The organism is Mucilaginibacter pedocola, assembly GCF_002013915.1.
In the GTDB taxonomy this organism is placed as follows: Bacteria; Bacteroidota; Bacteroidia; order Sphingobacteriales; family Sphingobacteriaceae; genus Mucilaginibacter; species Mucilaginibacter pedocola.
In genome coordinates, this window is record NZ_MBTF01000017.1 from 1 (window position 1) to 57671 (window position 57671).

The 57671-nt window shown below is 47.2% G+C and carries 34 protein-coding genes (1 of these 34 running past the window's edge); 32 read left to right on the forward strand and 2 right to left on the reverse strand.

The features are described 5' to 3' along the window. Positions 1–14 precede the first annotated feature (14 nt). A complete protein-coding gene (locus BC343_RS16690) occupies positions 15–1067 on the reverse strand; it encodes an IS110 family transposase (RefSeq protein ID WP_078348810.1) in 1053 nt (350 codons plus the stop codon). 329 nt (positions 1068–1396) lie between these two features. After that, positions 1397–2305 carry an AraC family transcriptional regulator gene (locus tag BC343_RS16695; protein WP_078348954.1) on the reverse strand — a complete coding sequence of 303 codons (909 nt, stop codon included), beginning with the start codon at positions 2303–2305 and terminating at the stop codon, positions 1397–1399. A 360-nt stretch (positions 2306–2665) separates the two neighbouring features. On the opposite strand from BC343_RS16695, the gene BC343_RS16700 reads away from it, so the two are divergent. The 32 genes from BC343_RS16700 to BC343_RS16860 form a co-directional block, all read left to right on the forward strand. Then, complete coding sequence (locus tag BC343_RS16700; protein WP_078348986.1) at positions 2666–3499, forward strand: SDR family NAD(P)-dependent oxidoreductase; 834 nt, start codon at positions 2666–2668, stop codon at positions 3497–3499. Then, positions 3496–4734 carry an enolase C-terminal domain-like protein gene (locus BC343_RS16705; RefSeq protein ID WP_078348955.1) on the forward strand — a complete coding sequence of 413 codons (1239 nt, stop codon included), beginning with the start codon at positions 3496–3498 and terminating at the stop codon, positions 4732–4734. The genes BC343_RS16700 and BC343_RS16705 overlap by 4 nt, the downstream gene beginning before the upstream one ends. A 19-nt stretch (positions 4735–4753) precedes the next feature. Next, positions 4754–6406, forward strand: coding sequence for a sodium:solute symporter (locus BC343_RS16710; RefSeq protein WP_078348956.1), 1653 nt, complete (start codon positions 4754–4756; stop codon positions 6404–6406). A gap of 587 nt (positions 6407–6993) precedes the next feature. Further along, positions 6994–10254 carry a SusC/RagA family TonB-linked outer membrane protein gene (locus BC343_RS16715; protein ID WP_078348957.1) on the forward strand — a complete coding sequence of 1087 codons (3261 nt, stop codon included), beginning with the start codon at positions 6994–6996 and terminating at the stop codon, positions 10252–10254. 24 nt (positions 10255–10278) lie between these two features. After that, positions 10279–12189, forward strand: a complete 1911-nt coding sequence (locus BC343_RS16720; protein WP_078348958.1) for a RagB/SusD family nutrient uptake outer membrane protein — start codon at positions 10279–10281, stop codon at positions 12187–12189. A gap of 33 nt (positions 12190–12222) precedes the next feature. Further along, a complete protein-coding gene (locus BC343_RS16725) occupies positions 12223–13467 on the forward strand; it encodes a DUF5000 domain-containing lipoprotein (RefSeq protein WP_078348959.1) in 1245 nt (414 codons plus the stop codon). 24 nt (positions 13468–13491) lie between these two features. Further along, positions 13492–14718, forward strand: coding sequence for a DUF4998 domain-containing protein (locus BC343_RS16730; protein WP_078348960.1), 1227 nt, complete (start codon positions 13492–13494; stop codon positions 14716–14718). A gap of 200 nt (positions 14719–14918) precedes the next feature. Further along, complete coding sequence (locus tag BC343_RS16735; RefSeq protein WP_143822238.1) at positions 14919–16853, forward strand: SGNH/GDSL hydrolase family protein; 1935 nt, start codon at positions 14919–14921, stop codon at positions 16851–16853. 145 nt (positions 16854–16998) lie between these two features. Beyond that, a complete protein-coding gene (locus tag BC343_RS16740; protein WP_078348961.1) occupies positions 16999–19320 on the forward strand; it encodes a glycoside hydrolase family 95 protein in 2322 nt (773 codons plus the stop codon). Positions 19321–19345: 25 nt separating this feature from the next. Next, a complete protein-coding gene (locus BC343_RS16745; RefSeq protein WP_078348962.1) occupies positions 19346–21376 on the forward strand; it encodes an alpha-galactosidase in 2031 nt (676 codons plus the stop codon). Positions 21377–21668: 292 nt separating this feature from the next. Further along, positions 21669–28934 carry a cadherin-like beta sandwich domain-containing protein gene (locus BC343_RS16750; protein ID WP_078348963.1) on the forward strand — a complete coding sequence of 2422 codons (7266 nt, stop codon included), beginning with the start codon at positions 21669–21671 and terminating at the stop codon, positions 28932–28934. A gap of 75 nt (positions 28935–29009) precedes the next feature. Continuing rightward, positions 29010–32465 carry a cadherin-like beta sandwich domain-containing protein gene (locus BC343_RS16755; RefSeq protein ID WP_162276887.1) on the forward strand — a complete coding sequence of 1152 codons (3456 nt, stop codon included), beginning with the start codon at positions 29010–29012 and terminating at the stop codon, positions 32463–32465. Between the two features lie 25 nt (positions 32466–32490). Next, complete coding sequence (locus BC343_RS16760; protein WP_078348965.1) at positions 32491–33432, forward strand: PorP/SprF family type IX secretion system membrane protein; 942 nt, start codon at positions 32491–32493, stop codon at positions 33430–33432. A gap of 228 nt (positions 33433–33660) precedes the next feature. Then, positions 33661–34908, forward strand: a complete 1248-nt coding sequence (locus tag BC343_RS16765; RefSeq protein ID WP_078348966.1) for an efflux RND transporter periplasmic adaptor subunit — start codon at positions 33661–33663, stop codon at positions 34906–34908. A 4-nt stretch (positions 34909–34912) separates the two neighbouring features. Continuing rightward, positions 34913–36370 (forward strand): TolC family protein, encoded by a 1458-nt coding sequence (locus BC343_RS16770; protein ID WP_078348967.1) that lies wholly within the window; start codon positions 34913–34915, stop codon positions 36368–36370. Between the two features lie 182 nt (positions 36371–36552). Beyond that, a complete protein-coding gene (locus BC343_RS16775) occupies positions 36553–37218 on the forward strand; it encodes an ABC transporter ATP-binding protein (protein WP_078348968.1) in 666 nt (221 codons plus the stop codon). 25 nt (positions 37219–37243) lie between these two features. Then, positions 37244–38476, forward strand: a complete 1233-nt coding sequence (locus BC343_RS16780; RefSeq protein ID WP_078348969.1) for an ABC transporter permease — start codon at positions 37244–37246, stop codon at positions 38474–38476. 190 nt (positions 38477–38666) lie between these two features. Then, the gene (locus tag BC343_RS16785) at positions 38667–39851 is read left to right on the forward strand and encodes an ABC transporter permease (protein WP_078348970.1); all 1185 of its coding nucleotides are present in this window, start codon (positions 38667–38669) and stop codon (positions 39849–39851) included. Positions 39852–39868: 17 nt separating this feature from the next. After that, positions 39869–41242: a sigma-54-dependent transcriptional regulator gene (locus BC343_RS16790; protein ID WP_078348971.1), complete on the forward strand. Its 1374-nt coding sequence runs from the start codon at positions 39869–39871 to the stop codon at positions 41240–41242. Further along, positions 41226–42530, forward strand: coding sequence for a sensor histidine kinase (locus tag BC343_RS16795; RefSeq protein WP_078348972.1), 1305 nt, complete (start codon positions 41226–41228; stop codon positions 42528–42530). The genes BC343_RS16790 and BC343_RS16795 overlap by 17 nt, the downstream gene beginning before the upstream one ends. 187 nt (positions 42531–42717) lie before the next feature. Then, the gene (locus BC343_RS16800) at positions 42718–43479 is read left to right on the forward strand and encodes a hypothetical protein (RefSeq protein WP_143822239.1); all 762 of its coding nucleotides are present in this window, start codon (positions 42718–42720) and stop codon (positions 43477–43479) included. Between the two features lie 412 nt (positions 43480–43891). Continuing rightward, positions 43892–44641 carry a hypothetical protein gene (locus BC343_RS16805; RefSeq protein ID WP_143822240.1) on the forward strand — a complete coding sequence of 250 codons (750 nt, stop codon included), beginning with the start codon at positions 43892–43894 and terminating at the stop codon, positions 44639–44641. A 1-nt stretch (position 44642) separates the two neighbouring features. Next, positions 44643–47414 (forward strand): TonB-dependent receptor, encoded by a 2772-nt coding sequence (locus BC343_RS16810; protein ID WP_078348975.1) that lies wholly within the window; start codon positions 44643–44645, stop codon positions 47412–47414. A gap of 36 nt (positions 47415–47450) precedes the next feature. Then, positions 47451–48620: a DUF4249 domain-containing protein gene (locus BC343_RS16815; RefSeq protein ID WP_078348976.1), complete on the forward strand. Its 1170-nt coding sequence runs from the start codon at positions 47451–47453 to the stop codon at positions 48618–48620. A gap of 41 nt (positions 48621–48661) precedes the next feature. After that, positions 48662–51037, forward strand: coding sequence for a hypothetical protein (locus BC343_RS16820; RefSeq protein ID WP_078348977.1), 2376 nt, complete (start codon positions 48662–48664; stop codon positions 51035–51037). A gap of 93 nt (positions 51038–51130) precedes the next feature. After that, entirely contained in the window at positions 51131–51604 is a 474-nt protein-coding gene (locus BC343_RS16825; RefSeq protein WP_078348978.1) for a DinB family protein, read from the forward strand. 341 nt (positions 51605–51945) lie between these two features. Next, the gene (locus tag BC343_RS16830; protein ID WP_202909811.1) at positions 51946–53532 is read left to right on the forward strand and encodes a flavin monoamine oxidase family protein; all 1587 of its coding nucleotides are present in this window, start codon (positions 51946–51948) and stop codon (positions 53530–53532) included. A gap of 22 nt (positions 53533–53554) precedes the next feature. After that, a complete protein-coding gene (locus BC343_RS16835; RefSeq protein WP_078348980.1) occupies positions 53555–54727 on the forward strand; it encodes a pyridoxal phosphate-dependent aminotransferase in 1173 nt (390 codons plus the stop codon). A gap of 277 nt (positions 54728–55004) precedes the next feature. Next, on the forward strand, positions 55005–56003 hold the full coding sequence (locus BC343_RS16845; protein WP_078348982.1) for a hypothetical protein: 999 nt from the start codon (positions 55005–55007) through the stop codon (positions 56001–56003). A gap of 138 nt (positions 56004–56141) precedes the next feature. Next, positions 56142–56432, forward strand: a complete 291-nt coding sequence (locus BC343_RS16850) for a hypothetical protein (RefSeq protein WP_078348983.1) — start codon at positions 56142–56144, stop codon at positions 56430–56432. Further along, positions 56429–57427 (forward strand): hypothetical protein, encoded by a 999-nt coding sequence (locus BC343_RS16855; RefSeq protein WP_078348984.1) that lies wholly within the window; start codon positions 56429–56431, stop codon positions 57425–57427. Before BC343_RS16850 ends, BC343_RS16855 begins: the two co-directional genes overlap by 4 nt. Positions 57428–57480: 53 nt before the next feature. After that, positions 57481–57671, forward strand: the beginning of a protein-coding gene (locus BC343_RS16860) for a DEAD/DEAH box helicase (RefSeq protein ID WP_078348985.1). 3226 nt of this gene lie beyond the right edge of the window; 191 of the gene's 3417 nt are visible here — the first part of the coding sequence; its start codon is at positions 57481–57483; its stop codon lies beyond the right edge, outside the window.

Sequence of the window (57671 nt, forward strand, 5' to 3'; positions counted from 1 at the left end):
CGTCATGCTGATTACTATGACATATGCAAATGTTTTTGCCATGATAGTTTATTTTTCATGAATATTTCTTTGTTAAAAAGCGTGTTTGACCGTACGAGTTTAAAGGCAAGTTTAAGCAGGATATTTTTGATGGAGTTAAGGATATACAAATGATGCCGGTTCGCTTTGATCATAGCTTGATAATAATCATAAAATAGCTGCCCCTGCCTCGTGCAAACGCTTACGATCCCTTGATTAAGGTCGGTTTTTAAAGGGCGGTAGGCTTTGGTTGATACTTTGTCTTTCCGCTTTACTGATGTCCCCGACTTCCTGGGGTATGGAGCGCAACCGATGAAAGCGGCAAGTGCTTTATGGTTGTCGAACCTTTCAAAGCAATCCGTAATAAAAAGCAGGTGCCATGCGGTTACCGGGCCTATGCAGGGTATAGATACCAACACCCGGTACATGCTTTTTACCCGCTTGTCGGCATTGATAGCTGCGCGTATCGCTTTCTCTGCCTCTTTGATAAGCCCGCTCAGGACGATGACCAGTTGTTTTTCCAAATGCATAGCCAAAGCATCGAAAGAAGACTTCTGTTTATGGTCCTCGATCCTGCATTCGAATGCCGAGCGCGCTTTTATCAGGTTCTTTCGGCAGTTAAATAGTTCCCTAAGCTGGCGGGTGGCGGCCGAGGGCAGGTGGTAACCTACTGCATTATCCTTGTTGGCCAGGGCGTATTTGAATATCTTTTTTGCATCGGCTTTATCTGTTTTAAACCGGTTGATATCGAGGCTGTAGTAGCTAAGGAGCAAAGGGTGTACAGCCCAAAGGAATATCCCTTCCCCCTTTAATATGCAGGCCAGCTTATCCATCAATGCGCCGGTGTTCTCGCAACAGACGAGGATGGCTCCTCGGCCGGGTTGCGCCTGCAAAAGGACGTTCAATAGCGTGCTAATGCCTTTAATGTCATTGCTCAATTTCAAATGGCGGCTGGAAGAAGCCGTGCCATACACTACGTCGATATCAGCCTTGCTGATGTCGATGCCACAAAAAAGTTTAAATTTGTCCATACCGATACCAGGTTGCATGTGGCGCTTAACCCGGCTGGTTCCATACTACGAATGTGGAGCTAAATTACTATTGAGCCTTGGGTTAAGTTAAAAAGATAGCTGAGGTACAGAATCAGCATTGAGCCTCGAAGGCTAGAAATTGTATTCATATCGCTATCAGCTATCTTTTCCACATGTTTAACATGCCAAAATTATCAACAACAATCTGTTAATTAATTCTTCTGCAAGTCTAATGGAACTTGTTTCAGCACCCCATCATATAAGCCACAGTGCAAAGCCACTTTGCATGAACATTACTTGCCGTGTGGGTTGCCGAAATAAATTCGCCATGACGGGGAAGGGGACAACTACACTGCCGACCTTATATTAGTCGTCAGCTTATATTGCTCGGGCGACATGCCCATGTACTTTTTGAAAACGCGTGAGAAGTAATAAGGGTCGTCGTACCCAAGGTCGAGGGCTATCGTTTTTATTTTGGCTTCGTTGGCGTACAGGAACTGGCAGGCCTTCTGCATTTTCAGGTGGATAAAGTAATCCATCGGCGGCATACCCGTAGCCTTACGGAACAGGCTGCTGAAGTGCGAACTGGAAAGCCTGTGCTGTCCGGCCATATCGTCCACCGTCATTTTCTTTTCGATGTTCTGCTTCATGTTCAGGATGGTGGCGGTTATAATATCTTCTGTTTCTACCTGTTCGCTTACGATATGCTTATCCGGGAATAGAAAGGTTGCCACCAGGTTGTAGAGGCAAAAGGTGGCGTTGCACAGGTTTTCGATACTGTAGCCCATCTCCAGGTTCTGGTAAATATTGTTCCAAATATCCAACGCCTTATTATTAAAAGGGATGGGCACGGGGCCTTTAAAAATATTAAGGTTGAGCGAGGAGTTGAAGTTGGCAATGTTATCTCCTGTAAAGTGTACCCAGTAAATGGTCCATGGGTCGGCCTCATCGGCCCAGTAGCGCATATATTCATCCGTAGCGGGCAGCAGTAAGAATTGGTTGGGCGTAACCTCAAATTTCTTTTTATCTATAATGTAATAGCCTTTCCCTTTGAGGCAGTATATCAAAATATTATCTACACAACCGCGGCGTCGCTCTTTATAATGGTACGATGCCTTGGGGAAGTAACCAATGTGCGTTATATAAATATTGAATAGGGCGGGGTAGCGCTTCACATAATCTGTCAACACTTTTTGCGGGATGCTGATGAGCTTTTCGCCGTCGAACCCGTCTTTTCTTTTAAAAGAGTTCCCCATTGTTAATTAAGGTATAATAAGCATTTGCGCCGATGGTGAATAGCGCCGGTTTATAACACAGGCTAAAGTAAATTTTATTTGCTTAAAGTGTATGCGCTAAGAAAAATATTATCCGCTAAAACTACAGGCGAATTATCCATTAAAATAGATGAATTACCTATTAGGGCGTGTTTAAGCGGCAATTAAATTTGAACGTTCAATAAAACAAAACCAATTATAGTAAGCCGCCGAAGTGATGTACTCCGGTAAGGCTGCTGATGGCCGAACTGACCGTAAATACAACATTATTTATAACAAGCAACACCAAATGGGGTAATGGCCTGCTATTGCCCTCAGATAAACACGAACGCCAAAACCAGTATGCAATTACTACACAATAAGGTGGTTTTTTTAACCGGCGGAACCGAAGGCATCGGTTACGAGTGCGCCCAAGCCTACCACAAGGCAGGTGCAAGGGTGGCCATCATCAGCCATAAAGAAGACAGCCTGCAGCAATGCCGCGAACGCTTTTTTAACGATAACCTCCTTTATATTTTAGCCGATGTTTCCTGTGCCGATGATGTGCAGAGGGCAATTGAAGAAACCATTGCTACATTCGGCGGGATAGATGTTATCCATAACAATGCAGGTGTATCTAACCCATCGAAAACGCTTTGCGATACTACCGACGCCGAATGGCAGAAAGTGTTTGATGTGAACGTAAAAGGCATTTACCATACTACTAAATACGGCATAGCCGCGCTGAAGGAAAGCAAAGGCGTTATCCTAAACACCGGCAGCATGGTTGGCGAGATAGGGCAGGAGCTACATGCCGCTTACACAGCTACCAAGGGCGCCGTTAATGCGCTTACCAAATCAATGGCTTTGGATTACGCCCCGCTGGGTATTCGCGTAAATGCCGTTGCACCTGCCGGTGTTTGGACGCCCATGCTGCGCCGCTGGAGCAGCCAGCAGCCCAATGCCGAACACATTGAGCATTACCTGAACGAGATACACCCGTTGGGCTATTGCCCCGAAGGCGACGTGGTGGCGGATGCCTGCGTGTTTTTGGTATCGGAACAAGCGCGGTTCATCACAGGTTGCATACTGCCGGTATCGGGCGGGGCAGAGCTGGGTTACCGCAGGTATATCGAAAAAGGTGAAGAAGAAAATAAAGAGGTTGTGCCCGCGGGCCTAAACGGGAAGGCAGTATGATAAAGAAGATAACCGTACATGATGTACGCTACCCGCTGCAGGGCAATGCCGGTAGCGATGCCATCCACCGCGACCCGATATACTCCTACGCCGTAACCCGCCTGCACGATGATAGCGGTGTGGTGGGCACCGGTTTGGCCTTTACCCTTGGCGAAGGGAACGACTTGGTTTGCAAAGCCGCCGAATACTATGGCCGGGTATTGCAGGGTAAGGATATAGAAGAAGTGATGACCAACTTTGGCGAATTGTTCAAGCAACTCTCCAACGATCAGCAATTCCGCTGGTTGGGCCCGCATAAGGGGATAGTGCATTTGGCGCTGGCATCAGTAACCAATGCCTGTTACGACTTGTGGGCAAAAAAGCGCGGCGTACCTCTGTGGAGACTATTGATAGACCTATCGCCCGAGCAAATTGTGAACACGCTCGACCTTTCTTATTTAGAATATGAGCTTACCGCCGAGCAAGCCTTAGAATTACTGAAAGGGCAGCAGCCTACAAAAGCCGGCCGTCTACCGATATTGGAGCAGGGATATCCCGGTTACGATACTTCGATAGGTTGGTTCAACTACCCCGATGAGCAGGTGCGCGAGAATTGTAAAAAGGCCTTGGCCGAAGGCTTCACCGCCATGAAACTCAAAGTAGGTTCTGCCGACCCGGAGCGTGACATCCGCCGGGCACACATCGTACGCGAGGTTGCCGGGCCCGATGTAAAAGTAATGCTGGATGCCAACCAGCAGTGGACTCTGCCGCAGGCCATTGATATATGTAACAAGTTAAAAAGCATAAACCCTTACTGGATAGAAGAGCCTACGCACCCTGATGATGTGTATGCCCATGCCACTTTGGCCAAAGCCATTGCACCCGTTAAGCTGGCGCTGGGCGAGCATGTGCCCAATAAGGTTATTTTTAAAAATTACCTGCAGTCGGGTTCCGCATCGTTCATGCAGGTGGATGCCGTGAGGGTAGGGGGCGTAAGCGAATTTATTGCCGTGAGCCTGTTATGCAAAAAGTTCGGCGTGCCCGTGGTGCCGCACGTGGGCGATATGGGGCAACTGCATCAGCATTTGGTTTTATTTAACCATATTGCCATGGGGCACGAAGCTTTGTTTTTAGAGCATATACCGCACCTGCAAAAGCACTTTGTAAACCCGGCGCAAATTATAGGCGGCGTTTATAAAACCCCGCAGGTACCGGGCAGCAGTTGCGACCTACTTTTATTAGAAGATAAAATTTAACCCAAACGTATTCCCCCAAATGATAGGTTCGGTTGATGCCATTGTAAGTATTTTATATGTGCTGGTTATATTGGCCATTGGCTTGTATACCGGCCTGCGCCACCGCGCGGGCGATAAAGGCAGCGAGGCCAGCAGTTACTTTTTGGCGGGCAAGAGTTTGAAGTGGCCCATGATAGGGCTGGCGCTATTTGCTACCAATATTTCCTGCGTGCATTTGGTAAGCCTGGCGCAGAGTGGTTTTGATACCGGCTTGCTCAACGGCACCTTCGAGTGGATGGCCTCATTCACGCTGATATTGCTGGCGCTGTTTTTTGTGCCTTTTTATATCAAATCGGGCGTATCAACCTTGCCCGATTTTCTGGAGAAACGCTACAACCGCGCCAGTAGGGATTGGCTGGCTTTTATTTCCATCCTGTCGGCTATCATTATCCATATTTCTTTTTCGCTGCTGGCGGGTGGCATTGTGCTGCAAACGTTGTTCGGCGTAAATATGTATACCAGCGTTATCATTATCGCTATTATCACCACTATTTATACGGTGATAGGCGGGCTAAGGGCAGTGGTAGTTACCGAATCTATCCAAACGGTTGTACTGTTGGCAGGTGCGGTTATCATGAGTGTGGCAGCCTACCACAAAATGGGCGGTTGGGACGATATGGTGCAGGTGCTGCAACAGCATAACGAACTGAATAAACTATCCATGATGCGCCCCCACGGCGATGCAAGCGGATTACCCTGGTATGCCGTATTGCTGGGTTACCCTGTATTGGGCATTTGGTACTGGTGCGCCGATCAAACTATTGTGCAGCGCGTATTGGGTGCTAAAGATGAGAACCACGCCCGTGTAGGCCCATTGTTTTGCGGGTTCATTAAAATTCTTCCTGTTTTCATATTCGTGATGCCGGGCTTATTCGCCTACGCCCTTTACCAAACGGGGCATTTAGATTTGGCAGGATTAAAAACCGTAGATGCCGCCGGCAAGGAAATGGTGAACAGCAAAGGCATTTATACACTGATGATATTGCAACTCATCCCAAAGGGTTTGGCTGGAGTATTAGTAGCGGCGTTACTATCCGGTTTGATGAGCCAGATTTCGGGCGCTTTAAACTCTATTTCCACATTGGCGAGTTATGACATTTACAAACGCTACAAACCCGAAGCAAGCGATGCCAAACTGGTACGTGCCGGGAAGATAGCGGCGGGTATATCCTTTGTTATTTCGTTACTGTTATTGCCACTGCTGAATAATTACGAAAGCATTTTCAACGGGTTGAATGATATCATCGCCCACATTGCGCCGCCTATTACCTGTGTGTTTCTGTTGGGTGTGTTTTGGAAACGGGCATCGGCTTTGTCGGCGCAGCTTACATTGTACATCGGTTCGGCAGCAGGAGTAGGGGTATTCATCTACAGCAAAACCATGCCTGCTTCGGCATTAGGGCATGTGCCTTTTATGATGATGGCCTTTTACCTGTTCCTATTTTGCGTATTGCTGCAGGTAGCACTATCATACATCTATAAAGTACAACATACGCCGCAAAGCGAAGTGCTTTACTGGAAGTCTCCCTTCGAATCGCTCCGAAGCCCCGGGTGGGCGGGGTTTGGCAATTACAAATTCCTTTCGATGCTGCTTATCCTCATTATGGTGGCGTTGTTTTGGGTATTCAGATAAGATCCCTATAGGGATATCGTCCATCAGCATTTATCAGACTTACAACTAAGAGCTTTCTTGAAAACTATTTTGCACACCGTTACAACGCCGCGTTGTAGTGGTGTGCTTTGTGCTTATAATTGTTAGAATTACACTTCAGGGCATCAATCCAAAATCGCTTAATGTTAGGCTAAAAATGTAAAATTTTACACCGGATGGTGCATGTAATTGGCTCTTGCTAATCAGAAAATAAAGCAGAAAATAATACGATTGTCCATCACCTTTAAAGGTTTATCCATTTTAAAGCCGTTCGCGTCGCCCTAAATTTATTCCAACCAATTAACCAATTCTTGTGAACATGAAACAGCATTACCAACCGCAAAGGGCATCGTCTCTTTCTGCACCAACCGCACGGGATAGGCCCCTGTCCTGCGCATCCTCCAACAGTTTATTATACGTTCGCCGGTTACAGGCTTAGGCTTTAACCCACCGGCCTAACCCGCGGCACAAGCCGCAAAAAAATTAACACTGAAACTGTGGGTGGATAGCTATGCCCCTTAACCAACCAAATATCAAAAGCACTTAAACCCAATTATGAATAAACTTTTATGAGACCATTTCACGAAAGCCTAAAAAGCCATTGGTTATTAAAATTTGTGCAAAGCAGGCTCGCCCTCGCATGCTGCATCGTGGTGATGCTGTGTGCCATCGACAGGTCGGCATCGGCACAAACCAAAATAACCATTACAGGTACCGTTACCGATACTACCGGCCTTAAAATTATAGGCGCCAACTTAACCGCCGAGAACCGCAAGAACACCGGTACGGTAACCGATGTTAACGGTAACTTCGTTATCAACGCCGAGCCGGGTACCGTGTTCCGCGTTACCTATGTAGGTTATAAAGAAACCACATTTACCGTGGTATCGGGCAAAACCACCTACCCAATTATTATTAAAGAAGCCAAAAACGAATTTAATGATGTAGTTGTAACGGCCTACGGCCGCAAACAACGTAAAGAAGCCGTGGTAGGTTCGGTAACCACCGTATCGCCGGGCGACCTGAAGATACCCGCAAGTAACCTAACTAATGCCTTGGCAGGGCAGGTAGCAGGCGTAATAGCCTACCAACCCAGCGGCCAGCCCGGGCAGGACAACTCTAACTTCTTCATCCGTGGTGTAACTACCTTCGGTTACAAAAAAGACCCGCTGATACTGATAGATAACGTGGAGCTATCTACATCAGACCTTGCCCGTTTGCAGGTTGATGATATCGCCAGTTTCTCTATCCTGAAAGATGCTGCCTCTACCGCATTATACGGTGCGCGTGGTGCCAACGGTGTTATCCTGGTATCAACCAAAGAGGGTAAAGTGGGCAAGCCAACCATCAACGCCCGTGTGGAGAACTCTTCTTCGCAATCTATAAAAAACCTCGAACTGGCGGACCCTATTACGTATATGCGCCTGTTCAACGAGGCTACCATTACCCGCGACCCGCTGAGCCCGCTGCCTTTCAGCCAAAACAAAATTATTGCCACCGAGGCAACTTTGGCCAAAGCTCCCGGCAGTAACGAATATGTATACCCGGCTGTTGACTGGATAAAAATGCTGTTTAAAGACCGCACCAACACCCAGCGTGCCGATATGAGTGTGAGCGGCGGCGGCGGCGTTGCCCGTTATTATGTATCAGGCTCTTACAACCTCGATCATGGTATACTTCGCCAGGATATTAATAACAATAATAACAACAACGTAAACTTCAAAAATTACCAGTTACGTTCCAACGTAAACATCAACCTTACCAAATCTACCGAGATGATCGTGAGGCTGTCGGGTACTTTTAACGAGTACAATGGCCCGCTTACATCGGATGCTTCCTTCTCTACCGATCTGTATAACTACGCCATGCACACCAGCCCGGTGTTGTTCCCGGCCTATTACCCGGCAGATGAAGCTAACCTGAACACCAAGCACATTTTGTTCGGGAACGCGGTAGCGCCCGGCAGTACGGCGCAATCAAACAACATCGGCTACGTAAACCCTTACGCGCAATTGTTAAGGGGACACAAAAACTATTCACAATCGAGGATGTCAGCACAATTGGAACTGAACCAAAACCTCGATTTTGTTACCCAGGGCTTGAATTTCCGCGGCTTGTTCCATACCAACCGCTTCTCGTACTTCCAGTCGCAAATGGGGTATTCACCCTTTTATTACAATGTAGGTAGTTACGATAAAGCAAGCAACACCTATACGCTATCCTGGTTAAACTCTAACCCTGGCGCAGCTACCGAATACCTGAATTATTACCAGGATGCCAACACCAGCCAGCTGAACACTTACCTGTACTTCCAGGGCGTAGTTGATTATAACCGCCGCTTTGGCGATCACAACCTCAGCGGATCGTTAATTGGTACGCAACAGCAAACGCTTTACGGTAATGCCGGCTCATTGTTCACTTCATTACCTTATAGAAACTTAACCCTTGCAGGCCGCGCTACCTACTCGTTCAAAAGCCGCTACTTTTTAGAGTTCAACTTTGGTTACAATGGTACCGAGCGTTTCTCTAAAGAACATCGCTATGGTTTCTTCCCAACTATAGGTGGTTCGTGGATAGTATCTGATGAGAAGTTTTGGGGCGATGGGTTGTATTCGGTTATCTCGCGCATGAAACTTCGCGGTAGCTATGGTACGGTAGGTAACGACCAAATAGGTAACGAACGTTTTTACTACCTATCGAGGTTGGATCTTAACGGCGGTAATCCTGCCACCTTTGGTACCAATAACGGCTATACACGCAATGGCGTAACAGTTTACAATTACCCCAATACGGATATTACCTGGGAAACCTCGCGCCAGCTGAACTTAGGCGTGGAGCTTACCCTGTTTAAAAACTGGAATATTATTGCCGAGGTATACAAATACCACCGCTACAATATCCTGCAAACACGTTCGGCCATACCTACTACTATGGGCTTGGAGAGCAACGTGAGCGCCAATTTTGGTACTGCCGATTCTAAAGGTATAGATATACAAACCGATTATAAGCAAACCCTGGGCAAAACCGGCTGGATACAAGGGCGCGGTAACTTCACCCTGGCACGAAGCACCTACGGCAAATACGAAGAGCCGCAATATGCCGAAGCGTACCGCTACCAAAGCGGGCAGCTTATTAACCGCAACTATGGTTACATAGCCGAGCGTTTGTTTGTTGATGATAACGAGGCCGCCAACTCGCCAACCCAGATATTCTCTACCAACGGCATTGCGCCAAAAGGTGGCGACATTAAATACCGCGACCTTAATGGCGATGGCAAAATAGATGGTGCCGACCAAACCTTTATTGGTAACCCAACCGTGCCGCAAATTGTGTATGGCTACGGCGTGTCGGCAGGGTACAAGGGCTTTGATCTTTCGGCTTTTTTCCAGGGGCAGGCGCAGGTAAGCTTCTTTATCGATCCAAGCCGTACCAGTCCGTTCATCCAAAGCCCGGATGGTGCTTATGCCAGCGGCAATACCCAATTGCTTAAGGCCTTTGCAGATAACCACTGGAGCATAGATAACCAAAACCTGTATGCGCAATACCCGCGCCTTGGGGTTACCGGCAACCAGATTGAGAACAACAGGCAGGGCAGCACCTGGTGGATGCGCGATGGCAGCTTCCTTCGCTTGAAATCGGTAGAGTTTGGCTACACCATCCCGGCACGTATCTCTAAAAAGCTGAGCATGAGCAAAGCCCGCATCTACTTTAACGGCCTTAACCTATATACCTGGAGCGCCTTTAAACTTTGGGACCCCGAGGTTGGCGGCAATGGCTTTGCTTACCCAATACAAAAGGTGTTTAACATAGGCCTTAACGTAAACTTATAACCAGCACCATTTACACATAGTAACATGAAAAAGATATCGAAAATAATATGCGTAATAACTGTACTGCTGCTGGGTAGTGGCTGCAAAAAGTACCTGGATGTTGCGCCGGATAATACAGGTACGCTGGAATATGCCTTCCGCAACCGTAACGAGGCCGAGAACTACCTGTTCACTTGCTACGCTACGCTGCAGCAATTGTACGATGCTACTGCAAACCCCGGTTTTGTTACCTCGGGAGAAATTGTTTACCCCAATAACTTAACCAAACACCCGCTTGACGAAACCGGCTTCGCCCTGCTGCGCGGAACGCAAAACAGCAGCAACCCGGGCCTCAACTTTTGGGATGGCGAAAACCACGGGCAGGCGATATTCCGCTCTATCCGCAGGTGCAACATTATGCTGGAGAATATTGATAAACCGGCCGACCTATCAACCAGCGAACGCAAACGCTGGACGGCGGAGGTGAAATTCCTGAAAGCATACTACCATTACTACCTGGCGCGCATGTATGGGCCCATACCGCTCATCAAAACAAATTTGGATATCACGGCCTCAACTGAGGAGATAAAAGTAAAACGCGCCACTGTCGACGAAACCTTCGCCTACATTGTAAGCCTGTTAGACGAAGCCGCGCCCGATCTACCATCGGTTATCAGCAACCAGGTACAGGAGCTTGGCCGCATTACCAAACCCATTGCGCTATCTATTAAGGCCGAGGTATTGGCAACCGCTGCCAGTCCGCTGTTTAATGGCAACCCCGATTATGTTAGCCTGAAGAACAAAGACGGCGTAGCCCTCTTCCCGGCAACTTACGACGCTAATAAATGGAAACTGGCTGCAGATGCTGCCAAAGCTGCCATTACCGAGTGCGAAGGCGCAGGCATGAGGCTGTACAACTTCATCGCCCCGGCGAATATCACCGTACTGCCCGATTCGTTGCGCAAGGTGCTTACCCTGCAAAATGCCGTTACCGAAAAATGGGAGCTGAATACCGAACTGATATGGGCGCTAAACCCAACCTTTCCTTTCCAGGGCTATGCAACGCCGCGTTTAACCCAAAAAGGTGTGGTGAACATCTTCAGCAACCCATCGCTTTTTGCGGTGCCTATTGCTGTGCAGGAAATGTTTTACAGCGACAAAGGCGTGCCGATAAACGAGGATAAAACTTTTGATTATGCCGGTCGCTACTCTATTAAAACCGGCGATAATGCCAGCCGCTTTTATGTGGCCAATGGCTACTCTACCATTAAAGAGCACTTTAACCGCGAGCCGCGTATGTACGCTAACATTGGTTTCGATGGCGGCATATGGTTCGGTAACGGTAAAGTGAATTTGACGGACTTGTACCATGTTGAAGCGCGCGGTATCGAATCTTTTGCGGGCCCTAAAGATATCAACACGCTCAACATCACGGGCTACTGGCCCAAAAAACTGGTGAACTACCTGTCGGTTTACGATGATGGTTTCCAGGAGATAAGCTACCGTTTGCCCATGATGAGGCTTGCCGGTTTATACCTGCTATATGCCGAATGCGCTAACGAAGTTGACGGCCCGGCAGGCGATGCCACCACCTATACTGATAGAGTGCGCACCAGGGCCGGCCTGCCCGGTGTGGTTACGGCATGGTCTACCTACTCTAACAATCCTAACAAACCGGCCACCAAAGATGGTATGCGCCAGATCATTCACCAGGAACGCCGCATCGAACTTTGTTTTGAGGCACAAAGCGGCTGGGACCTGCGCCGCTGGAAAGAGCTGCAAAGCGTTTTGAGCCAGCCCATACAGGGATGGAACCTTTACGAAACCCAGCCGGCCAATTATTACCAGCCACGTACGCTGTTCACATCAGTATTCGGGGTGCGTAATTACTTGTGGCCGATAAAGGATCAGGACCTTATTGTGAACCCTAACCTGGTACAAAACTCCTACTGGTAGTATTTAATTTGAATAGCAAAAGCATAAGGATATATGAAAAAGATAAACAGATATTCCACAAAAACAGTGCTCTGGTTAGGGGTGCTGGCGCTGGCCATGCTTGCAGGCTCGTGCAAAAAGAACGAGGGGTATAATACCGAGCCGGTATCTAACGATAAAACAAAACCCGGCGTGATCACCAATATTAAGGTAGACAACTTTAATGGCGGTGCCAACATCACTTACGACCTGCCCAACTCGGATAATATTTTATACGTGCTGGCCAAGTATAATATTAACGATAAAACCGCACGCGAAACCAAATCGAGCTACTACACCGATACCGTTAAGGTAGATGGTTTTGCGGCCGTGAAAGATTACGAAGTAACGCTTACCGTTGTAAGCCGCGCCAACGTATCGTCAGACCCGGTGAAGGTTACGGTGCATCCGCAAACGCCATTTTACAGGTTGATAAAACCAACTGTAACTATCACTAACGATTTTGGCGGCGTACACATAGAGGCCATGAACCCTAACCGTAAAGAAGTAGGGGTGATACTGATAGCATTGGATAAAACAACCAAGCAATTGGAGGTGGCTGACCAGCATTACACCAATACCGATACCATTGCTTATTCGGTGCGCGGGTTCGAGTCGGAGCCTACGCAATTCGGGGTTTACGTTACCGATAAATTTGGCAACCTGTCTGATACTACCGTGGTAACGCTAACGCCGCTGTTCGAGACCATGCTGGATAAATCAAAATTCTCGGTTTACCGCCAGCCAAGCGACAGCGAGATCGGCTACGGATGGAATTTACCTTACCTGTGGGATGGTAAAACCGATGGCTACTCTAACGGGTGGCACACGCAGCCGGGCACAGGCAAACCAATGCAGGGGACCTTCGGCATAGGCGTGCTTACGCAACTGAGCCGTATTAAGATATGGGAACGCCCGCTGGAGTACGCCTTCTTCCATGGTAATCCTAAGAACTTCACCATCTGGGGTTCAGCCAAGGAGTCGCCTGCCGATGTGGTGTTGCCACAGTCGGCACCGGGTGGTACTGTTGTGGGCGACTGGGTAAACCTCAGTAATTTCCGTTACCCTAACCCGCCGTCGGGCCTAACGCCGGGCTTCACTAATGCTGCCGACGAAAAGTTCGTGGCCGCCGGGGTCGATTTTGTTTTCCCCGCCACTGCACCGCCGGTTAAATACCTGCGCATTTTGGTGCACGATACCTGGGGCAAGGGCGATGTTACCCACCTGATGGAAGTTAGCGTTTACGGTAAGCCACAGTAGTAGATCATAATTAAACAAGCAATAATGAAAAAGATATTCAATATAGGCCTGTTCTGTAGCCTGGTGCTGGGCATGTTCGGCTGCAGTAAAAAGGATAAGGACTTTAAAGATTTCCTCGACAATAAGGAGGTTACTTACCCGGGTTTGGTTACCAAAGTGAGGGCCAGATCGGGCAACCTGCGTGCTGCACTGGTTTGGAACCCAAGCCCGGATCCAAGCATCACCAAATACGTTATCTATTGGAACAATAAGGCAGATTCTATCATCCTTAACTCCACCAACCACAACACAGCAGATTCCATCACCGCCGTTATCCCGGGGCTGAATGAGTATATCTACTCGTTCACCATTTACTCCTACGATGCCAAGGGTAACCGCTCTATTCCGCTGGATGTGAATAATGTGAAGGTGTACGGCCCGCTCTACCAGGCAGGTTTGCTAAACCGTACGTATGATGCAGCTACCCCCTTTAGCGTAAGCGATAATGGCAATATCCGCCTCAACTTTTTACCGCGCGATACCAGCGTGGTAAACGTGGGCACCGATATTAAATACACCAACCGCGCCGGGGTAGAAGTAGTAAAGCAATTGAACCCGGATAGCCTTGGAATTACGCTTACCGATTATAGATCGGGCGAGCCGGTGCAATTCCGTTCGGCCTACATTCCCGACCGTAACTCTATCGATACCTTTTATGTATCGAGCTATGGCGCTTTCCCAACTATTACCGGCATAGCGCAGTGCGCAAAGTCCTTGTTCAGGGAGAACCGCTTGCCGGGCGATGCGGGTACCTACGAAGGGCAAACCAGCGTAAGCAAACTATGGGATGGCTCTAACGGTCCGCAAGGCTATCCCAATATATTCCACAGCGATGGCGATCACCCCATGCCGCATGCCATTACGTTTGATATGGGTAAGGTTTATAATAAGCTAACTAGCTTTGAAGAAGTTGGCCGTAACTGCTGCAACAACCCCGACCAATTTGAGATATGGGGGATAAACAACATCAGCGGTGCCGAAACAAGCCTGTCGCCACGCGATGGCGGCTGGGCGGCCGAAATGCAGGCCAAAGGCTGGACACTGCTGAAAGATGTACGCCGCACAGATGATGGCCAGCAAGCCCAGAAATACGACTTCGGCACGGTGCCGCCTGTACGTTACATCCGCGTGCGTATAAAACACGTTACCAGCGGCGATAACAACTACAGCAACATGAGCGAAATGACCTTTTGGAACGATGTACTCAATTAACCCTAATTATATTTAGCCGATACACCCTGCCAATGAACCATCTTTTGCAAAAAGGGTGGTTTATTGGTTTTAAAGAGCTTAAATTCGTTGACCGCATGCCCTGATCATAGCGATGGGTTTCAAACCCATCGCTATAAGTGGCCGGCGAGTCGACCAGGAGCCTCGAGCTTACAACAACGCCCAAGCACAACATACTACCCATGCTAAAATACTGCCTTATATTCTGCCTATCCATCTGCTTTGCATTAACCGCCACCGCGCAGCAACAACCCGCCACCTGGAAGGGCTTCCAGCGCGTGAACTTCAGCATCGATGGGCATAGCGCTTATTATGTAAAGCCCAATAAGCCGCTGCAGGGTAATCCATGGGTATGGCGTTCATCTTTTGCTGATTGGCATACCGATGCGGATAGTATTTTGCTAACGCGAGGGATGTATGTGGCTTATATTGATGTAGATAACCAGTATGGCAGCCCGCAGGCCATGCAGGTTTGGGATAAGTTTTATGCTTACCTGCTTAAGAATGCGGCGTTCAGCACCAAGCCATCTTTAGAGGCAGTGAGCCGGGGTGCTTTGTATGCTTATGCCTGGGCAAAACGCAACCCCGATAAAGTGAGCTGCATTTATGGCGAAACCCCGGTTTGCGATATCAAAAGCTGGCCGGGCGGCAAGGGAGCTGGCATGGGCGATACCGCATCGTGGAAACAGTTTAAGCAAGTATTCGGCTTTACTGAGGAGCAGGCTATTGCTTTTAAGGATAACCCGGTGGATAATTTAGAGGGTTTGGCCGCTTTCCATGTGCCATTGCTGCATTACATTAGCAATGCAGATAAACTGGTGCCTGTTGCCGAGAACTCCAATATTTTAGTGAAGAACTACCGCGCTCTGGGCGGCGAGACTACCGAGAAGGTGATAGATAAACAACCGCAGGAATTGTTCGGGCATCACTTCATTATCGAACATCCGGAAGATATTGCCGATTTCCTGATGAATAATGTTTACCCCGTGAAGTCGGTGTTTTCGTACAGCAATTATTTTAATAAGCGTAATGGGTTAAGCAACTTCCTGTACAAAGCCGCGAAGTTGAAAACGGCGACCGTTGCATTTTTGGGAGGTTCTATTACCTTCAATCCCGGTTGGCGTAATAAGGTGATGAGTTATTTGCAGGAAACTTACCCCGAAACCAAATTCAAATTTATAATGGCGGGTATACCATCGCTGGGTAGTTTGCCGCATGTATTCCGTTTGCAGCGCGATGTGCTGGATTCAGGCAAAGTCGACTTGTTGTTTTTAGAGGCCGCCGTAAACGACCGCGTGAACGGCACCGATAGCATCACCCAGGTGCGCGATCTGGAAGGTATTGTCCGCCATGTTAAAAAGGCAAACCCTTCGGCGGATATCGTGCTGATGGAGTTCGCAGACCCGGATAAAACCAAAGACTATGCATCGGGCATAACACCAGTCGAGATAATCAATCACGAAAAGGTTGCCGCATACTATGGCCTGCCATCTATTAACATCGCCAAAGAGGTGCACGATAAACTGGCGAACAAAGAGTTCGATTGGGATAAGGATTTTAAAGACCTGCATCCCGCGGCCTTTGGACAGGAACTGTACTTCGCCAACATCAAGACCCTGCTGCAACAATGCGCCGAAGAACCGGTATCCAAAATAAAGCTGAAGCCACTGCCAAAAATGTTGAATAAGGGCAGTTTTGTAAATGGCAGATATCTCGCTATCACCAACGCTAAACACGATGCCAACTGGAGTATCGACCCGAATTGGGTGCCCAAGGATGGATTGGATACACGCCCCGGTTTTGTGCATGTGCCCGTTTTGCAGGCCGATAGAGCAGGAGCGGAGCTAACGCTTAAGTTCACAGGCAGGGCTATAGGTATGGCCATTGTTTCGGGTGGGGATGCGGGGATAGTTTCATACACTATTGATGGTAAACCTTACAAAAACATTAACCTGTATACCCAATGGAGCGGCTTTTTGCACCTGCCATGGTACCTGTTGTTTGATGGCGATCTGAAGCCCGGTGCGCATATCCTGAAACTGAAGATAACATCCAGCCACGATCCTAAAAGCAAAGGCACTGCCTGCCGTATTGTTAACTTTTTAAACAGTAAATAATCCATCTTTTTTAGGGTTTTATCCATTTTGCAGCAACGGGCAAGCTTATAATTTTAAGCCAGCCAATTGAATATTACAGATCGTCGATTCGGGCTTTAACGCCACGTGTTTCGGATGCCCGTTTTGGGCCATAAGCCAAATGAGAATGAACAGATACCGATACCTTTTTATCCTTGCTTTTTTATTTTCTGTTATCACTGCAAGCGCACAAAACAAGCCGCTGAAGCTTTGGTACGATAAACCCGCCGCCCGCTGGGAAGAAACCCTGCCCTTAGGCAACGGCCGCTTGGGTATGATGCCCACCAGCGGTGTTGATGAAGATAATATCACCCTGAACGACATTACCCTGTGGAGCGGTGCCCCGCAGGATGCCAATAACTACGAGGCATACAAAAGCTTGCCCCAAATACGCGGCCTGCTGGCAGAAGGAAAAAACGACGAAGCGCAGGCTTTGATAGATAAGAACTTTATTTGCAAGGGCGTTGGCTCGGGCGGCGTACCATTCGGTTGCTACCAAACACTTGGCGACTTGTTGCTGAAATTTAATTATGCGGAGAACGCTGCCGCAAGCGAGTATGTGCGCCAACTATCTTTAGATAATGCCTTAGCTTCTGTTAGCTTCAAACGCAATGGCGTTACTTACAAACGCGAGTATTTTACCAGTTTCGGTAGCGATGTAAGTATTATTAAACTATCGGCAGATAAACCGGGTCAACTGAATTTCAGTATTGCTCTTTCGAGGCCCGAGCGTGGTATAACTGCGGAGAAGAATGGCTGCCTGGAAATGACGGGACAACTCGCCAGCGGCACTAACGCTGGTGGTATGAAGTATATCGCCAAAGTAAAAGCGCAATTAACCGGCGGCACGCAAAGCCACGATGGCAATAAACTTATCATCAAAAACGCTACCGAAGCCATCATCTACATTTCGGCAGGCACAGATTTCCGGGGTACCGGCCTGAATAAAGTGGATGCTAACTTGAAAGCAGTGCAGAAGAATAGTTATGCTACCGAGAAAGCTGCCCACATTGCCAAATTTCAAAAGCTGTTCAAAAGGGTATCGGTTGAAATTGGCGGTGGTAGCGCTCCCGAAGAAACTACTGATAAGCGTTTAGTCACCTTCCACCAAAACCCAGATGCGGATAAGTTTTTGCCGGTGCTATTCTACCAGTTTGGCCGGTATTTAAGTATCTGCAGCACCAGGGTAGGGTTGTTGCCACCGAACCTGCAGGGGCTATGGGCCAACCAAATACAAACCCCATGGAACGGCGATTACCATTTGGACGTGAATATCCAAATGAACCAATGGCCGGTAGAAGCCGCCAACTTATCCGAACTCAACCTGCCGCTTGCACAATTGGTAAAAGGCATGGTAGAACCCGGCGAACGTACCGCAAAAGCTTATTATAATGCCGATGGTTGGGTGGCCCACGTAATAACCAACGTATGGGGTTTTACCGAGCCGGGCGAAAGCGCATCATGGGGCGTAACCAAGGCAGGTTCGGGCTGGCTGTGTAATAACCTGTGGGACCACTATGCTTTCTCGCAGGATAAAAAATACTTGGCCGATATTTACCCCATACTAAAAGGTTCGGCGCAGTTCTATAGCAGCATGCTTATTAAGGATGATAAGAGCGGCTGGCTGGTAACCTCGCCGTCTTCATCGCCCGAGAATACTTTTTACCTGCCCAATGGCAAAACCGCCAGCATTTGCGTTGGCCCCACTATCGATAACCAGATCATTCGGGAGCTGTTCGGTAATGTGATAACCGCTGCGAAACTGTTGGGTAAGGATGCAGCCTTCGCGCAGGCTCTTGCTGCCAAACTAAAGCAATTGCCACCCGCAGGGCAAATAGCTAAAGACGGCCGCCTGATGGAATGGCTGGAGGACTACAAAGAAACCGACCCGCAACATCGCCATATATCGCACTTGTACGGGCTGTACCCGGCATCGCTGATAACTCCTGAGGCAACGCCCGATCTGGCGGAAGCCTGCAAAAAGTCGCTGGATGTAAGGGGCGATGACGGGCCAAGCTGGTCGATAGCCTATAAGCTGCTGTTTTGGGCACGTTTGAAAGATGGTAACCGCGCCTATAAATTATTCAAAGAAATTATGAAGCCCACCACCCGTACCGATATCAACTACGGTGCCGGGGGAGGCATATATCCGAATTTACTATCGGCAGGGCCGCCGTTCCAGATAGATGGCAACTTTGGCACCACCGCAGGCATTGGCGAAATGCTGATACAAAGCCACGCAGGGTTTATAGAACTACTGCCGGCCATACCCGATAGCTGGAAAGCTTCGGGCACAGTAAAGGGTGCGAAAGCCCGGGGGAACTATATCGTGAATTTTAGTTGGTTAAACGGGAAGGTGGTAAGCTATAAGGTTATCTCTTCCCGCCCCGGAAAAGTGAAGTTGAAGATAAATGGTTCGCTAAAAACCGTGAATACCGTAAAAAGCTAAGCGCCTGATCTAACCCCTACATATTATGTTCAAACTCTACATCTGCTACGCGGCGAGCTTTCTTTTTGCCTTAATTTTTGTGTTCAAAGCAGGCGCAAAGCCGCCTGCTGCTTTAATAAATATCGCTTTTGGCAAGTCGGGCGTTATTAAATACAACCTTAAAACGGGAACTTACACCGTGGTGCAGCAGGGGCAGGAGGTGTTTGCCGGTATTTACGCCGTGGCAAAGATCAATGCTGATACTTTGAGTACCAAAAACTACGAGATACGCCAATACAATAAGATCGCTATTGCCGATGGTTTTGGCAAAGGCGTAAAACATACCATAGTACTTACCGCGCCGGGCAAACCCATCATGAAGCAGGTGTTTTATACCTATCCGGGCCGCAACTATTTCTTTACCGAAGTTTGCTTTAAAGGCACAGCGCTAACAACCAACTACATGATGCCTTTTATAGGGCATTGTAAGCCCCTTACAGGTGGCGATGTGCGCAGCCTGTTCGTACCTTTTGATAACGATACTTTCATCAGGTACGGTTCCAAAGCTTTCGGCGCAAGCCCCCAAACCAGTGCTGAGGTTGGCGTGGTTTACTCTAATGATAGCCGTAATGGTATCATAGCAGGTTCGGTAGAGCATGAATTATGGAAGACGGGGGTAGAAACACAAGCCAACGCTACGGCAGGGCAAATAAAAGTTTGGGGCGGTTATAGTGCCGAAGCGGTTACCCGCGATAAAATTCCGCATGGCATTATCAGCGGTAATGTGGTTAAGTCGCCAAAAGTGTTCGTGGGTAGTTTTGCCGATTGGCGCGAGGGGATGGATGAATATGGCAAGGCCAACCGCATAGCCGAGCCGCCTTTTGTTTTCAATTGGACAAAACCCACACCAGTAGGATGGAACAGCTGGGGCGTGATACAGGAGCATATCGACTTTGATAAAGCCCTGAAAGTTGCCGATTTTTTTGCGGATAGCATACCGGCTTTCCGTACGGGCAATACGGCCTACATCGACCTTGATTCGTATTGGGATAAAATGGTATCGCACGGCGACTATAGCAAACTGAAAGAGTGGGCCGACCATTGCAAAAGCAAAGGATTAGAGCCCGGCATCTATTGGGCACCCTTTACCGATTGGGGCCACGCCGGCGGGCCAGACAGGATAGCCGATGGCGGCAACTACAAATTCGGCGATATGTGGACCAAAACCGGCAACGGCTACCACGATTTGGATGGTGCCCGCGCTTTAGACCCCACCCATCCCGGTACCAAAGCACGCATAGCCTACATTATAGGTAAGTTTAAAGAGTGCGGTTTTAAGATGATCAAGATAGATTTCCTGGGGCATGGCGCTATTGAGGCCAACCATTTCTACGACCCGAAAGTTACCACGGGTATGCAGGCCTACAAAGCAGGAATGGAGTATTTAATTAAGCAAATGGATAACCAAATGCTGGTATACGCGGCCATATCGCCAAGTTTGGCCAGCGGCAGGTACGTACACATGCGCCGTATTGCCTGCGATGCCTTTAAAACCATAGAGCATACCGAATATACGCTAAACAGTGTAAGTTATGGTTGGTGGCAAACCCACTTGTATAACTACCTTGATGCCGACCATGTAGTGTTTAACAACGAAGCTGAGGGAGCCAACCGCGCCAGGCTGCTATCGGCATTGGTAACCGGCACCTGGATAAGCGGAGATGATTTCTCTAAACACGGACAATGGACCGAAAGGGTAAAACATTACTATCAAAACCCCGAGTTGCTGAAACTGGTGAAAGACGGTAAATCATTTTCCCCTGCAGATGGAGATGCTAAAACCGATGCGGCTGAAGTATTCACCAAACAGGTGGGTAAAACATTTTATGTAGCGGTTTTTAATTACGATAAAGCTGCCCGCAACTATAGCCTCAGCTACGCTCGTTTAGGCCTGCCTGCAGGCAAGATTTTATCGGTAAAAGAAGTACTTCAAAATAATGCCATTGAACTAAACAGCAATATCCAACTGAAACTGGATGGAGCGGATGCGGCATTATATAAATTTATACTGAAGTAAATGCCGCATTTTTAACGGCTTTTTCATTCCCGAAAATAATAATTTGTTAGGACGGCTACTCTTGTTTATTAAAACAGGGTAGCCGTTTTACTTTTTAAAGCCTTTTGTGAGAGTTGTAGTTTGTTTTTTGTAATTAATTGATATTTAGTTATTTGCAATAGTTGTCATTAATTGTCAACTTTTTGTCACCGCCAATTTTTGGTGTTTCCCTGTGCAAAAACTCATCTTGCATACAAATTGAAAATAGCCCTTTTCATCCCTGATTAATTTAAACTAAGCTTAAGCCCGTTGTATGGAAACACTTTTACTTCCCGCGCAAAAACAACATTTTAATTCCCCTAAAACGCATCGGCTAAATTGGCAGGTGCTCCTTTGTTTACTGCTGACCTTTTTGATCGTCGGTTTTGTGTCCACCGTTAAGGCGCAAAACCCGCTCGATAAGGTTGGGCTGACAAGCGAGAACTTACCGGCGGCCGCTTACTCGTTACGTAAGGTAAGCAGCCAATATAACGGAGAGGCAGTAGTGTTAAAATTTAGCGACAACTTTGGTACATCTATCGGGTTCACCCCCTCAGGTGAATTGGATACTGTTGCGCTCAACACTCTTTTGAGCCAGCACCCCGGCGACGCTTATGTTACTGCCTGGTTCGACCAAAGCGGTAATGGGCGCACGATGAGGGAGGCAACAGGCCATGCATATATTGCAAAAAATAGTAAAATATTAGGAGCAAATGGGCGCCCGGCCGTTTATTTTAATAATGCCAGCCTAAAAGCATGGACAGGGGCATTTATAACCAATGGCGCAACCATGGCAGCATTTGCCAAAGGCGAGGATGCAACCCCTTCTACCCTGATATCTAAAACCGGTGTTGGCGAAAGCGATGGAGCTGGCGGAGGTACAATAGTTTCGGGGCAGGGGCAACCGGCTCCATTTATATTTGTGAACAGTAATGGCCGGGCATCACTCGGCGATCCTGTTAGTGGTAATAACAACGAGGACTATACCAGTTCACAGAACTTTGTGAGCAGCAACATGCCCGCTTCTATCTACCTGTTCACATTAAGCGTACCCTCGCCTCATGGTAGTACATTAAGGGTTTACAATGACACCTCTTTCCCCGATGGTTTTACATCTTTTGGTGCCTATGCCGACAGGGGAGGCCCTCTCATGATTGGTGGCAGTACCGACGAAGGCTTTCATAGCAATTTTTACGTAAGCGAATTACTGCTGTTTGATTTTTCGATGGCAGATGAACCGATTTTTACCTTAAAACGTGCGCAAAACCTATATTTCCGCCAGTCAACACTGGCCGGCTTAGCTTCGTTAACTTCATCGGCAGGCAATTTTAACCCGGCTTTTCAGGCGGAAAAAACAACGTATAATCTTATAGTGCCTAATGGTACTACTACGGTGCAGGTAACTGCCACACCAAAAGACCCCAACAGCACTATTGGTTTTGAATACGACACACCGGTATCGGGCACTACTCCGTTTACTTTCAGCATGGATGTATCCGGCGGTGTTGATCAGCGCGCAGTGGTAGTTACGTCGGTCGATGGGCGTGTTTCGTTGCCTTACCTTGTAATAGCCAGTACGCCCTCAGCAGCCACGCTGAATTACAGTAAATACGGGCAATATCCGTATATGAAATTTGCTGTTGGCTATTCTGAAGCACCGGTACAGCCTTACAGCGTAAGCATTACGCCGCCAGTTTATGGGGCGCCAAGTACACTGGCAATAACAACGGCAGCTAACTCCCGCGTTCGGGTAGACCCGCAAGGCAATGTTTATACCATAAACCCTAACGGCACCTCGGTAGACAAGTACGATGCAAACGGTAACCTTTTAGCTTCGGCTACAGCTACCGGCAACCCAATAGTATCGCTTGCCCAAACAAAAAGCGGCGACCTTTACGGGCAGGATAATAGCGGCCAGGTGTTCCAGATGAATGGCGAACCTATGGCAGGGAGAGTATTATTTACTGCGCCTGCCTCGGGTGCCATAGTGCTGGATACCCACGAGACTACCTATATACCTGGAACAGACCGTATCTATAAATTTATTGAAGGAGGGCCCGCCGGAGAGATATGGACGGGAACGGCCATCAATTCAATTGCTACCGATAATTCTGATAGGATATATGTGCCTATTGGTAACGATATTTTCCTGTTATCGCAGTCGGGCGAAACCACTACGCCTTTAGCCCATATAGCTCAGGGTATTAAACGCATCAGTATCGATCCTTCGGGCAATATATATGTAGTTACGCAGGCAAACAGCGTAATTAGAGTAGATGCCCTTGGCGGCGCGCAACAGGTAGTGGCATCGGGTTTTGATGCTGACGATGCTGTGGCTGATGGCAAAGGGAATGTGTACATAACCAGCGGTACATCACTAAAAAAGGTAAAGCCTACAGGCGGCTACTATGTAAACAGGCCACTGCCCGAAGGTTTTACCTTCGATATCAATTCGGGCGCTATAGGTGGGGTGCCAAAGGTTCCTACACCTATGGGAATGGATTATAGGGTAACAGCGTATACCGATACCACTGCAATTACCGCCGATATGGGTTTACGAGTATATTCTTCGGATGCTACTTTCACAAGCCTAACTGTAGACTCTGCCGGACTGTATCCTGCTTTTGACCCCAATGTAACGGATTATTCAGTTATTGCCAACCTTGGTGCTACATCGGCAACTTTCACACCGGAAATTGGAAACCCCGATGCTTCTGCTACACTTAACTTCTCTGAACCGGTTATATCGGGCCAGCCAATTACCATACCGCTCAACGGCGACGAAACCATCGTGAGCATCAGTGTAGCACCCGCGTGGGGCATGACTAAAGTTTATTATTTACGCTTAAAGAAATCCAAGCCACTTGTTTTAAGTTACGGCGGTAACATATCGCTTGGGCGTAATACACAAGTAAAAGGCATTGTGCCAACAAGCGAGAGTATTTTACCCGTGACCTACGCCGATGCCGAATACTTTAACGAGGGTTTTTCTAACGGGCCAAAAACGGTGATAGACACTGCGGGCAACATATATACCGCCGGCGATGATGGTACCCAACTGTTTAAATACCCTGCCGACGGAAGCGGGCGCCTTGTATTAACCACCCCCTCGAAAACACGCGACCTCGCCGTTGATAAGGCCGGTAATGTGTATGGCTTTAGCGATACCGAGGTTTTTAAAATACCGGTGGGTGCAACTACAGCTACGCAAGTAATAGCTTCGGGCAGTGCTAAGGGTGCGGTAGATTCGCAGGGCAATATTTATGTTGCCGATGCAAGCGCAGGTACTGTTAAAAAGTACGCAGCCAACGGCTCATTTATAGCTGATGTGGTTAGCGGGCTGGAAATTACAGGCGCAGTAGCCATTGATGCTTATGATAACCTTTATGTGAGCGACCAAAGCGGAAACGGTTTGTTTAAGTTACCTAAGGGCCAATCGGCACTAACAACATTTTCGGCCAGGACTGCTAATGTGGCCAATATTTCATTCGATGCATCGGGCAGCTACATTTACGCGGTTACCAATACCGGTGCAGTAATTAAGTTTAAAACCGATGGTACCGATGTGGCAACTATTATTGAAGGCCTATCGCCAAAAGATCCACCGTTCCCGCCGCGTGTAGCCGTAGCATCGTTTACGGTTGATAAAAAAGGCGACGCATACATTGGCTACGCCGCTACTAACATAAAAAAAGCTAAAGCCACCGGCGGTTATTACTTAAACAAGCCGCTGCCCGAAGGCTTAAGTTTTAATATAAACGATGGCTCGATAAGCGGTACCCCAACAGTAAACAGCGCCCCGGTTAATTATACCGTTGGAGCTTACAATGGCCAGAATAGCGTTACGGCAAACTTTAACTTGGCTGTAATATCTAACGCCAACCTGGCTGCTATAGTTACCGACGCTAAAATAACGCCAAGGGTGCACCCCGATTCTACCAAATATACCCTGCTGCTTAGCCCGGGCGCCACCCGTGCCGAATTTGAGTTTGTCCCTGCCGACAAAGCTGCGTCGGTTACGCTTAACGGGCTACCTTTCGATCCGGGGAAGGCCATTGATACAGCAATAGCAGGCACTGATATTCCTTTCACATTTGCCATCACTTCGGCAGACGGCTCGGTAACTAAAACTTATTATGTAACGCTACACCCCATCGCAACAGAATCGCGCCTGGCTGCTTTAGTTGTACGCGGGGCAACTTTAACGCCGGTATTTGATAAAGATGTTACCAGCTACGAAGTGCAGGTACCAAATAGTTTAGAAGAAACAGATATTACGGCAACCACGCTTGATGCTAATAGCTCGCTTTACATGTTTGGTAAACCTGCGCGTAGCGGCAAGCCTTCGCCAAAGATCAATTTAAGTGAGGGGAGTAACCCGGTTACTATATCTGTAGGTTCGCAGGAAGGCGGTGTACAAACCGATTATAATGTAAACATCATTCGTGCCGATAAATTCCTGGCTTTAACCGGCCTTGCAGCCAGCGCCGGTACGCTAAGCCCCGCATTTGATGCAGAGGTTAGCACATACATTACCAAAGTATCGTCGGCCACGGCAGCAATCACCATAACACCGGCCTGGAGTTCGAGCTACCAGTTGCTTATAAATGGTAACACATTGAACTCCGGCGATACCCCGCAGCCTATTGCCTTAAACGCCGATGGTACTTCAACAAATATTACCGTGCAGGTAAAAGCTGCCAGTGGTGCCATCCGTAACTATACGGTTGTTGTGCAACGTGCATCGGCCAATGCCAGCCTGGCGACGTTAAATACTTCGGTAGGTACCATAGCCCCGGTATTTAATAAAGATGTATTGGCCTATACTTTAGATGTAACCGCAGCTACATCAAGCATTGGCATTTCTGCCGTCCCTGCCGATACTGCAGCAAGGGTGACTATAAACGGCAGTGCCCAGGCCGCAGCGTACAACAACTATAACGTAGCATTGGCCTACGGCTTAAATACCATTACCGTGGTGGTGAGCCCGCAGGATGGACCTAATAAAACCTACACCATAACAGTGGCGAGGGCGCAGGCAGGTTCCAGCATTGCTACGCTGTCGTCACTAACAACAAATGCCGGTACGCTTAATTCAGTAGCCGGTCCGTCCGATTATAATTATTCAGTTGCTGTGGCATCAACAGTAACATCGGTTACAATTACGCCCGTGGTAACTGATGCAGGCGCTACCCTGCAGGTTAACGGTGTTACGGCAACCAGTGGTGTTGCTACTGCGCCCATAGCTATTGCGCCGGGTGCCAATATTGTGAAAGTGCTGGTAACCGCAGCAGATAATGTAACTAAAAAATCATATCAAATAACCATTAACCGCGCACTGCCGGCCGAAGTAACACTAACCGCGCTTACCGTGCGCGAAGGTACCCTTAGCCCGGCCTTTAATGCTAATACGTTGGCCTATAACGTATCCGTTGCCAGTACTGCCGATACTGCCCACATCAAACCAATAAAGCAAGCATCAACTTCTATTGTGAGTATTGATGGTAAAACCCCCGATGCCAATGGCGAAATAGCGGTACCTGTAATAACCGGTTCTAATCCATTGGCTGTAAAAGTAACCGCACAGGATGGGGTAACTATATTAAACTACATTGTTACGGTAAAACGCGCCGCCTCGCCGGTAGCAAACCTTAGTAAACTTTTGCTTATAGAACCCACACTGGTAAGAACGAACGTTGCAACCGGCCCCGGCGACTTTAACTCGGTTGCTACGGCACCGGTAGGAACAGCATCTGTACGTATACTGGCCACCCCTACAGATGCAGGTGCTACAATGCTATTAAACGGAGTTGCCATACAAAGCGGTGTGCCATCGGCACCCGTGCCCCTAACCGGTGATTCTACCTCTATAAATGTACAGGTAACCGCGGCTAATAATTTTACGGTGAAACATTACGTGGTAAAAGTATACCGGCCGTTATCCAATGTGGCTACATTGAGTAGATTATACCTGGTAGAGCCGGCTGTAACTCGCGTTAACGAAGCTACAGGCCCCGGCGATTACAACTCTTCGGCTGCAGTATCGGGCAATGCATCATCTATCCGTGTGGTTGCTACTGTAACCGATGACGGTGCTACCATTAAAATAAACGGCGTTATTACGGCAAGCGGTACACCGTCGGCAATTATACCGTTAACCAACGGAAGCAATTATATAACCGTGCAGGTTACCGCGCAAAATGGCGTTACCATTAAAAATTATTCCATAAAGGTTGTTAGGCCGCTCTCATCAATAGCTACGCTTAGCAAGCTGTCGCTTGTAGATCCTAACGTAAACCGGGTTGCGGCAATTGCAGGCCCCGGCGATGTTAACTCTACGGCTATCGTACCGTCGGGCACAACATCTATTAAAGTGGTAGCCCTGGCAAGTGATGCCGGAGCGGCTATAACAGTAAACAATGTGTCAACAGCCAGCGGTGCAACTTCGGCACCTGTTGCTTTAGTGTCCGATACTACCTTGATAAACGTGCGGGTAACAGCAGCAAACGGCATAACCACCAAGGTATACGCGGTTAAAGTAATCAGGCCGATTTCGTCGGTAGCCACTTTAAGCAAACTTTACCTGGTAGAGCCTGCCGTGGCCCGCGTGGCTTCGTCTACCGGTTTGGGCGACTATAATTCTACGGCCACTGTATCGGCAAGTACATCTACTATACGCGTAGTTGCAGTTGCAACAGATAGCGCTGCTACCATACGAGTAAACGGAACTGTTACTGCGAGCGGGCAAAAATCGCTGCCTATATCGCTAACCGGCAACCCCGACTATATTACCGTGCAGGTAACTGCTGCAGATGGTACAACTACCAAAAGCTATGTTATTAAAGTAGAGAAATCGTTGCTTTCGTCAATAGCCATCCTGAGCAAATTGTATTTAGTAGAACCTGCCGTGGCGCGTACTACGGTAAGCAGCGGGCCTGCCGAGTACAACACAACGGCCAGCGTATCTGCCACTACAAAAACCATTAAAGTGGTTGCAGTGGCGGCCGATGCAGATGCTACCATCCGTATAAATGGTATGGTTACCGCAAGTGGCGTACCATCGTTACCTATCACTTTAAACGCCGGCGAAAACACCATAAACGTAATTGTTACAGCACAGGATGGTGTTACCAGCCATAGCTGGGCAATAATAGTAAGTAAGGGCGCGCCTGCCATGTTGGCCGCTGCACCGGTTAACAAGAAAACCGATGTGGGCGTTATAAAGAAAACCGAAGCTGTATTACAGGCATCGCCCGAAGATATTATTGTGAAACAGGCGCTGTCGCCCAATGGAGATGGCATTAACGACAGGTTGGCTATACAAGGCATCGATTTGTTCCCTGATAACGTTGTGAGAATAATGGACCGTAGTGGCAACGTAATATACGAGGCCAAAGGTTACGATAACGAAAGCAAGGCGTTTGACGGACATAGCAGCAAAGGCGCTATGCAGCAGGCCGGCACCTATTTTTACTCTATAGAGTATAAAAAAGGCACCGAGTTAAAAAGGAAGTCCGGTTACTTAATAATTAAGTATTAAATATTTTACGTGTTGAATTTGTGTAAGTTAACGAATAGTATGTACCTTGTACGCACAAACATTAACCTATTCGTTATGACAATTGCACAAAAAAAACACGTTGCTTTATTGCTTGTTTTTGCAGCCTTTGCAGTTAACATTACTGCTGTAGCCAAAAACTCTAATAACTACAACCATGCAGGTGCAGCGTATGCCCTAAACAGTGGCACACCTGCCGCAAAGCCATACGCTGCACCTGTTTTGAGCAATTTAAGTGTTAATACGGGCACCCTTAGCCCGGCTTTTAATGAAACAATAACGGGTTACAGGGTTAATTTACCTTATGCTACTAACAGCATTAAAATTACGCCGACAACTACTGAACCAGGTGCTACTATAACGGTAAACGAAATGGATGTAGTCAATGGCGCGGCGTCGCCAACTATAACACTATCGGTAGGCATAAATACGATACCCGTTGCAGTTACCACTGCAGATGGCCTTAACACAAATACCTATACTGTTACCGTAGTTAGGGTCGGCCAGGCGCCAAATTTAAGTTATCCGGCCAATAGTTATGTTTTTAATAAGGGTGATAATATTACGCCTGTTGTTCCAACTATAACCGGGGGGGCTGTTCCGGCAATTGCTTATGCTACAACTTCCACGTTAAATTTATCCGGAGGTGCTGCCAGCTTTCAATACAATCAATTTAGAGCCACAGGGATATGTGCCGACTTGCAGGGGAACTTGTATATGGCAATAAAAAATGCTATTTGGAAAATTACGCCTTCGGGAGTGGTTACTTTGCTGGTAGGCCAGTCAACTGCAGGCTATGCTGACGGGGCCGGTGGTACTGTAAAATTCAACAATCCGGTTGGTATGGCGTTGGATGCTGCCGGTAACCTGTACGTAGGAGATGCCGGCAATAACCGTATCAGGAAAGTGACGCCAAGTGGAGTAGTGAGTACATTTGCCGGTAGCGGTACTGCGGGTGCCACTAACGGAACCGGTACTGCTGCCAGTTTTAGAAGCCCGCACGGGCTTGCTATGGATAACGCGGGAAATTTATTTGTTGCTGATAACGGTAATAACCTTATCAGGAAAATAACACCGTTAGGTGTAACCACTACCTTTGCGGGTAGTGGTGTCGACGATAGCACAAATGGCACCGGTACAGCGGCCAGTTTCGATGGCCCTTCGGCAATAGCCGCAGATAGGCAAGGTAACTTATATGTGGTGTGTATAAACGCTCCCGGTTTACGCAAAATAACCTCGACTGCCGTAGTAAGCAATATACCTGTAGGCTTTGGGGTTCTGGGTGTAACCGCTGATGCTGTTGGAAATATCTACCTTACCTGCGGAGAAAATAGCAGCAAATTGTATAAAATCCCATCGGGTGGAGCATTTGAGTTTTTGGCAGGAGGAAGCAACATCGATCCTGTGCGCCAGCCTCAAAAGGCTGATGGGGTAGGTACCGGGGCTGCGTTTTCAATGCCTTCGGGCATTGTTGCCGATAACCTGGGCAATATTTATATAACGGATGCAGGCACCGATCGTATTCGTAAAGTAACGGTAACCGGTTTTACTATTAATCCTGCGTTAAATGGTTTAGTTTTTAACGGCACCACAGGTACGCTTTCGGGCACAGCATCATTTCCAATGCCTGTAACAAACTATACCATTTCTGCAATAAACGCGGCTGGGATAGATACGGCAAAACTTGACATTACCGTGCGGGCTCCCAGCCCTGTGCTTTCATCGCTTTCTGTTGTCCCTGGTCCGCTTAGCCCGGCTTTTTCGCCATCTGTTACATCTTACAATGTTACGGTAGTTGCGCCCCGGGTAAGGGTAACACCTTATGCGGAAAGTTATTTTTCTCTTAAACTGAACGGTAAGCCCGTAGTTAGCGGGCAGGATTGGCTCGATGTACCGCTAAATCTGGGGGCAAATACAATAACAGTTTCTGTTACAGCCCAGGATAGTACAGTTAAAACTTACACTATAAATGTAACAAGGCTTGCTACCAGTACTATTACCCTGAAAGATGTATATATGTATCCGGATAAGCTAACCCGTGTTGGTACCAGTGATAATTGGGCAGGCCAGGTAGGTAGCGGTGTTAGTAGCGTTAAACTGGGTATAGCCACCACAGAAACGGCCACTACTTTTAAAATTAATGGTGTTTCAACAATGCAGGGTACTGCATCTGCACCTATCGTGTTAACCGGCGACACAACGGTTGTACCGGTAGAAATAGCCGCGGAGGATGGCGTTGCCAAACAAACCATAACGGTAACCATAACACGTGCTACAAACGGAGATATTACCTTAAGTAAGTTTTATATTTATCCCGGTACATTAACCTACGATGAAAATATCACCCGCTGGACGGCGAAAGTAAGTTTGGGTGTAGAGAGTTTCAGGCTCGGGGTAGCCACTGCCGAGGCGGGGGCAACTATCAAGATCAATGGTATACCTACAGACCAGGACACGCCATCTGCCCCGATAACTACGAACCAGAATTTTTCTTATTTGCCTATTGAAATAACCGCTGAAGATGGGGTGACCAAAAAAACTATCTTTATAGCAGTTGACCGTGACCCGACAGGCGATGTTACGTTAAGCAAGTTTGCTGTTTACCCGGGCACTTTGGTGCGCACCGGTAATACGGATGACTATACGGTACACGTTAGCAGCGCTGTTCCGAGCGTGAAGCTTAGCGTGGCCACTGCCGAACGTGGCGCTTCAATCACGGTAAATAATATCCATTTAGATCAGAAGGCAACAACAGATCCTATTGCTTTAACCACCAGTCCGCAAGTTATCCCTGTAGCTATTACAGCAGAAGACAACGTTACCGTTCGTACATTTAATGTAACGGTTATCCGCGATCCGGATTCTTCATCTATAACCCTCACTAAGCTGTTTACATACCCCGGTGAGCTTACCCGCGTAGGTACCACCGATACCTGGGTAACTGAAGTAGGCAGCGGTGTAGCAAGTATAAGAGTAGGCGTAAATACCGCCGAAGCAGAAAATACTGTAAAAGTGAACGGGGAAGCATACGGTTACTGGAAACCTATAGCTTTAACAGGTACTACTACCAGTATCCCCGTTGAAATAACCGCAAAAGATGGTGTTACTAAACGTACCTTTACCGTGGTAGTAACCAAACCCGCTCTGCGTGCTTTAGCTTCAACATTCGGGAAACCTGTTGCGATGGGCATAGTGGATAGTAAAAAAGCCGATGTTGCCAATCAAGCCGAAGATTTAGTGGTTAAACAAGCCGTATCGCCAAACGGCGACGATATTAACGACCGCCTGGTAATAGAAGGCATAACGGCCTATCCCGAAAATACGGTGAAAATAATGGACCGCGATGGCAGCCTGATTTATGAAGCAAAAGGTTACGATAACCAGGGGCAAGCCTTCGACGGGCGTTCGTCTAAAGGCGTAAGGCAGCGTGCGGGTACCTATTTTTATTCGGTAGAGTACAAAAAAGGTGACGAGGTGAAACGGGCGGCGGGCTACCTGGTCATTAAATATTAAGACCCTTAATTAAAACTATATAAACGTGATTCCTGAAAACGAGAAGAAAGCTACAAAACAAAAAACTATAATTAAACGGTTAACAGCAATGGTGGCGCTCGCCTTTATGGGCGGCAGCGCTATGGCGCAGCAAAACTTGTTCAGCTACAACCAGTATGCCGATAACCTGACGCCTGTAAATCCTGCTTATTCACTGCTGGATAAAGCAGGCAACGTAAACATACTGGGCCGCAGGCAGTTTGTAGGAATAGATGGCGCACCAACAAGTTTGCTGATGAGTGCGAGCTTCCCGCTGGAGAATATAGGCGCATCCGCAGGTTTGTTTTTAGTGAACGATAAGTTTGCTGTAGAGAACCAAACAGAAGTGAATGGCTTTTTTGCAAAATCTATTCAATTGGCCAGTTCGTCGTACTTATCTGTTTCGCTGAATGCTGGTATACGCAGTTATGTGGCCAACTATTCGATTTTGGACCCATCCGACCCGCAGTTTAGCCAGGATGTGCGGGAAACTAAGCCGAATATTGGTTTCGGGGTAATGTTTTACGGGGATAACTATTACATCGGCGTATCGGTGCCGGAATTGAGCTTCCGTAACCTGGGTACGGCATCGGTACAGCAAGCCAACTACCTGCGCAGCCATTATTATTTCAGCGGCGGGGTATTGCTAAAACTGAATGAGGATGTGCACCTGAAGCCGGCCTCGCTGGTATCGTATCTGCAGGGCTCGCCCGTGGTGGCCGATTTTTCGGGAACGGTTATCCTGAAAGAGCAATTGGGCTTAGGCCTAAACTACCGCACCAACAAGCAAGTGGCGGGCATTATATCGGTAAACGCCAACAGCTTTAAAGTTGGCTATAGCTACCAATTCGGTACATCATCATCAAATTTGGGCGGCTACAACAATGCCACCCACGAGGTTAGCATCAGCTACCGCTGGGGCACCGATCTGCAAAGGAAACTTTTGTAATTATTGTGTTCATGTTAACGAAGCCGCAGCCTAAAACTGCGGCTTTTTTGTTTATGCTTTTTCGCCGCCTCGATAATTTTTACCCCGGTTTTCCCAAGATCGGGATGGTTTGTCCGATATCGGACAGAATTTAAGTCTTTAATTTATGTAATTGACTGTTTATTAAATATTTAAGTTTGGTACGTTCGTTGCAAACCCTTGTGCATCATAACATTTATCGCAACGGAAATGGACCAAATTATAGAACACGAAGTAACCGCCCAGAAAAGGAAGAAGGGCATCATCATAGCGCTCATCGCCATCGCCGCGGTAGCTGCCACCATCTGGCTGCTGCGTACCACGCTAAAATCGAGCGTAAGCCGATCAGAAATAACTACCGCTAAAGTAGAAACCGGCAGCGTAGAGAACACCCTAAATGCTACCGGCGAGGTATTGCCCGAGTTTGAAGAGATACTCACCAGCCCCATTTATGCCTCTATCAAAAATGTGGTGATGGATGCTGGCAATAACGTAAAGGCGGGGCAATCTATCCTTACACTGGATAAAGCCATGGCACAAACGGAATTTGATAAAACCAACTTCCAGATGCAGAGCAAACGCAACGAGATAGCCAAGCTCAAGCTCGACCTCAACAAGAGCTTCTTCGATATTCAATCGAACAACGACATTAAGCAACTGCGCATAAGCAATCTGGCCGATGCAGTGGAGAATGCTAAACGCCTTTTTAAAGCAGGCGGCGGTACCCGCGAAGGTATTGAGCAAGCCGAACTGAATCTGAAAGTTGCCCAATTGGAAAAGAAACAGCTGGAGAACGAGATAAAAAGCAAGCAGCAAACTATGCAGATAGAGATAAAGGAGGCCGAGATCGCCCTGGCCATCCAGCAGAACGACCTGAACAGTTTGCAACGTAAATTACAGCTGGCCAATATTGTGGCAACCCGCGGCGGTGTAGTTACCTACGTAAACAAAAACATTGGTGCTACCGTGCACGAAGGCGATGCCCTTGCCCGCATTGCCGACCTCGGCAGCTTTAAGGTGAACGGCAGCATAGCCGATACTTATTTGGATCAGCTACGTAGCGGGATGCCGGTAATAGTGCGCCTGAACGAGGTAGCCATGAAGGGGCATGTGGTGAACGTTTATCCATCCATCCAAAACAGCATAGTAACTTTTGATGTGCAGCTGGACGAGCGCAACAACAAGCAGCTTCGCCCCAACATGAAGGTAGATGTTTACCTGGTTACCGATGTACGCGCCAAAACCACCCGCGTAAGCAATGGCGCCGCCTTTAAAGGCCCCGCCGATCAGGATGTGTTTGTGCTGAACGGTGACAAAGCCGAACGCCGCCGCATACACATCGGCCTCACCAATTTCGATTATGTGGAGATAACCAGCGGACTAAAGCCCGGCGATGTGGTGATCACATCAGACATGAGCGAGTTTAAGAACGCTAAAGAACTCACCCTAAAAGATTAAGGCCATGAAGTATCTATATAGCATAACATTCATACTCGTAGCAGCCAGGGCGATGGCCGGCAGCGGTGGCGATACCTTAAGGCTAAGCCTGCAAGAGGTGGTAGCCATGGCCAAAGCTAATTCCATTGCAGCCAAGCAAGCAACCACCGTGCGCGAAACCAACTATTGGAAATGGCGTACCTTTAAATCGAACTATAATCCGCAACTGTCGCTTAGCGGTATATTACCCGGCTACAGCAAAACCACGCAGCCCGTGCTGCAGCCCGATGGTACTATTGTTTTTCAACCCGTGCATAACGATAATTCGTCTTTACAGTTAGATTTTAGCCAGAGCATTACCGCTACCGGCGGTACCATTTACGGTACCACTTCTATGCAGCGGTTTTACGATTTCGACCGTAAGAACGAATTGTTCAACGGGGTGCCCTATGCCATTGGTTACAGCCAGCCGCTGTTTCAGTTCAATGCTTTGCGATGGGATAAAAAGATAGAGCCGCTGAAATTTAACGAAAGCAAGCAAGCCTACATCGAATCGCAGGAGCAAATAGCCTACACCGTTAGCGGCTACTTTTTTGATCTGCTGCTGGGGCAGGTGAACCTGCAGATAGCCGAAACCAATTTTACCAATACCGAAAAGATACTGGCCATTGCCAAAGTAAAATTCGACCTGGGTAAGATATCCAAGAATGAGATATTACAATTGCAGCTCGAACGCCTGAACGCTCAAAAAGCTGTAGGCACGGCCAAACGCGATATGGAAATTGCCACGCTGAACCTTCGCACTTATACCGGCACGGAAGGCGATGATAAAATAGCGCTGGAATTACCGGGTTCTACCATCAACATGGAAGTATCGGCAGAAAAGGTATTGACCGAGGCCTTTGCCAACCGCAGCGATGCTATTGGTTTTGTACGCCGTATTGCTGAGGCCAAACGCGATGTAGCAAAAGCCAAGGGCCAAAGCGGGTTAATAGCTACATTAACCGCAAATATTGGTTACTCGAACACCGCCCGCAACATTCCGGATATTTACCGTAACCCGCAAAACCAGCAGTTGCTGCAATTGCAGTTCAGCATACCGGTGCTAGATTGGGGGCGCTCCAAATCGCGCATAAAAACGGCGCAGGCCAACGAGCAATTTACCGAGTACGCCGTAGAGCAGGATAAGCAAACGTTTAAACAGCAGATAGTAACGCAGGTAACACTATTCAACATGATGAAGAACCAACTGGTTTTCACCGCGCAGGCCGATAGCATAGCCTCCGAAAAATACAAAATAGCCCGCGACCGCTACGTGCTTGGCGACCTCAGCATCACCGACCTTAGCATCGCCTTCCAGGAGAACGACCAGGCCAAACGCGATTACGTAGCCGCCCTACGCGATTTTTGGGGAGCCTATTACCAGCTGCGGTATTTAAGCCTGTATGATTTTGAAAGGAAAGAGAAAATAACGTATAAATAGAGGTTAGAGGCAAGAATCAAGAGCCAAGACAACTACTCACCCTCTTTGCGAAGCAGAGAGGGTCGACAAGCGATAGCAATGTCGGGGTGAGTAAAATAGCGACAAACAACTAACGACAAACAATTATCAAACTATAAAAAACAACATTCACTCATTCAATAATTCAAACATTAAACCATACTATGATACAATTAGAAAACATCGAAAAAGTGTACCGTACCGACACTATACAAACATTGGCCCTGAACAGCATTAGCCTTGACGTAGAAAAAGGCGAGTTTTTATCTATAATGGGCCCCTCGGGCTGCGGCAAAAGTACGCTGCTGAATATTATGGGCCTGCTGGATGCGCCCTCAAAAGGCGGCATAAAAATAGACGGGCAAAGCACCACCAATTTGAATGATAAGCAACTGGCCGCCTTCCGCAACAAAAAGCTGGGCTTTATCTTTCAGAGCTACCACCTCATCAACGACCTGCAGGTGCTGGATAACGTAGAACTGCCATTGCTTTACCGCAACACCACGGCAAAAGAACGTCGCGAGTTAGCTACCGAAGCGTTGGAGAAAGTAGGACTGAGCAACCGCCTTAAACATTTCCCTACGCAGCTATCGGGCGGGCAGCGCCAGCGTGTGGCCATTGCAAGGGCCATAGTGGGCCGCCCCGAAATTATATTGGCGGATGAGCCTACCGGTAACCTGGACAGCGCCATGGGTAACGAGATAATGGACATACTGTTACAACTGAACCGTACCGAGGGCACCACCATTGTAATGGTTACGCACGATGAGCACATGGCCAAAAAAACGCATCGTTTGGTAAGGCTGTTCGATGGTTCGCAGGTTCAATAATTCATCAACCTAAACACAAAAAGCCATGTTAAAGAATTACTTTAAAATTGCCATAGCGGTACTCAAACGCCGCAAGTTCTTCACTTTTATAAGCCTGTTCGGTATCAGCTTTACGTTGACCATTTTGCTGGTGATGACCGCCTTTATTGATAAAATAGCCAACGATAACTACCCCGACCGTAAACGCGACCGCTCGCTCTACATCGCTAAAATGGAGTTGAAAGGAAAGGAGAGCATGAACTCTGCCGGTTTAAGCTACTACTATATCGACCACTACATCGCCAAAATGAAAACACCGGTAATGGTGGCTATTTCGTCGGGTTTTAACTCTACCAATACCTATGTGAATAATCGTAAAGTGACCATCAATTACAAGTACGTGAATGCTGATTTCTGGAACGTGCTCGATTTTGAATTTGTGGAGGGCAAGCCTATCAGCAAACAACAAACCGATAATGCCGAACGCGTTACCGTAATATCTGAAGATATGAAGAACGAATACTTTGGCGAGGGCAGCGGCCCGGCGATTGGTAAGTACATAGAGGCGGATAATATTAAATACCGTGTTTGCGGTGTAGTAAAAAGCCTGCCCATCACAGCATACGTGCTCTATTCAGATATTTACCTGCCTATTACCACCACCAAAACCAAGCTTGATGCCGATAAAGGCTACCTGGGAGGCTACGGCGCTATTGTGTTAGCAAAAGATGCTGCCGATGTACCAAAAATGAAGAAGGAGTATGCCGAGCTTACTGCCAAACTTCCCATCCCCGGCAAAGAGTGGGACCACCTGTACAGCCATGCCGATACTTATTTGGAGGGCTACGTACGTACAGGTAATGAGAAAAGCTCGGGCATGACGATCGTTTTCACTGCAATAGCTTGTTTTGCTTTGTTCGTGATGCTACTGCCTACGCTGAATTTGGTGAACGTAAATATCACGCGCATCATGGAGCGCTCGTCGGAAATTGGTGTGCGTAAAGCATTTGGTGCGTCGTCTAAAACGCTGGTTTATCAATTCATCGTCGAGAACCTTATCCTCACCTTTTTGGGCGGGATGATAGGCGTGGTGTTATCGGTAGTGGTAATGTATTTTATTAACGACGCTGACCTGATAGCTAACCTGAACCTAAGGCTAAACTTTACAGTGCTGGGTTACGCTTTGCTTACCTGCCTGTTCTTCGGGCTGCTGTCAGGCGTTTATCCTGCCTGGCGCATGTCTAAGCTCAATATTGTAGCTGCTTTAAAGGCTAACTAAAATGGAGAGGCGCGCTTTAAATTCCCCTCTTGAGAGGGGGCGGGTAAGGATGAGCGAGAGCAGGGGTGTGTTAGCCACTAACGGTTTCGCGTTCAACACTCCCCTGCACCCCTCTCAAGAGGGGAACCGCACCGGCCTTTGCGCGCCTTTTTATAAAATTAAATTTATCAACCTATAAACTCAAAATATCATGTTTAAGCATTTATTTAAAATGATCTGGAACAAGAAGAAGCAAAACTCGCTGCTGATGGTGGAGATATTGCTGTCGTTCATGGTCATCTTTGGCGTATTCAGTTTCGCCATCAACTCCTATAACAACTACGCCAAGCCTATGGGCATCAATTACGATAAGGTTTGGGCCATCAGCTATAACCACACGCTCGAAACCACTAATGCCGATTCGGTTACGCTGGTTTATCAAACCCTGTTGCGCAATATCAAGGCGCTGCCATTGGTGGTAGACGCGGGTTACGCAAGCAGCAACATCCCCTTCAGTAACAACCATATGAGCACCGGTTTTAAAATTAAGGGCAGGGAGATAAGCAACGTAAATAACTTTTTTATGGACGAAAATTACCTGAAAGTGATGGGTGCCAAAATGGTTTCGGGGAGATGGTATAACAAAGCCGATATGGTATCAAAAGCCAATGTGGTAGTGATCAACGAAACGCTGAAAGAAAAAGTTTTTGGTAAAGGTGAGGCCCTTGGCAAATTGCTGGGCAGCGACGACGACAAAAACAAACGCAAGGTAATAGGCATAATAGCCGACATAAAAAACGATGGCGATTACCAAAAGGCCGCCCCCGGGCTGTTTAATGCGCACGATACCGCTGCTTACAAATGGATGGGCAAAATATTGGTGAAAGTTGCGCCCGAGGCCGATGCGAACTTCGAGGGGAAATTGTACAAACTGATGTCGAACACCTTCAAAAACTCTAACATCGAGATAGAGCATTTGGATAACAAACTTACCGCCTACAACAAGTTCACGCTGGTGCCGCTTATCATTTTGTCGATAGTGGCAGCGTTTCTAATCATTAACGTGGCCTTGGGCATTTTCGGTGTGCTTTGGTATAACATTAACAAACGCAAAGGCGAGATAGGTTTGCGCCGAGCCATTGGTGCGCCGGGTAATGCGGTATCGGCACAATTGGTTTATGAAGCTTTGATACTGGCCACCTTATCGCTGGTATTAGGTGCCGTATTCGCCGTGCAGTTTCCCTTGCTTAACGTATTCGACTTGCCTGCAAGTGTTTACCTGCTGGCCCTGCTTTTTGCGGCGATATTTATTTATACGCTGGTGCTTATTTGCTCGCTTTACCCCGGCAAACAGGCGGCGGCAATTTACCCGGCGGTTGCTTTACATGAAGAATAATAATTTAGCTTTGGCGTATGATACTGGTTATTGATGATGATGTGGCGGTGCGTACCTCGCTCCAGCTATTGCTCAGGAGCGAAGGGTATGCCGTAAGCGGTGCCGATGCGCCCGAAGAAGCCCTGCGTATCATTCGGGATGATGCGCCCGAACTCATCATCCTGGATCTGAATTTCTCCATCAGTACCACAGGCGAGGAGGGGATGGCACTGCTGGGCGACATTAAAAAGCTGAATGCGGGTATACCTATCATCCTGATTACCGGATGGGGAAGCATAGCTTTGGCCGTGCAGGGCATGAAACTGGGTGCCAACGATTTCATTAACAAACCCTGGGATAACGGGCATTTGCTGCAGTCGGTAAAAACCTTGCTGGATCTGCGCGAAGAAAAGGCCGTTAACCGCACCCGCAAGCAACTGGACAAAGAGTACAATTTTAAGCACATTATAGGCGAAGACCCGCAGATGCTGCATATACTGGAAACCATAGGGAGGGTGGCAGGCACCGATGCCTCCATCCTCATTATGGGCGAAAGCGGCACGGGTAAAGAGCTGATAGCCGAAGCCGTGCACCAGAATAGCCTGCGCCGCAACAAGCCGTTCATTAAGGTGAATTTGGGCGGGATATCCACCTCCTTATTCGAGAGTGAAATGTTCGGCCATATACGCGGTGCTTTTACCGATGCACGTTTCGACAGGGCGGGGCGTTTTGAATTGGCCAACAAAGGCACCATTTTTTTAGATGAGATAGGCGACCTTGATGCCGGCAGTCAGGTAAAGTTATTGCGCGTATTGCAAGATCGTACTTACGAGGTGCTTGGCAGCAGCCGCACTAAAACTGTAGATGTACGTGTGGTTTGCGCCACCAATAAAAACCTTTCGAGTATGGCAAATAACGGTACTTTCAGGGAGGATCTTCTGTACCGCATCAATCTCATCACCGTTACGCTGCCTGCCCTGCGCGAGCGCCCTACGGATATACCGCTGCTGGTGGAGTTTTTTATGAACAACCTGAAGCAGATATACAACCGGCCCGAGTTATCGGTTAGTAAAAGCGCCATGAAGTGGTTGCAGCAATTGCCGTTGCCGGGTAACATACGCCAGTTGAAGAATTTGGTGGAGCGATCTATACTCGTCAGCAAAAAGAATGTGTTGGAGATAGACGATTTCCGTTCGCAACTGGAGCTATCGCCGCAAAAAGCAGGCGATACTAAATGGCCCGGCGTGGGTACTGTAACGTTGGAGGAGATGGAGATAGAAATGATCAAACGCGCCATGGCCTTCCACAAAAACAAGGTGAGCAAAGCGGCCCCGGCATTGGGCCTCACGCGCAGCGCCCTGTACCGCAGGCTCGAAAAATTTGAGATTCCTTACGATGAAGCTGAGGACTAAGTACATCCTTTTTGTAGTAATACTGCACGCGCTTGCGCTGGCCTTAAGCTTCTATATTTTCGATCAGGACAGGATATGGTTCATCGCATCCGAGGTGGTGGTGCTCATTTCGGTAGTTATTGCTATACAATTATACCAGCAACTCATCCGCCCCATAAAAATGCTGTTGCAAGGCATCGAGGCTATTAAAGACCAGGATTTTAGCGTGAAGTTCCTCCCCACGGGCAAGCACGAAGTTGACCAATTGATAAACGTTTATAACCACATGATAGACGCCCTGAGAGACGAACGCACCCGGCAGGAAGAACAGCACTTCTTTTTAGAGAAGCTGATACATACCTCGCCAACGGGGATAGTGATACTCGACCACGATAACCGCATCAAGCAGCTCAACCCTAAGGCGGTGGAAGTGTTGGCGTTATCGGAAAAAGAAATGGTGGGACAGGAAATAGGGCAGGTACCAAGCCCCTTATTGCAACATGCGGCCTCGTTAAAAGCGGGCGAATCTATTACCCTAAAACCCGATGGCATTAATACCTACAAACTGCAGCGGTCAAACTTTATAGATCGTGGTTTTCAGCGTGGCTTTTTAATGATAGAAGAACTTACAGCTGAGATACTGGCCGCCGAAAAGAATGCCTACGGAAAAGTGATACGCATGATGGCGCACGAGGTGAACAATACCATTGGCCCGGTCAACTCCATATTGCAATCGACCCTCCGCACCCATAGCCTGTGGGAAAACCAACCCGACAACGCCCTGAATAATGCCCTGCAGGTAGCATTCGACCGTAATCAAAACCTCAACCACTTCATGCGCAACTTTGCCGATTTGGTGAAGCTGCCACCCGCAAATAAAAAGCCTACCGACCTTAACCTGCTGCTAAAAGCCGTGATAGAACTAATGCAGCTAAAAGCGCAGGGCAAACAGGTGCAGCTAATATTTAATGCGTCGCCCAACCCATACATCATCAACGCCGATGTGCAGCAACTGGAGCAGGCGCTCATCAATATCGTGAAAAACGCTATCGAGGCTATTGAGGGAGAGGGTGTTGTTACCTTTAATGTCGACATTAAAAAGCATCTGCTTACCATAACCGATACCGGAAAAGGCATTAGCGAAGAGGAGAGCGCCCAGCTGTTTTCTCCTTTCTTTAGTACAAAAAAAGACGGGCAGGGGATAGGTTTAACCCTGGTACGCGAGATAATGCTGAACCACGGGTACGAGTTTTCTTTAAAAACGATACAAAAAAATAATACGGTTTTCTCCATCTCTTTTAATGGGTAGTTATGTCTTATTTGTTTGTTAACTAATTGTTTATGTTTATTTAACGGCGCTTTTCTGCCCAACCTGCATTCAAGGCCCCACCCATGGTTATGATCTGAAATTAAAAAAAACGAAAGTTTTTTGCACGGTAATTGTTGGTTTATAAACTGAAGTTTGTATCTTCATAATTCCAATTATACCAATTTTCATGAGAAGAATCGCCAATTACGCAATGGGCTGCGTTGCAGTCCTGTTGATTAATACCAATAGTTTCGCGCAAAATATCGAGGCCGCGTTGACTTCAAAAGAGTCGGCTATTGACAATATGGTAATGGGCTACAACAGCAACGGCGACCAATCGCGCCTGTTTAACTCCCCCAAGTACGACGCTTACGATAAAACCATAAAAGGCAATGCCTACTTTGCCGATGCGGCAGAGTTTAGCACCGGCAACGTGGAGTACGATGGTTTTAGCTATAAAAACATGCAGTTGATGTACGATATGAACCGTGGTTCGGTAGTAATGCAATTGCCCAACAAAGCTTCTATGGTAGAGCTGGTGAGCGATAGAGTGCAAAGCTTTGACATTGCCGGGCACCACTTTGTACGTGTAGAGGCTTTTTCTCAAGAAGCCGGTTCTGCTATTCCTGCCGGTTTTTATGATGTGATGTACAGTGGCAAAACCGAGTTTATCGTTCATCGCGAAAAAGCCATGCAGGCAGGCACCTTTTCTGCCGAAGCTGCAAGTATGTATGTTAAAATAGATGGCGCTTACAAAAGCTTCGATAGCCAAAAGTCGCTACTGAGCCTTTTGAGCAACAGGAAACAGGAGCTTTCGACCTATATTAAAGATAACGCAATTAATTTCGATGCTGATAAAGAGCAGGCGGTTGTTAAAATTGTCGCTTTTTACGATCAGTCGCTTATTGCCGGCAAGCAGCCGCTTTTAGTAAGCGCCAACAAAAAGTAATAGAAACGCGATACTGCAGCGATAGGATTTGCTGATCTCATTTTACAGGCGAAGAAAATACCACCTGATTTTGCCCCATCTTCAGCATTAAAAACAGGCAACGCGTTGGCTTAATCCCGATGCGCCAATAATGCCGGGCTATGGTTAAATATTATCGGGAAAGCTGCACGGTATTCATCGATAATTTTGCCTCATCATTCTTTTTTTACATATTGCTTTCAGTTTTAGCAGCGGCTCAATTCCCCCAATGCCCGTTGTTTAATTGCCAATTGTTTGCCTTTTTTTATTTAATGGATTTGTTGTAATACGTAATAAATGCGTTACACTTAAACATTTTAACTATTTTTTTAGGTAATCGCTTGGTATTTAACTAAAACTATGTAATTTCAAAATTCCAATTGACCAATTTTAAATGAGAAGAGTTTTAGTTAACTGCGCCATAGGCAGCGTTGCTGCTATGTTTTTTTGTGCGCGCAGTTTTGCCCAAAATGCCGATTCGGAGTCCTCCGCAAGGCAAAGCCAGGTAGATAATATTGTTGCTAACTACTACACCTCCATTGGCGACCAGTCGAGGCTGTACAATGGCCCCGAGTATAGCTTTTATCCCAAAATGATTAAGGGCATACCTTACTTTACCGATACCCCGGGCTTTACCAATGGCGATGTAGAGTACGATGGCTTTAAGTACAGCAACCTGCAAATGATGTACGATTTGTATAAGGGATCGGTAGTGATGCAGTTGCCCAGCAAGGCCGCCAGTATTGAGCTGATAAGCGATAGGGTACAAGCCTTTGATATATACGGGCACCATTTTTTCAGGATGGATGAGTTAAACCAAACCAACGGGCAAAACCTGGCCGCCGGTTTTTACGACCGCATGTACGCCGGCAAAACCGAGTTTATTATATCCCGCAGAAAAACCTTAGAAACCAGCAACACCGCCAGCCTCGAAAAATATTTTGCCGATGAGTCGGATAAAATGTACCTCAAAGTAAACGGGCTATACAAAGGTTTCGGCAGCAAAAATGCCTTGATAGATATTTTGGCAGATAAAAAAGCGGAGTTAAAAAAGTTTATTAAAGATAATCGCTTAAATTTTAGTGAGGAGAAAGAGCAGTCGGTAGTGAAAGTAATAGCGTATTACGATCAAATAACCAATTAGTATGAATAAACTCTACCTGTTTGGCATCTTTTGTTTATTCCTTACGCAACTTGCCAGGGCGCAACAAACTGCCGGTACTACCATAAGCGTAAATTTTCAGCAGGCAACTATACAAACCGTTGTTGCGGATATTGAGAGCAAGAGCAGCTACCATTTCTATTACGATGCGGCACAGTTCGATAGCCTTAAAGTAAGCTTGCAGGCGTCTGATAAAACCGTTCCGGCTATATTAGATATGGCCTTCAACGGCACTAATTTTCATTACGCCATTAGTGGCCAACAGGTATTTTTAACCCGTGCAAAGGTATTGCAAACCACTTTGGCACCCGGCTTTTTTGGTGTAAAACCAACCGAAAACGCACCGGCTGTTACCGTAAACCCGGCAACGGCTTTTGCCGCGAATGAGGATAAGGTTATCCCCGAGGCTACTACCGAAAATAAGCTGTACGAAATTGGTGCTAAAACCAACACCGTAACTGCGGGCAGGGCAACGCTATCGGGCTACATCCGAGATATCAAATCGGGCGAAGCGGTTACCGGTGCCAGCATCTACATAGCGGAGCAAAAAACCGGTGTAGCAACAGACCAGTTTGGGTATTTTACCATCAGCCTGCCAAAGGGGCGGCATTTGCTGAGCATCCGCGGCGTGGGCATGCGCGATACCCGCCGACAGATCATCCTTTACAGCGATGGTAAAATTATCATCGAAATGACCGAGCAGGTAACCAGCCTTAAAGAAGTTAAGATATCAGCCGATAAGGTGGTCAATGTAAAATCGGTAGAGTTGGGCGTAACCCGTTTAGATATAAAAAGCATAAAACAAGTGCCCACCGTTTTTGGCGAGGCGGATATACTAAGGGTAGTGCTCACGCTACCTGGGGTACAAAGCGTGGGCGAGGCCTCAACAGGCTTTAATGTACGCGGTGGCTCTGCCGATCAGAACCTGATATTACTGAATGATGCTACAGTTTACAATCCTTCGCACTTTTTTGGTTTCTTCTCGGCCTTCAATCCCGATATTGTTAAAGGTGTTGAGCTTTATAAAAGCAGCATCCCCGAGAAATTCGGCGGCAGGCTATCATCTATATTAGATGTTACCGATAGGGAAGGGAATAAAAAGAAGTTTACTGGCAGCGCAGGCATAGGTTTAATAACCAGCAGGTTTAATATTGAGGGGCCTATTATTAAAGATAAAACTTCTTTCATCTTCGGCGGCAGGGCCACTTATTCAGATTGGTTGCTACAACTCCTGCCCGATGCTTATAAAAACAGCCAGGCATCATTCTATGATTTTAACCTCGACATTAGCCACCAGATTGACGATAAAAACAACATTTATATAAGCAGTTACCTCAGCCGCGATAAATTTAAACTCAACAGCGATACCGCCTATAGCTATGCCAACCGCAACATCAACATCAAATGGAAGCATAACTTCAACAACAAGCTGTTCGGATTATTTTTAGTGGGCAGCGACAGGTACCAATACGATATTGCCAGTTTTGATAACCCGGTAAACGCCTACAAGCTTAAGTTTGATGTTAACCAAAGCAATTTCAAATCGGATTTTACTTATTACCTTAATACGCGCAACACCATTACTTTTGGCTTAAACAGTATTTATTACAAGCTACATCCCGGTACTTTCGGCCCTAATAGCGATAAGTCTTTAATTGCGCCCGATGTTGTTCCGGCGCAGCAGGCTTTAGAGAGTGCTCTTTACCTGGGTGATAAGTATGATCTAAACGACGACCTTTCGGTAAGTTTTGGCTTGCGTTATTCGTTGTATAATTTTTTAGGACCGCAAACGGTTAACAACTATACGCCTGGCCTTCCGCGCAGTACATCCACCTTAATTGATAGTACCACTTATAGCAGCGGTAAACTCATTAAAACCTATGGCGGCCCCGAAATAAGGCTATCTGCCCGCTACAACTTAGGCGACGATCTGTCTATTAAAGGCGGCTATAACACCCTTAGGCAATATATACACCTGCTATCAAACACAACTGCAATTGCGCCAACAGATGTATACCAGCTAAGTAACTCTAATATTAAACCGCAATACGGCGACCAGGTATCGCTCGGTATCTACAAAAACCTGAAGAATAACACAATCGAAACATCGGTAGAGGTATACTACAAACGCCTGAAAGATTACCTTGACTACCGTAGCGGGGCTACGCTGGTACTAAACCACCATATAGAAACGGATGTAATAAACACCCGTGGCAAAGCCTACGGCGTTGAACTGATGGTACGTAAAAATACAGGTGCCGCCAACGGCTGGATAAGCTATGCCTATTCACGCACATTTTTAAAGCAGGACGACCCAACGCTAGGCCAACCCATAAATAACGGCGATTATTACCCCGCTAATTACGATAAGCCGCACAGCTTTAATTTTGTAGGCAACTACCGCTTTACGCACCGCTTTAGCATATCGTTAAATGTTACCTACAGCACCGGCCGCCCAATTACGCTGCCAACCGGTAAATACTACTATGCAGGATCGGAGCGGGTGTATTATTCGGACAGGAATGCTTACCGCATCCCCGATTATTTCCGCAGCGATTTTTCGGTAAATATAGATGGCAACCACAAAGTGCACCAGCTCACGCATAACTCATTTACGTTTGGTATTTACAACCTCACGGGCAGGCAAAACCCATACTCGGCTTACTTTACGCAGCAGAGCGGGGTAGTTACCGGGTACAAGTTATCCATATTTGCTAAACCAATACCCTTTGTTAATTACAATATAAGGTTTTAAACAGATAAAAAAGCCCGTAGCGCGGGCAACATATATATGTTGAAGAATATTAAATACGGTACTTTTTTGCTGGCATTGCTTATTGCCGCCAGTTGCAAAAAGCCATACTCGCCGGTGGTGAAAGAATCGGTTAATAACTTTTTGGTGGTAGAGGGTTTTATAAACCCCGGTGCCGATTCTACCTTTATAAAACTTAGCCGTACGGTTCAGCTGGCAGATTCGGCCAAGGTTACAGCCGAACGCGGCGCCACTGTAACGGTAGAGGGCAATGGCATCGGCCGGCCCTTAACGGAGATAAGCCCGGGTGTATATTCGGGCTTGCCGCTTAATGTTGATGTTAGCCAAAAATACCATTTGCGTATCAGGCTTGCCAATGGCAAAGAGTATGTATCAGATGAAGCGGAAGCAAAAGTAACCCCGCCAATTGATACAGTAACTTTTGCTGTTAAACCCGATGGGATAATAATTTATGCCAGTGCGCACGATCCATCTAACAAAACCCGCTACTACCGTTGGGATTATGATGAAACGTGGATGTTCCACAGCAAATACGCCTCGAATTTTAAAGTTGAAAATGGCGAGGTAGTGCCCCGCCCACCGGCCGAACAAATTTACTTATGCTTTGCCAACCATACATCAAGTGTGGTATCATTAGCCACCACAACAAAGCTCACTGCCGATGTGGTAAGCAACGCGCCAATAACCAATATTTCGCGCACTTCTGAAAAGATAAGCGTGCGTTACAGCATGATGCTGAGGCAATACGCGCTTACCAAAGAGGCATTTGATTTTTGGGAGAACCTGAGAAAGAATACCGAAAACCTGGGCAGCATATTTGATGCCCAGCCATCGCAAATAAGCGGCAACATACATAATGTAAGCGATGCCAGCGAACCGGTGATAGGCTTTATAAGCGTCAGCACCATGGCATCTAAGCGGGTGTTTATTGATAGGGAAGATATTAACCAAAATTGGGTGCCGCAATACCCTTACGATTGCCGCGAAGACTCTACACTTTTCAAGAACCCCAAGACAGGTTCGAACGATGTTAATACCTTTTTAATTATGGGGAGCTATCTGCCAACCTTCGAGATTATTGCAAACGGCAGCCTGAAACCCGTAGGCTACGGCCGAACCAGCCCCGAGTGCGCCGACTGTACCCTGCGCGGATACCGCCGACGCCCGGCTTTCTGGAAAGATAAATAGGTAAAGCGTACTAAAACTATATCACAACCATTGCTATAACAATGAAGGGTAAAATAAAATTGAACATATTAAAAAAGGCTTTACCAGCCTGCCTGGGCTTGCTGGCTTTAATTACCAAAGGCTTTGCCCAGGAAGCCCCTGCTAAGCTGGCTTTTGATAAATACAGCAAAGCCGCCTTGCAGGAGAAAATATATGTACATGTTGATAAAAGCGTATACGTAACAGGCGAGATAGTTTGGTTTAAAATATATTGTGTAGATGGCACCTACAACAAGCCGCTTAACCTGAGCAAGATAGTATATGTAGAGATACTGGATAATGCCAATGCCAGCGTAATGCAGGCTAAAATAGCCATGTATAACGGGATTGGCAGCGGATCGTTGATGGTACCGCCGGCATTGGTAAACGGTAATTATAAACTGCGGGCCTACACCAACTGGATGAAGAATTTTGAACCGGAGGGGTACTTTGAGAAGAAAATAACCATTATAAATACTTTAAGGACACCTGATGTAGCAGCAAAAACCACCGGACCGGATTACGACGTTCAGTTTTTTCCCGAAGGCGGAGATTTGGTGAATGGCTTGCCTGCCAATGTAGCTTTTAAGGCTGTTGGGCGTAATGGGCTCGGCATAGCCTTTAAGGGTGCAATTATAAACCAGTCCAATGATACTGTTGCCCGTTTTCAGCCGCTTAAATTTGGCATGGGCCATTTTGCTTTTACACCAGTGGCCAATAACAGCTACAGAGCAGTAATACGAGTTGGTAACCAAAAGCCATTACTTGTTAACCTCCCGGCCGCAAAAAGCGAGGGGTATACCATGCAGGTAACCGATGCCGGTAATGGCAACCTCAATGTTAAGGTTAATAGCAGCGTTGCTGGCGGGCAGTTATTGCTTTTGGCGCAAACCAGGGGCCTGGCAAAATTAAGCTTAAATGCCGCACCAGCAGGAGGGATTGCCACCTTTATTGTAGGTAAAGATAAACTGGGCGAAGGCGTATCGAGCCTTACAGTGTTTAACGATGCCGGGCAGCCGGTATGCGAAAGGCTTTATTTTAAACGCCCAAAGCAAGCCCTTTTTGTTGATGCCGTTGCCGATGCACCGCAGTATGCTTCGCGCAAAAAGGTATCAGTAACCATCGCGGCAAAAAATGCGACTGATAAAATGATTGGGTCGAGCCTGTCTATGGCTGTTTATCGTTTAGATTCTTTGCAGGCTGCAGATACGGATAATATTGCTGCTTATTTGTGGTTAGGGTCGGAGTTGAAAGGTGCTATCGAATCGCCGGGGTATTACCTTAGTGGCGCCGATGAGGAGGCTACCGATAATTTACTGCTTACCCAGGGCTGGAGGCGTTTTAAATGGAACAATATACTGAACGCCGGCAACAATAGCTTTAAATACCTGCCCGAATTTAACGGGCATATGATTACCGCCCGGGTAACCGATTCGGCAAAAAACGCAGCTAAGGATGTAATTGCTTACCTGGCTATACCCGGTAAAAGGGTACAAATGTATGCAGCCAAAAGCGACGCTAACGGAACGCTTTTATTTAACACCAAAGAGTTTTATGGGGCAGGCGAGGTTGTGGTGCAAACCAATACTGAGCGCGACACCACGCACCGTATAGAAGTGCTGAATCCTTTTTCGGAGCAGTTTGCCAAAACGCGGCTCCCTACCTTGGAGCTACTGCCGTATACGCAAGCTGCATTACAACAGCAAAGCCTTGGCGCGCAGGTGCAAACTATTTATGCCGCTAATAAGCTCAAACGTTATTTTGAACCTAAGGTAGATAGCGCCGCCTTTTTCGGCGCGCCGTTTAAGACCTATAAACTGGATGACTACACCCGCTTTGTAACCATGGAAGAGGTGGTGCGCGAATATATAAGCGAGGCAACGGTATCAAGATTGCGAGGCAGGCCGCATATTACCTTAATAGACGAGAACGGTCTACTATCGCCCGATCCGTTGATTATGGTGGATGGTGTACCTGTTTTTAAAACCGAAAAAGTTTTTGCTGTAGACCCGCTTAAAGTGCAAAGGCTGCAGGTAGTGCGCAATCGCTATTTCTGGGGACCTTCGGTTTATGAAGGTATCATGAACTACACCACTTACAAGGGCGACCTGGGCGGTACCGAAACTGATGCGCATGCTACTGTAATAGATTACGAAGGCGCGCAGGTACAGCGCGAGTTTTATTCGCCGGTGTATGAAACCGAGGAGCAAGCTAAAAGCCGAATACCCGACTTTCGTAACCTGTTGTTTTGGTCGCCGGATATTAAAACCGGCTCTTTAACCGCTAATAAGGTTGCATTTTATACATCTGATGTGCCCGGTAAGTATTTTGGTATTGTGCAGGGCATGGCAGCAAACGGAGATGCCGCTTCAAAGACGTTTACATTCGAGGTGAAATAAGCACAGGGCGTTTTCCGTCAACCATGGGTAAATTTAAGAACCGGCCTTGCTTATAGTGATAAACTTGGTGCATCTTCACAGCAAAAAAACTCCATGGAACCGCAACTATTTGTAAAGATGGCGCTGCAAGGCTGGAACACCCAGGTAGCCCGCGCCGAAAAATATTTTGATGCTTTAACCGAGGCTGATTTTCAGCAACAGGTTGCGCCCGGCAAAAACCGCATCGTATACCTGTATGGCCATTTAACCAGCTACCACGGGCTGTTGAGCGAAACCTTAGGCCTTGGCGAAGCCAAATATCCCGAACTTGCCCCGGTATTCCTGCGCTCGCCTGATGGGCCTGCTGTAGATGAATATACTATTGCCCAATTAAAACAATACTGGGCCGAAGTACACACCCGCCTCACCGAGTTATTCAATGCCTTGCCTGCCGAAGATTGGTTTAAACGCCACAACGCCATGACGGATGAAGACTTTGCTAACGACCCAACTCGCAACCGCCTAAGCGTATTGCTAAGCCGCACTAATCATATTGCTTATCACTTTGGGCAATTGGTGTTGGTATAAACGCCAATAAAATCGCCATTCACGTCATGCTGAACCTGTTTCAGCACCCCATCATGCATCCCACATTGCTGAGCCGCTTTGCATGAATGCTACCTGCCGTGTGGGGTGCCGAAATAAATTCGGCATGACGTTTTTAATTGTGCATGGTATCCCTATTCCTGCCTTTCTCCTAAATTATCCTCCCTTTAGTAACATTGTTGATAATTTTATTGCCCTTATTTTAAAAAATAGTTAAGTTTAGGGTGTGAATGCCCGTTTTGCTTTTCGGGCTTTCTATTATGTTTCCGCAGGGTCTCTCAAAGAGGACACTGTGGGATGAACACCTTTACTGATCTTACATTTTGGAAAATTTAACTCGTAGAAGCTTTTTAAGTAAGGGCGCTATGCTGGCCGGTGGTACATACCCCGCCATGATGGCATTGGGCCTGCTGAAACCTGCACCCGCGCATGCCTTTAACCTTACCGGCAGCGGAAATGGCAAACACATTATTATATTGGGCGGTGGCCTTGCAGGGCTGTCATCAGCCTATGAGTTAAATAAGCTTGGTTATAAAACCACCATATTAGAAGCCCGCGAAAGGGCAGGGGGGCGATGCTGGAGCGTGCGCAACGGCAGCACCAATACCGAAACCGGGATGCCAACCACCACCGCAAAATTCGACGAAGGGCTGTACTTTAACGCAGGCCCATCGCGCATACCCCACCACCACGAACTTACCCTCCACTACTGCAAAGAACTTGGCGTACCCATACAGGTTTACAATAACGTAAACGAAGGCTCATACTACTTCGCCGAAGGCAAAGGCCCGCTCTCCAACAAAAAAATACGCGCCCGCGAAGTACACAACGACATGCGCGGCTACATGGCCGAGCTATTGAGCAAAAGCATCGACCATGGCGCACTGGATAGCTCGCTCAGCAAAGAAGATACACAGAAAGTATTGGAATACCTTGCTGCTGAAGGTGGTTTAGATATCGACAAACTTTATAAAGCATCTGCCCGCCGTGGGTATTCAGAATCCCCCGGTGCAGGCAACAAACCCGGCAAAATTTCAGAGGCCAATAAACTGGCGGATATTATCCAATCGGGTTTGCTGGATCCCGATTTTTATAACGTGGCCGAATATACCTACGAGTTGCAGATGACCATGTTCCAGGCCGTGGGCGGTATGGATATGATAGCCAAAGCGCTGCAAAAGCAGGTAGCGCCGTCGCTTAAGTTAGGTGCCGAGGTTACCAATATCACCAACCTGGCCGAGGGCGTAAAGGTTACTTATAAAGATGCTACAGGCGAGCACGTTTTGCAGGGCGACCTATGCATATGCACCCTGCCGCTGCCTGTGCTCAGCAATATCAATAATAATTTTTCGGGCGATGTGAGCCGCGCTATTGATTACATTGGCTATATACAAACCGGTAAAATAGGCCTGCAGTTCAAGCGCCGTTTTTGGGAGGAGGATGACCATATTTATGGAGGTATCACCCACACTAATAATGAATTAACGCAGATATTTTACCCGAGTTATGATTATTTAAGCAAAAAGGGTATCTTAATAGGATATTACAATTTCAACGAAAAAGCACAACGCACAGGCGAACTAAACTATGCCGAGCGTGAGAAACTTGCGCTCGAAAAAGGCAGGCTGATACACCCGCAATACGATAAAGACTTTGAGCGCTCGTTCTCGGTAAGCTGGCATAAAACCAAATACAATTTAGGCGGATGGGCCCTTTACAGTAGCGAAACCCGCAAAACGCAATACCCGGCACTGTTGAAGCCCGATAAGCATGTATACTTTGCCGGCGAGCATTTAACATACCTCAACGCCTGGATGGCCGGGGCATTTGAATCGGCAAGGAGCGTGGTGGCGCAAATACACGCCCGCGTTACCGAGCAACGGGTAAGCTACCCCGCAACAAAACAATAAGAAAAAACTAAAATTAAACGATATGTCAAACTCTCTAAACCGCAGAAACTGGCTCAAAAGCAGCGCGCTGATGGCGGGCGGCGTGGCTTTTTTAAGCAGCACAGTTAGCAAACTGGCAGCAATGCCCGTTGTGCGCAAAATACGCAACGCCAACACCATGCTGGCCGATGAGGCGGCAGTAATGCAGGCCCCAGCCGAAATGAAAGCACGCCTGATGGCCAACGAAAACCCTTTCGGCCCATCGGCAGCGGCTAAAAAGGCCATCGCCGATTCGCTGGATACCGGCTATCAGTATGCCTTCAACCAGATGTTTACCATGAAAGGTAAAATTGCCGCTTATGAAGGCGTTAAAGGGAACAACATCCTGATGTCGTCGGGTTCGTCGCCCTTATTGCTGGCAACTGCTATGCATTACAGCAAGGGCGGCAAAAACATCATCACTGCCGACCCATCGTACGACGACCTGCCTACACAGGCAGAGCACTTTGAAGGCAAATGGGTGAAGGTGCCTCTGACTTCTGAATATAAGATAGACCTTGATGCTATGGAGGCAAAGGTTGATGACAACACCGGCCTGGTTTACATTTGCAACCCCAACAACCCTACAGCAACCATTGTAGATACTGAGAAACTAAAAGGCTTTTGCGAGCGTGTATCTAAAAAAACGCTGGTATTTATTGATGAGGCTTACATCGATTACCTACCCGATCCTAAAGCCTCCAGCATGATGGATTGCGTAAAGGCCGGCCAAAACGTAGTGATTGCCCGTACGTTTTCTAAACTTTACGGTTTTGCCGGTTTGCGTTTTGGTTACATTGTTGGCCAGCCTGCAACCATCAATACATTAAGCATGTATACGCCAAGCTGGGCGGCGCTATCGTCAACCACGCTGGCGGCTGCTATGGCATCGTACCGCGAAACGCCTTACCTCGAAGATGCTTTGAAGAAAACCAATGCATCTAAAGAATTTTTATACGCCACGCTCAAAAAAGAGGGGTATACCTATATCCCATCGTCGGCAAATTTTGTAATGTTCCCGCTGAAGATGGATGGTATGAAATTCGTAGGCGAAATGTCGAAACGTGGCGTTGCCCTGCGTAACTGGAAACTGAACGGCCAGGATTGGTGCCGCATCAGCATAGGCCGCATGGACGAAATGGAAGCCTTCGCCGCAGCATTTAAAGAAATATCTTAGTTGTTGGTTGTTGGTGAAAACACCAACAACGGCTAAACGCCAACAAAGGTTAAAACAAAAAAATAAATAAAAACGTCATGCTGAACTTGTTTCAGCACCCCATCATGCATCCCACATTGCTGAGCCGCTATACATAAAGCCGAGCCTGCCGTGTGGGGTGCCGAAATAAATTCGGCATGACGATCTAAAAAAACTCTGTGAACCTCTGTGTAAAACTCCGTGTCCTCTGTGGTTAAATAGCCACCACGCCGGAACGCACAGCAATTTAGAACTCCCAATGCGTAAATTATTTTTTACCCTATCAATCGCCCTCATTACTTCAACCGGCTTCTCGCAAGAGAAAACGGCTAACCCGCGCCCGCTTACCCTGGCCGAATACACCAAAGCAAAAACCTATACCATTGCCAACCTCGATCAGGATACGTATGTAAAGTTCGATAACGCCTACGTGCTCGATAGGTACGAAAGCCGCAAGCCCTACTTCATTACCGGTAGCGATAACCTTAAAAAACGTATCGACCTGTATAAGTTCATCGCCAAAGAAGGCATGCAGGAAATTGGCACCATGGTTTTCTACACCAGCGAAACCGGCAAACGCTACCAGGCCCTGGTGCCCGATTTTACTGCCGACGCCAAAGTATGGGCACAATACTTCCAGGATATTGACGATATCAACAAAGTGGAGAAGAACTTTATCCTGAAACTATCTTACGTGTTATCAAAAGAGCTTAGCTTCCAGCAATACAAGGTGCTGAACAACGGTAAGGATATGAAGGAAGAATCGGCTACTTATGGTAACGATATTTGCTTCCCGGGCGATGAAATGGTTACTATGGCCAATGGCGGCAAAAAACTGCTGAAGGACGTTAAAAGCGGCGATGAAGTGATCACTATTGATCCGCTAACCCGCAAAGCATCGGCCACCAAAGTAAAAGAGCTTACCGTGCATGCGGCCAAAAACTACGCGCTTACCAAACTGGTATTGGTTGATGCCCGCGAAAGCATCACTGCTAACGGTACCAATGTTAACCTGCGCGCCAAAGTGCTGCAGGCTACGCCTAACCACCCTATGCAAACCAAACAAGGCAATTTTAAAATAGGAGAGATAGCCCTTGGCCAACAGGTGCTTTGCCTTAACGATAAAACCGGCAAATACGAAGCCTACACCGTTCTGCAAAAAAGCGAACAAGCCGGCGGTGTACAACAGGTATACAACATTGTAGCCGAAAAAGGCACCACCGTTTTAATGAACGGCGTAATGGTAATGCAGAAATAAAGTTACGGCCAAATGATTTTTGGAGCGTAAAAATACCTTGTAAATCAGGGTGTTTTTACGCTTTTTTGTTTAGGTGTCGGCGGCGTACTTTAGTTGAAAATGCTAAAGTAAAAAGTAGCTAACCTTAACATCACAAATATGCCGTTTGCCAACATCCTCACATTGTACAACCCGAGCAACGACTCGTTGGATATATGTAAACAACTGCTTTCGCAAAATAGTATGCAATTCATATTGTTGGAAAGCACGTTTTTCATCAAGACTCACGATAAGGCACAAACAAGCGCACTTATTAATGCGCTGAAAGCTACGGGTTATATTTACACCTTTTTATTTATTTTTAATATCGATGGTTCTGCCTTAAGAGCCAACGGTGTAGATGCCGGGACTACAAACAATATAGCGGGTATACTTAATTTACTCACATGAGAAGATACCTAACTATTGTATTGTGTTTTGCAGTGCGCTTCTGCCAGGCACAAGAGAGTTCTTCGCAGTATTTCAATTTCTACCCCATAGGCGATGAGCCAAACCTGGGTTATAAAACCAGTATGGTTAAATCCGAAAAAATACTGTTTGAGGCGAACCCAACCATGAGATTTAGTTTTTATAACAATATTTACCGCAAGCTAATAAGAGATGAAAAGAAAGGTATGCAGGCCTGGTATGTGTCATTCCGCCCTCAACTACGAATGTATACCGACAATTCGCTGCCGGTAAGGACGCCTTCTTATCGCATTTTATTGGGTACTCAACGCCTTTTTAGGATAAGCAAAAACAACTTGCTGGCAATCTCCCTCGAAAGCGGCCATTACTCTAACGGCCAGGATGGGGGGGCTTTTACAACACAATATCCGGATGGCTCTCAGGAAAGTGAAGCTATATACAACACCATAACGCCTACTACAAACCTCTCCGAAATTCTGAACAGGCGAAGCGGCAATTTTTCTACAGACTTAACCGAATTGATTGTTAATTACAGGATAAATACTAAGCTCGACGATAATTGCGCACCCAAGGAAACTCACGTGTTAAAAGCCGGCGCGGTTTTATACCACAATTATTTATTTGGCATTGCCGATATTGGTGGATATACCCCCAATGATATTAAAATATATGGGAGGTGGCGCACCCAGGTAGGATATCAATATATCAGGGTCATCAAAAATGGTAACATGCGTTATAGCCTTGCAGGAAACCTCGAGGCTATTCATGGTGCGCACCCATCGGTGGAAGATTTACGGCTCGAATTGACAGCCTCGTTATACCCTTTTAAAGGTACGCCTCAATTAGGCTTTTTCGGAAGTTTTATTGGAGGGCATGATAATTATAACTACCGTTTTGTGGATTCGGGTACTCAGGGCTTCTTCGGCATTACCTGGGCAATATTTCCTCCTGTTACTATTCATACCCTTTGCCCCTAAGTGTAAACGAAGCTGATGGTAGATAGCTAAATTTCCGTAATTTGCGCCATTTGATGGCGAACGCGTTTACCGGTGAGAATAGTTACAAAAACGATGGTTTTTATATCCTGAAAGCTCAGAGCCTTGCGCAGCTTAATGCCGTTATCATCGCTCAGCATTCCCCCGTTACAGCCTACGATGAATTGGGCGGAGAGGCTTTAACACCCGGCACCTTTGCCATAAATAATGTTTCTTTCAAGGGGAG

Bases quoted from the DNA above. Each gene is read 5' to 3' on its own strand.
- BC343_RS16740 (WP_078348961.1), top strand. From the start codon at position 16,999: ATGAACAGATACCGATACCTTTTTATCCTTGCTTTTTTATTTTCTGTT.
- BC343_RS16820 (WP_078348977.1), top strand. From the start codon at position 48,662: ATGAAGGGTAAAATAAAATTGAACATATTAAAAAAGGCTTTACCAGCC.
- BC343_RS16855 (WP_078348984.1), top strand. From the start codon at position 56,429: ATGAGAAGATACCTAACTATTGTATTGTGTTTTGCAGTGCGCTTCTGC.
- BC343_RS16695 (WP_078348954.1), bottom strand. From the start codon at position 2,305: ATGGGGAACTCTTTTAAAAGAAAAGACGGGTTCGACGGCGAAAAGCTC.
- BC343_RS16825 (WP_078348978.1), top strand. From the start codon at position 51,131: ATGGAACCGCAACTATTTGTAAAGATGGCGCTGCAAGGCTGGAACACC.
- BC343_RS16700 (WP_078348986.1), top strand. From the start codon at position 2,666: ATGCAATTACTACACAATAAGGTGGTTTTTTTAACCGGCGGAACCGAA.
- BC343_RS16790 (WP_078348971.1), top strand. From the start codon at position 39,869: ATGATACTGGTTATTGATGATGATGTGGCGGTGCGTACCTCGCTCCAG.
- BC343_RS16815 (WP_078348976.1), top strand. From the start codon at position 47,451: ATGTTGAAGAATATTAAATACGGTACTTTTTTGCTGGCATTGCTTATT.
- BC343_RS16810 (WP_078348975.1), top strand. From the start codon at position 44,643: ATGAATAAACTCTACCTGTTTGGCATCTTTTGTTTATTCCTTACGCAA.
- BC343_RS16690 (WP_078348810.1), bottom strand. From the start codon at position 1,067: ATGCAACCTGGTATCGGTATGGACAAATTTAAACTTTTTTGTGGCATC.
- BC343_RS16800 (WP_143822239.1), top strand. From the start codon at position 42,718: ATGAGAAGAATCGCCAATTACGCAATGGGCTGCGTTGCAGTCCTGTTG.
- BC343_RS16805 (WP_143822240.1), top strand. From the start codon at position 43,892: ATGAGAAGAGTTTTAGTTAACTGCGCCATAGGCAGCGTTGCTGCTATG.
- BC343_RS16795 (WP_078348972.1), top strand. From the start codon at position 41,226: ATGAAGCTGAGGACTAAGTACATCCTTTTTGTAGTAATACTGCACGCG.
- BC343_RS16770 (WP_078348967.1), top strand. From the start codon at position 34,913: ATGAAGTATCTATATAGCATAACATTCATACTCGTAGCAGCCAGGGCG.
- BC343_RS16775 (WP_078348968.1), top strand. From the start codon at position 36,553: ATGATACAATTAGAAAACATCGAAAAAGTGTACCGTACCGACACTATA.
- BC343_RS16780 (WP_078348969.1), top strand. From the start codon at position 37,244: ATGTTAAAGAATTACTTTAAAATTGCCATAGCGGTACTCAAACGCCGC.
- BC343_RS16735 (WP_143822238.1), top strand. From the start codon at position 14,919: ATGCTAAAATACTGCCTTATATTCTGCCTATCCATCTGCTTTGCATTA.
- BC343_RS16710 (WP_078348956.1), top strand. From the start codon at position 4,754: ATGATAGGTTCGGTTGATGCCATTGTAAGTATTTTATATGTGCTGGTT.
- BC343_RS16745 (WP_078348962.1), top strand. From the start codon at position 19,346: ATGTTCAAACTCTACATCTGCTACGCGGCGAGCTTTCTTTTTGCCTTA.
- BC343_RS16835 (WP_078348980.1), top strand. From the start codon at position 53,555: ATGTCAAACTCTCTAAACCGCAGAAACTGGCTCAAAAGCAGCGCGCTG.
- BC343_RS16720 (WP_078348958.1), top strand. From the start codon at position 10,279: ATGAAAAAGATATCGAAAATAATATGCGTAATAACTGTACTGCTGCTG.
- BC343_RS16785 (WP_078348970.1), top strand. From the start codon at position 38,667: ATGTTTAAGCATTTATTTAAAATGATCTGGAACAAGAAGAAGCAAAAC.
- BC343_RS16725 (WP_078348959.1), top strand. From the start codon at position 12,223: ATGAAAAAGATAAACAGATATTCCACAAAAACAGTGCTCTGGTTAGGG.
- BC343_RS16750 (WP_078348963.1), top strand. From the start codon at position 21,669: ATGGAAACACTTTTACTTCCCGCGCAAAAACAACATTTTAATTCCCCT.
- BC343_RS16765 (WP_078348966.1), top strand. From the start codon at position 33,661: ATGGACCAAATTATAGAACACGAAGTAACCGCCCAGAAAAGGAAGAAG.
- BC343_RS16755 (WP_162276887.1), top strand. From the start codon at position 29,010: ATGACAATTGCACAAAAAAAACACGTTGCTTTATTGCTTGTTTTTGCA.
- BC343_RS16845 (WP_078348982.1), top strand. From the start codon at position 55,005: ATGCGTAAATTATTTTTTACCCTATCAATCGCCCTCATTACTTCAACC.
- BC343_RS16730 (WP_078348960.1), top strand. From the start codon at position 13,492: ATGAAAAAGATATTCAATATAGGCCTGTTCTGTAGCCTGGTGCTGGGC.
- BC343_RS16850 (WP_078348983.1), top strand. From the start codon at position 56,142: ATGCCGTTTGCCAACATCCTCACATTGTACAACCCGAGCAACGACTCG.
- BC343_RS16705 (WP_078348955.1), top strand. From the start codon at position 3,496: ATGATAAAGAAGATAACCGTACATGATGTACGCTACCCGCTGCAGGGC.
- BC343_RS16715 (WP_078348957.1), top strand. From the start codon at position 6,994: ATGAGACCATTTCACGAAAGCCTAAAAAGCCATTGGTTATTAAAATTT.